The following is a 56,344-nucleotide window of genomic DNA, read 5'->3' on the forward strand; positions in this document are numbered from 1 at the left end:
CCCACCGGCCGGCCGACGCCGACTTCGCGGGCGGCTACCTGCTGCAGTCGATCGGCGTCATGCCGGTCACCTACGCGTCGCAGGTGGCGCGCGGCCGCAAGCTGTGGGGCCCGCAGCTGCGCGCCCACATGCGCGGCTACAACAACACCGCCGGCATCAACATCCTCGGCGACTGCCTGCCCTACGGGCACAACTACATGGAGCTGTCGGACGAGCTCGACGCCCGAGGTCTGCCGAAGCCGCGCGTGCACTTCACCATGGGCGAGAACGAGCGCCGCATGACCGAGCACGCCGACCGGTTGATGCAGCGCATCTGGGAAGCGGCCGGCGCGCGGGACATCTGGTCCTTCCCGCGCAACGCGCACATCATCGGCACGGCGCGGATGGGCGCCGACGCGGACGGCTCCGTGGTGGACCCGGACGGCAAGGCGCACGACGTGCCGAACCTGTACATCTCGGACAATTCCACCTGGCCGAGCGCGCTCGGGGCCAACCCGGCCCTGACCATCATGGCGTTGAGCCTGCGCACCGCCGACCGTTTCCTGGCCAACCGCGGAGCCTGACAGCGATGCGGAGCTTCCTCGACACGCTGGACGGGCTGAAGAACGGCGGGCGCCCCGACGAGATGGCGGCCCGCGACGGCGCCTTCATGTTCGCCACCGGCATCGAATGCTCGTACCCGACCGTGAACAACGGCCGGATGCGGCGCGACCTGCTGGACGAATGCGGGCATTACGCGCGCTGGGCCGAGGATCTCGACCTCGTCCGGGCCATGGGCCTGCGCTACCTGCGCTACGGCCTGCCCTACCACCGCGTCCACCTCGGCCCCGGCCGCTACGATTGGAGCTTCGCCGACGAGGTGATGGAGGGCATGCGGGCGCGCGGCATCGTGCCGATCCTCGACCTGCTGCATTTCGGCGTGCCGGACTGGCTCGGCAACTTCCAGAACCCCGACCTGCCGGCGTATTTCGCCGAATATGCCGAGGCCGTCGCCAAGCGCTACCCCTGGGTCAAGCATTGGACGCCGGTCAACGAGATCTACGTCGCGGCGCGGGTCAGCGCCAAGGACGGCTTCTGGAACGAGCAGCTGACCAGCGACCGCGCCTTCGTCACCGCCATCAAGCACCTCGTCGCGGCCAGCCTGCTCGGCGGCCGCGCGATCCTGCGGCACCGGCCGGACGCGATCCTGATCCAAAGCGAGAGCGCCGAATACTTCCACGAGCTGAAGGCCGTCCCGAGCCGCGGGAACCGCATCGCCAACTACATGCGCTTCGTGTCGCTCGACCTGCTCTACGGCCGGCCGCCGGACGCCGAAGTCTACCGCTACCTGCTGGACAACGGCCTGACGAAGGGCGAGTTCGACTGGTTCATGGGCTTCGACGCGCCGGGCTACCAGGTGCTCGGCCTCGACTATTACGGCCGCAACGAGCGCATGCTAAAGCCCGACGGCACGGTGATCCCGGCCGAGGACGTGCTCGGCTGGTACCAGCTCGCGCGGCAATACTACCGCCGCTACCGCAAGCCGCTGATGCACACGGAAACCAACGTGTTCGACAAGCAGGCCGCGCCGGCCTGGCTGTGGAAGCAGTGGATCAACGTGCTGCGCCTGCGGGGCGACGGCATCCCGGTGCTGGGCTTCACCTGGTATTCGCTGGTCGACCAGATCGACTGGGACACGGAGCTGCGCGAAAAGAACGACCGCGTGGTGAACTGCGGGCTCTACGACCTCGACCGGAAGCCGAACCCGGTGGCGGCGGACTACCGCGAGATGCTGGCCGAATATGGCGGCATCGGCCCCGTGCTGCACGCCGGCTTCCTGACGCCGACGGACGCGCCGGCCCCGGAGCCGGTGGAGCCGTGAGGAGCGGGCTCGCCGAGGGCACCGGGCCCTCGGCGCCCCCCGTTCCTCACGCACTTTCGGCCAGCACGGCCTGCCGCTCGAACAGCGCCCGATAGGCCCCGTCCGGCCGCCGGACCAGGGCGGCGTGGGTGCCGTCCTCGACGATGCGGCCCCTGTCAAAGACGAGGATGCGGTCGAGCGCCCGCACGGTCGACAGCCGGTGCGCGATGACGATGGCGGTCCGCCCCCGCATCAGCCGCTCCATCGCGTCCTGCACCAGCGATTCCGACTCGGAATCGAGGCTCGACGTGGCCTCGTCGAGGATCAGGATCGGCGCGTCGGCCAGGAAGGCGCGGGCCAGCGCCACCCGCTGCCGCTCCCCGCCCGACAGCTTGACGCCGCGCTCGCCCACGAGCGTGGCGTAGCCCCGCGGCAGCCGCGCGATGAAATCGTGCGCGTTGGCGAGCCGCGCCGCGCGCTCGATCTCGACCCGCGTCGCCCCGGGCCGCCCGTAGCCGATGTTCTCCATCAGCGAGCGGTGGAACAGCACGGGCTCCTGCGGCACGATCGCCACCCGGGCCCGCAGGGAGCCCTGGGTGACATGCGCGAGGTCCTGCCCGTCGACCGTGATGCGCCCGCCCGTCACGTCGTAGAGCCGCTGCACCAGCTTGACGAAGCTCGTCTTGCCGGAGCCGGAGCGGCCGACGAGCCCGACCCGCTGCCCGCCCGGGATCTCCACCGACAGGTCCCGGTACAGCGGCGTCGCGTGGCCGACGTAATGGAACGTCACGCCTTCGAAGCGCAGCGCCCCCGCCGACACGGCGAGCGGCCGCGCGTCCGGCCGGTCCGCCACGCCGGGCGGCTCGGCGTCGAGCGACACGAGGTCCACCATCTCGTTCACGCCCCGCTGCAGCCGGTTGATCTGGCCGCCGATGTCGCGCAGGTAGCCGTGCACCACGAAATAGGTCGTCAGCACGGTGGCGATGTCGCCGGGCGCGGCGCGGCCGTCCCACCACAGGCGGAGCGCCAGCCCCACCACGGCGGTGCGGAACAGCAGCAGCACGCCGATCTGGGCCGTGCCGCTCCAGGTGGAGCGAAGCCAGGTGCGCCGCGTGCGCCGCGCCCACTTGCCGAGCACGCGGTCGAGCCGCTCGTCCTCGCGCGATTCCGCCCCGAAGGCCTTCACCACGGCGTTGTTGCCGATCGCGTCGCTGAGCGCGCCGCTGATGCGGGTGTCCTGCGCGTTCGACAGGGCCGAGGCGGGCGCGATGAAGCGCGTCGACAGCAGCACGGCCGTGGACACGAAGACGAGCGTCCCCACCCCCACGACCGCGCCCATGGCGGGCCAGCGCGAGCCCAGCACCGCCATGGTGCCGAGCAGCACCACGATCGACGGCAGGAAGGACAGGAGCAGGATGTCGTTGAGCTCGTCGAGCGCCCACATGCCGCGCGAAATCCTGCGGACGGTGGACCCCGCGAAGCTGTCGGCGTGCCATTCGGTCGACAAGCGCTGGACCTGGGCGAAGCCGCGCCGTGCCACCTCGCCCATGCTGCCGAGCGTCATGGGCACGACGAGGCTCCACGCGACGTGGCGCAGCGCCAGGGCGCCGAAGCTCAAGCCCGTCATGGCGGCGAAGGCCGGCAGGGCGGCGTGCAGCGCGGCGGCGCGGTCGGCCAGCGACAAGGCGTCGACGAGCTTCCCCGCGTAGAAGGGCAGGAACACGTCGGCCAGCGTCGACACCGTGATGGCCGACACGAGGCCCGCCACGAGGCCGGCGCGGCTGCGCCAGGTCCGGGCCACGAAGGGGAGAACGCAGCGGAACGCGTCCGCGGAACGGGAAGGGGGCGTCATCGGGTCGGTCCGGTCGCACCCGGGCCGGGCCGGGGCGCAAAGCTGCCGGCGGCGGAATCGGGCGGTGGGAAAGGGTATCGGGAGGTCCGCGGCGCCCGTCAGGCGGCGGAAACGGCCAAGCGCTTCAGGAGGCGGGCCGGGCGGAACGGCGACAGAAACATCGGCATGCGCGTCCTCCCTCGCTCGATCGATACCGGGACCGTCCATAGACGACGCGAGGGCCGGGATCAACCCCTCGTTTCACGGCGCGGGCGAGCCCCGCCGGGGCGGGGCGGCATCGCGCCGGCCCCTGACGGCGGTCCGATGTGATACGTCGGGGCGTCCTGGAGATCCCCATGCCCGACGCCGACGCCCACGCCGCGGAGAACGATGCCGGCGATCTCGATTGCCAAACCTGCGGCGCCTGCTGCGTGGAAGCCGGCGCCGTGATCCTGGCGGACGAGGACGACATCCCGGGCCCGCTCGTCCAGCACGTCGCCAACCTGCGCTGCATGGCGACGGAGGGGACGAGCTTCCGGTGCGCGGCCCTGCTCGGCACGGTCGGGCGATCGGTGGGCTGCGGCATCTACCGGCGCCGGCCGGAGGTGTGCCGGTCGTTCGACGCCGGGTCGGACGAGTGCCTGTCGGCCCGCGACGCGATGCACCGCAAGCGCGCCCGGCCCGGCCCCCGGCCGCCGGGCTACGACCCGCGGGAGATGCCGGGCGAGGTAGCGACCGCGGGGACGACCGCGCGCGGGTAGGCGCGGAGGTCCGAAGCGGCGCCGTCGTCCGCAGGGTCCGGCCCGGGGCGAGCGCGCCCGGCCGCCCTCGCCGTCATTCGCTGGCCAGGAGCCCCGGCGCCGGGCTACGCGGGAAGCCCCGCAGCCGCGACAGCACGGCCGTCAACGGGTCGCCGCCGAGCGCGCCGGTGACGAAATCGCCGTGCGGGACGGCATCGCCCGCATCGACGAAGGCCACGGCGCCGGCTCCGATCGCTTCCCCCAGGCTGTCGTCGCCCATCGGCACGCCGCGCGCGGCCAGCCGGCGCTTCAGCGCCTCGTTGCCGGCGCGGGACGATTTGCCGTAGAGGCTGACGAAGAAGCCCGGGCCGCGGTGCAGCACGAAGCTTTCGAACGTGTCGTCCTCGCCGTAGAGGGCATCGAGCAGCACCACGCCCCGCACGCGCCGCCCGGCCCCGCCGTAGCGCAGCGCCGCGGCGGCGGGCAGGTAGCCGCCCGAATAGCCCACGATCACCACGGGGGCCGCATCGAACACGAAGGCGGCCTCGGGCGTGCCGTTGAGCTCGGCCAGGCGGCGCCCGGCTTCGCCGAGGAACTGCGCGAAGACGCCCGGCTCCCAGAACCGGCCGGCGCTGGAATCCTTGGCGTCGACGGCGAACTGCGGCACCACCAGCACGGCGTTGATGCCGGACGCGGCGAGCTGGCGCACCACGCCCTGGCGGTCGCGCACGTCGCGGTCGAGCCGCGCCTCGTTGCCGTGGAGGAAGACCACCAGCGCCGACGGCCGGCGGGGGTCGAAGCCGCGCGGGATGGACAGCAGCACGCGCTTGTCCGCGTAGGTCTGGTCCTCCCACAGCACGCCGTTGCGGAGCGAGGAATGGCCGAGGCGGGCGCCGTCGGTCACGTCCATGAAGGGCTTGCCGCGGCCCGGCGCGGCACCGTGGAAGGGGAACGGCGTCGTGTCGAAGTTGACCAGCGCGGTGGCGCCCGGGGACGGCGACAGCCCTGCGGTGCGGCGGGACAGGCCGGCGGCGAGCGACGGCGGGCTCGGCGTGCAGGCTCCCGCCAGCACGGGCAGGCCGGCGGCGAGGAGCAGGATCGAGCGGCGGGACAGGGTCAACACGAGGTCCGATCCGGGCGTGAAGCGGGGGCGGACCTCGACCATCGTCGTCTATGGTGTTTGAACGGTTAACGGCAACCCTTCGGTGCCTCGTCGGCGCTTGCCCGCGGCCGGCAGCAGGACGGCGAAGAAGGCCGGGATGGCGACGAGATAGGCCACGCCGCCGAGCGTCAGCACGGTCGACAGGCCGAACGCGGTGGCGATGAGCGGCACGGCGGCGGCTCCCACCACGGAAAAGCAGCCGTTGATGCCCCAGGCCCACAGGAACATGTGTTCCTTGCCGAGCCGCGCCAGCCAGGTCATCGCGGTCGGCATGGGGAAGCCCATGAGGTAGGCGGGGGGCGCCACCGTGAGGAAGCAGATCAGCAGGCGCAGCCCGTAGGGCAGCGTGCCGATCAGCACCAGCGCGCGGTCGAGGAAGAAGCCGTAGCCGATCAGGATGGCGCCGATGGCGCACAGGATCGCGGGCAGCACGGAGCGGGCGCGGTCGAGCGTCCGGTCCGCCGTCAGCGATCCCAGCCCCGAGAAGACCAGCATGGAGGTGATGAGGATCGAGGCCGACACGGTCGCGTTGTTCAGCGCCAGCGTGTAGTCGGCGATGAGGCCGACCTCGACCACGATGTAGCCGAGGCCCAGGCAGGCGAAATACAGGATCGCCCTGCCCTTGCCCGGCGCCGTCGAGAAGGCCGTGCGCCAGCCGAACACCAGGGGGATGACCACCAGCGAGGCGGCCGCCACCGTGGCGATGCCGAGCGTCGCCCAGAGCAGGAGGTAGCCCCACTCGTCCTGCACGATCTCCAGCCGGTCGAGCAGGTTCGGCAGGTCGCGCGGCTTCACGTAGGCGGCGAAATAGGGACGGTCGTTGGTGAGCGCGCGGGTGTCGAACACGTAGCGGTCGGCGACCTCCGGCCAGCCGCCGTAGACCAGCGCGTGGAAGGCGAGCCGGCCCATCAGGGTGGAGGGCAGCACCTTCGGGGTCGGGCCCGGGCCGCCGTCGTCCTCGACCTCTTCCGCAGCGGGCGCGGCGCCGGCCCCGTCCGCCGCCCCGGCCTTGCCGGCGGCCGGCGCCGGCGCGTCGGAGAAGATGGCGTTGCGGTAGTCGCCGAGGAGCTTGTCGGTCGCCGCCGCGTCGAAGGGGATGCCGGGGTAATAGATGTCGTCGAACGACATCGCGTGGGTGTGGTCGCGCAGCGTCGCGATCTCGGACGGGGTGAAGCCGCCCTTCTTGTAGAGCACCGTCGCGGTCGACAGGTAGGACGACACGGCGAAGAGGCTGGTCTCGATCGCCCGGGGCTCGCCCCGCGCCGCCGCGTCGGGCTCGACCGCGCGGGCCGCTTCGGCGATCGTGCCGTAGAGCTTGAGGACCGACTTCGGCGGCTCCTCCTTGTTCCACAGCGTGACGGACAGGATCCCGCCGGGCTTCAGCGCCCGCATGTAGGTTTCCATCGCCTGGCGGGTGTAGCCGTACTTTTCCACGATAGCGAAGCCGCCCGGCGCCGACAGGCCGGCGGAATCGGCGAGGCTGAGGTCGACGACGTCGTAGGACTCGGGGTGGCCGGCGAGGAACAGGCGCCCGTCGTAGTCGACGACGCGCACGCGCGGGTCGTTCAGCACGTCGCCGGTGAAGCTCTTCAGCACGGGATCGGTGCGGAAAGCCTTCAGGATGGCGGGGTTGGATTCCGCGACCGTGACGCTCTTCGAGCCGTCGCGCAGCGCCACGTCGGTGGAGATGCCGCCGCCGAACTGGATGACGAACGTGTCCGGGCTTTTGGCGATCAGGTAGGGGTAGACCATGGGGAGGAAGCGGAAATACGCCGTTTCTTCCGGCTTCAGGCTCCGCATGATGCCGCTCGGGCCTTCGCCGTCGATGTAAAGGCCGAGGTAGGCGTTCTCGGGCACCTGCGGCAGGTTGAAGGCGGCGTTGTCCGACAGGCCGGGCGCAAAATGCAGGTAGGACGAGCCGTAGACCGCGATGTCGCCGAAGGGGGAATAGTCGCGGTAGACGAGGTGGCTGTCCGGGAACTTGCGGGCGTAGGACACGCCCTTGTAGTCCGACACCGCCAGCGTGTTCAGCCCCAGCGCGGGGGGCAGGACGAAATGCGCCGCGACCGCGAGCACGCCGACGGCGAGGAGGCCCAGGTCGGCGCGCAGGGCCGACGCGCGCGCCGCGTCGGGCGGCGCCGCCGCGGAAAACCAGCACAGGCCGCCGGCCAGCGCCAGCACGATGGGCGTGACGACGAGGTTCTCGGGCGGCAGCAGGAACAGCGTGCCGAGGAACAGGAGGCCGCCGAGGCCCGCGCCCACGAGGTCGGCGAAGTACACGCGGGCGAAGAACCGGTCCGCCTTGAGGAACACGGTGCCGAGAAACAGCGCGCCGGCCAGGAACGGCACGAGGTAGAGGGCGAAATTGGCGGCGAGGCGCCACTTCTGGTTCGGGTCCGACAGCAGGAAGATGGCGTTGAACGGCACCTGCTGGGCGACGAGGTTGGCGGCGACGAGCAGCGGCGCGAACAGCACCACCGAGGTGCCCGCGACGGCGCGCCAGTGGCGCGCGAAGAAGCCCTTGCCGATGCACATGACGGCCGACACGAGGCCGAAGGCCAGCATGGCGAGGCTGACCACCAGGGAGCCGAAATGCGCCCAGGACCCCACCGAGAAGATCCGCATGATGCAGATCTGCAGTGCGATGACGGCGCCCGCCACGAGGCCGACGCCGAGGTAGAGCGCCAGGCTCGGCACCAGCGCCCGCGCGGGCTCGGCGGCGGGGGGCCGCCGGGCCGGGCCGGGCCTGGGGGACGCGTCCCACCCTTCCCAGCCGATCGGCGCGCGGGAACGGGCGCCGGGCGCCGAGGTTTGGGCGGTCATGGGTGGGATGCTCGTCCTGTTCCGCCCGTCCCCGCGGGGGCGGGGATCCGGCGCGACGGTGGCGGCCGACGGCCCCTCCGCTTCGTCCCCGCCCGCGCGGGGACGGGCGGAGGCGACGGCGGCGTCACTTGTTGTGGTTGCCCTGGATGGCGTCGCCTTCGAGCTTGGTGAAGGGGACGAAGGGCACGACCTTGTTGAAGATGTCGGACCGCGCCACCGTGATGGAGCCGTCGGCCGCGACGGTCTTCTCGACCTTGAGCACGCGCTGGGCGCCGGGCGGACCCACCGGGATCACCATGACGCCGCCGGGCTTCAGCTGCTGCAGCAGCGGCGGCGGGATGTGGTCGATGCCGCAGGTGACGACGATCTTGTCGAAGGGGCCGTTCTCGGCCCAGCCGTAGTAGCCGTCGGCGTTCTTGGACGCGATGGCCTTGAACTCGCCGTAGCCCTTGCCGATCAGCTCGTCGTAGGTGGAGCGGGTGCGCTCGGCCAGCGGCTTGATGATCTCGATCGACCACACCTTGTCGGTGAGGTGGCTGAGGTAGGCCGACTGGTAGCCCGAGCCCGTGCCGATCTCGAGCACCTTCTCGCCCGGCTTCACGTCGAGCGACGACGTCATCCGGGCGACCGCGTGGGGCCCCGAGATCGTCACGCCGTAGCCGATGTCGAGGAAGGCATGGTCGTAGGCGCGCGACAGGTTGGCGGGGCGGACGAAGTCTTCCCGCGGGGTCAGCAGGAAGGCGCGGCCGTCCTTGGCGTCCCACACGTCGTGGTTGCGCAGCAGGGCTTCGTACCGGTCCCACTTCTCGCCGAGGAACTTCGGGTCCTCGCCGCGGTTGGCCACCATCCACTTGACGAAGTCGTCACGCCCCGTGACGGGCGGCGTCATGGCGGCGTCGTAGGGCTTCGGCGTGTCGGCGAGCGCGAAGCCCGGCCGCCACAGCAACGCCGAGGCCGCGAGGCTCCCCGCCCCGATGAGGAATGTGCGACGATCCAAGATCCGCCTCCCAGCGAAAGTCACGGCGATTGTGCAGCGCGGTTGAACCGGACGCTACGGGCCATCACAACCCTTGGCAAGCGCCGGTGAACCGGGTTTGAACGCGGGCCACCGACAGGGTGAACGCCGCGGGCCCCCCGCGGCGGGCCCGCGACGAGGCCGCGACGCATGACGGGTGGACCCGCTCCCGAGATCCCCGCCCTGGCGACGAGCCGCCTGTCGACGCTGGGCGTGCTGGCGCGGCTGCTGCGCGACCCCTTGAGCGCCCTGCCGCCCGAGGTCCACACGGCGCCGGTCGTGGAAGCGCGCTTCGCCGGCGGCCAGCGGCTGTACCTGCTCGACCCCGCCCTGATCCAGGACGCGCTGGTGCGCCATGCCGACGACCTCACCAAGACGTCGGACATCCGCCGCGTGCTCGGCCCGGCGCTCGGCGACGGGCTGCTGACCGCCGAAGGCGCGCATTGGCGCTGGCAGCGGCGGGGCGCCGCGCCCGCCTTCGCGCCCGGCCGGCTCGCCGGCTTCCTGCCCGCCATGATCGCCGCCGCGGACGCCACGGCGCGGCGCTGGGCGGCGCTGGGCGAGGGCGCCGTGGTCGACATCGGCCACGAGACCACCGTGACGACCTTCGACATCATCGTGTCGACCATGCTGTCCGGGGGCGCGGGCCTCGACGTCGCGCGGGTCGAGCGCAGCGTGTCCGACTACCTCGCGCCCGCGGGGTGGATGTTCGCCATCGGTGTGCTGGGCCTGCCCGCCTGGACGCCCCACCCCGGCCGGCGCAGGGCGCTGGCGGCGGCGCGCTGGTTCCGCGGCGCGATCCGCGATGCGGTGGCGCGGCGGCGGGCCGAGCCCGGCGGCGGGGGCGACCTCGTGACGATGCTGCTCGGCGGCGCAGACCCCGAAACCGGCCGCGCCATGACGGACGGGGAACTCGCCGACAACATCGCGACCTTCATCGCGGCCGGCCACGAAACCACCGCCAACGGGCTCGCCTGGGCGTTCCATCTCCTGTCGCGCCACCCCGACCAGGAGGAGCGGCTCGTCGCCGAGGTGCAGCGCGTGACGGGCGGCGGCCCGGTGCGGCCCGAACACGTCGAGGGTCTGGTCCTCACCCGCGCGACCTTCGAGGAAGCGATGCGGCTCTACCCGCCCGCGCCCCTGATCGCGCGGCGGGCGCGGCGCGGGTTCCCGCTCGGCCCGGCCCGGGTCGAGGAGGGCGGCGTGCTGGTCGTGCCGATCCACGCGCTGCACCGCCACCGCCTGCTGTGGGACGAGCCCGAGCGCTTCGACCCGGACCGGTTCCTCCCCGACCGCGCGAGGGCGCGCCACCGTTACAGCTTCATGCCCTTCGGGGCGGGGCCGCGCGTTTGCATCGGCGCGGGCTTCGCCACGCTGGAAGCCGTGGCGATCCTGGCCGTGCTGCTGCGCGCCTTCCGGGTCGAGGGCACGACCGCCGCCGAGCCGCGCCCGAGCATGCGCGTGACGCTGCGGCCGGCGGCGCCGATCCGCATGAGGCTGCGGGCGCGGGACCCGGGGAACCGCGCTTCCCCGACCTGATCGCCGGGCCGGGGGCCGCGGGGCCGCGCGCCCTTCAGCTCTTCGCCCCGAAGGCGTCCCGGTCCGTGGCGATGCGGGTGGCGCCGAGTTCCGCGGGGGTCATCCAGTGCAGCCCCGCCGCGGGGGTCGCCCGCATCAGGGCGACGAGCCCGGGCGTTTCGCCCATGGCGGCGAGGTAGCGCTCCACGGCGGCATAGTCCCGCGGCGGCGCGTCCGTGTAGACGTCGCGGCTCGACAGGACGCGCCGCGACAGGAGTTCCCGCCCGACCACGACGCCGCGCCGCTTGAGCACGCGGTACACGTCCCAGGTGCGGCTGTAGGTGGTCCAGTCGACGAGGCGGTGGACGCCCACCTCGGCGCCCGGCCCGATGCTGCGGCGCACCCCGGCGGCCAGCACCAGCACGCAGGCGGACGCGCATTGCGCATCCGCGTCGGTCGGCGCGCTCCCCGCCACCCGGGCCACCGCGACGGCGAGCCCGCGGGCGCGGATCAGCCGCCCGATGGCGAGGGCCGGCGCGATCGCGCCGCCGGGCGAGTCGACCAGCACCGTCGGGCGCCCCGGCCCGGCGCGGTCGAGCGCCGCCCGGACCACGGCCTCGGAACCCGGCCCGATGCGGCCGTGAAGCGCCACGAAGCGTCCCGGCCGGACCTCGGCCGACAGCGGCGTGCGCGTGTCGGCGGCCGTGAAGGCCTGGGCCGGGGCGCCGAGGAGGGCGAGGGCGAGGAGGGCGAGATGGCACCGCATGTCCGCCATCATGGCGTGGCACCGGGGCGGCGTCGACGGTCCGCGGCGCCGCGGACGGAACAAGGCGCGGGCCGGGCACGTCGGAGCGGGGGCGACGCTGGGGATGGCTGGGATCACGATGTTGAAGGCTGCCGTCCTGTCCGCCCTGCTCGGTGCTCTCGCCGCGTCCTGCGGGCCCGCGCGCGCCGCCGAAGCCGGGCTGACGCTCGGCCGGCTCGCGCTGACACCGTGCATCGCCGGCTACGGCGGGTTCTGCGGGACGCTGCCGGTGCCGCTCGACCGCCGCGACCCCGGCCGGGGCACGATCGAGGTCGGCTTCGAGTTCTACCCCCACACCGGGCCCGGCGCCTCGGCGGGGCTGATCCTGGCCCAGGAAGGGGGCCCCGGCTATTCCACCACCGGCTCGCGCGACGGCTACGTGCGGATGCTGGGGCCGTTGCGCGCCGACCGCGACATCCTGCTCGTCGACAAGCGCGGCACCGGCCGCTCCGCCGCGGTGGACTGCCCGACCCTGCAGCTCGACGCCGAAGCCTCGCAGGCCGACATCGCCGCCTGCGGCCGCCAGCTCGGCGCCGACGCCTGGCATTACCGCACCGCGGACGCCGCCGACGACGTGGCCGAGGTCGTGGCGGCGCTGGGCTACACCAGGGCGGCCTTCTACGGCGACAGCTACGGCACGTGGTTCGGCCAGGTGCTGGCCGCGCTGCACCCCGACCTCCTCAGCGTCATGGTGCTCGACAGCGCGTATCCGGTGGCCGACGACCCGGTCGACACGGAGGTCACCCACGGGCAGGCCGCGATGGAGATCGTGTGCCGGCGCTCGCCCTCCTGCGCGGCGCTGGGCGGCTCGGCCGACGCGCGCTTCGCGGCCCTCCTGGCGCGGCTGCGGGCCGAGCCCGCGACCGGGCCGGCGCCGGACGGCAACGGCGTGCCCCGCACCGTCACGGCCGACCCGGGCGCGCTGTTCCTCGTGGTGGCGACGGCCGGCAACGCGCCCACGACCTGGCGCGACCTCGACGCCGCCGGCCGCGCCCTGGCGGATTCGGGGGACGCCGCCCCGCTGCTGCGCCTCGTCGCCGAAGCGCGCGGCGGTTTCGGCGGCGGCCCCAACGTCCAGGCCTTCAGCGCCGGGCTGGCCGACGCCGTGCAATGCGCCGACTACCCGGCCAAGTTCGGCCGCGCCGCGGCCCCGCCCGAGCGGGAAGCCCAGCTCGACGCCTACGTGGCCGGGCTCGAGCGGCGCGACCCCGGCACCTTCGCGCCCTTCACGCTGGCCGACGCGTTCCGCAACCCCTACGACGTGCAGGGCTACCGCACCTGCCTCGCCTGGCCGGCGCCTCCCGCCGACGCGGCGCCCCCCGGCCCCCTGCCCCCCGGCACGTCGCTGCCGCGCATACCGACGCTGGTGCTCGCCGGCGAACTCGACACGGTGACGTCGCCGGCCGAAGCGCGCGCCACCGCGGCGCTGATCCCCGGCGCCGTCGCGATCGAGGTCCGCAACGGGCTGCACGAGACCGCCATCGCCGACGAGGGCCAGTTCCCGTCCCCGACCGGCGAAGACTTGGCCGGCTGCGTCGGCCCCATCGTGCGCCGCTTCATCGCCAGCGCCGGCCAAACGGGCGACACGTCCTGCATCGCCCGGATCCGCCCCATCCGCACCGTGCCGGCCTTCGCGCGGTCCTGGACCGCGGTGGCGCCGGCCTCGCCCGCCGCGGGCGACGCATCGGGCCGCGACGGGCTGCGCCTCGCGTCGGCGGCGGCGGAAACCGTGGGGGACGCCGTGGCGGAGTTCGCCGTCAGCCAGATCGGCACCGGCGCGGGGCTGCGCGGCGGCACCTTCTCGATCGTGGCGACCGCGACCGGCTACCAGCTCGTGCTGGCGGGCCTGCGCTGGACCGAGGACCTGGCGGTGGACGGCACGGTGGACTGGAACCAGGCGACGGGCGCGGTCTCGGCCGAGGTGACGCTCGACGCGCCCGGCCATTCCGGCACCGTCCACCTCGCGTGGAACGATCGCGACGCCGACGCCCTGGCGACGCTCGACGGCACGGTCGACGGCCACGTCCTGGCGGCGACGCGGCTGGCCCCGTGAGGGGGCGCGGCGCAGATGCGCGGCCCTTTTCGCGCCTGCGAGGAGGTATCTCTACCGCGGCGACTCCCGTGACGCGGCAGAGCGCAGCATGACGAGACCTGAGTGCTTGTGAACGCTGGTGGGCCGTGCAGGACTCGAACCTGCAACCAGACCGTTATGAGCGGCCGGCTCTAACCATTGAGCTAACGGCCCGAGCCGGGCGCCCGGGCGCGGCGGGATCGGTGGGGCGGACGCTACAGCGGATCGCGGCGCCGATGCAACGGCCCGGGCCCGCATTTCAACGGTTGACGGCGTTCGCGCGCCCCCTTCCGCGCGCCGCCCGATCCGCCTAGATTGCGGGGCTTCGGACATCGCGGAAGCCCGGCACGCGGCGGGGCGCGGGTTGGGGGCGGGGGAACCGGTGCAGACAGAGACCGCCGACGGCGCGCCCGTGGCCATCATCATGGGCAGCCAGTCAGACTGGGCCACCATGCGGCACGCGGCCGACACGCTCGATGCCCTCGGGGTGCCCTTCACGGCGCGCATCGTGTCGGCCCACCGCACACCGGACCGGCTCGTCGCCTTCGCCAAGGGCGCCAAGGCCGCCGGCCACAAGGTCGTCATCGCGGGGGCGGGCGGCGCCGCCCACCTGCCCGGCATGGCGGCCAGCATGACACCGCTGCCGGTGTTCGGCGTGCCGGTCGAGACCCACGCGCTCGGCGGGCGGGACAGCCTGTATTCCATCGTGCAGATGCCGGCGGGCGTGCCGGTGGGCACGCTGGCGATCGGCCGGGCCGGCGCCGTCAACGCCGCGCTGCTCGCCGCCGCCGTGCTGGCGCTGTCGGACCCCGCCCTGGCCGAGCGGCTCGACGCCCACAGGGCGCGGCAGACCGCCGGCGTGGCGGAAGCCCCGCGCGACGAGGCGACGGGTGGCTGAGCCCGCCGTTTCCCCCGGCGACACGCTGGGCATCCTCGGCGGCGGCCAGCTCGGCCGCATGATCGCCATGGCGGCGGCCTCGCTCGGCCTGAAGAGCCACGTCTTCTGCCCCGACGCCGACAGCCCCGCCTTCGAGGTCGCCGACGCCCACACCATGGCGGATTACCGCGACGAGGCCGCGCTCGGCCGCTTCGCCAAATCGGTGTCGGTCGTCACCTACGAGTTCGAGAACGTCCCGGCCGAGACCGCGGCGGTGCTGGCGCGCCACGCCCCCGTGCGGCCGAACGGCGACGCGCTGAGGACCTCGCAGGACCGCCTGATCGAGAAACAGTTCATCCGCTCGCTCGGGCTCGAAACCGCGCCCTTCGTCGCCGTCGACGATCCCGGCGCCCTGGCCCGCGCCGTGGCCCAGCTCGGCCGGCCATCGATCCTGAAGACGCGCCGCTTCGGCTACGACGGCAAGGGCCAGGCCATGGTGCGCGAAGGCTCGGACCTCGCCGTGGTGTTCCGCTCGCTGGGGCAGAAGTCCATCCTCGAAGGCGTCGTGCCCTTCGTCCGCGAAGTGTCGATGATCGTGGCGCGCGGGGTCGACGGGGGTTTCCGCGCCTACGAGCTCAACGAGAACAACCATTCGGGCGGCATCCTGGCCACCACCACCCTGCCCGCCCGGGTGTCGCCGGACACGGAACGGCTCGCCGCCGAGATGGCGCGCCGCATCGCCGACGCGCTCGACTACGTCGGCGTGCTCACGGTCGAGATGTTCGTGGTGCCGGGCCGGAACGGCGGGCCGGAGCGGCTCGTCGTCAACGAGATCGCGCCGCGGGTGCACAATTCCGGGCATTGGACGCTGGGCGGGGCCGCGACCTCGCAGTTCGAGCAGCACGTGCGCGCCGTCTGCGGCTGGCCGCTCGGCTCCACGCAGCGCTTCGGCGCCATCCAGATGCGCAACCTCATCGGCGACGACGTCGGCGCCTGGCGCACCATCCTGGCCGAGCCGGGGGCGAGCCTCCACCTGTACGGCAAGGCGCAGCCGCGGCCGGGGCGCAAGATGGGCCACGTGACGCGCGTGACGCCGGAGCCGCGGAAGGGCTGATCCGGCCGGCGAACCGGCCGCCACCGCCGCGGGCCCCTCGGTCCGCGCTGCCGGGCGAGCGACGCGGGACGCCCTGTCGGCGGCGCCGAAAGCCTTCGAAACGCGGGCCTGCACGACGGCTGCACAGATTGCATACAAAATCCGCAGGTCGCGCCAAAAAAGCAGCGGCGAACGGCGGTTGAGTCGTTTGCCGTCATGTCGTGTTTGAGTTAGACGAAAATCAGTCGACCGCCCTTCGAGGGCGGCGGGATCGGCGTGCCGCGGCCTCCCTCGGCCCGGGCCCGGTCGAGCACGGGAGGCGGACGCGAATGGCCACGCACGACGACGTTCCCATGAACCCCGAATACATGGATTACGCCGAGCACGAGCGGACCTACAGCGGCTTCATCACCGTCACGAAGTGGGGCGTGGTCGCGGTGGCGGGCCTCCTCGTCGTCCTGATGTTCTTCATCCTGTGACGGTCCGGCGCCCGAGCGGCGCCGATGCGACCCCGCCCGACTTCATGAGGGCGCGAAACGGGATCGCGCGCGGTCCCCGACGCGATCCCGCCGACATCCCCGTGCCTGAGGAACCAACGATGCGCATCGCCGTGCCCGCCGAGACGGCGGAAGAGCCGAGGGTCGCCGCCACGCCGGAAACGGTGAAGAAGCTGATCGCGCTGGGCGGCACCGTCGCGGTGCAGAGCGGTGCCGGCAGGTCGTCCGGCCTCACCGACGAGGCGTTCCGCGCCGCCGGCGCGAGCGTCGAGCCCGATGCCGCCGCGACGCTGAAGGACGCCGACGTGGTCCTGAAGGTGCGCCGCCCCGAGGCCGCCGACCTCCCCCATTACAAGCGCGGCGCCGCCGTGCTGGCCATCATGGACCCCTACGGCCAGGACGCGGCCCTGAAGGCCATGGCGGAGGCCGGCCTCAACGCCTTCTCGATGGAGCTGATGCCGCGCATCACCCGCGCCCAGGTGATGGACGTGCTGTCGTCCCAGGCCAACCTCGCCGGCTACCGCGCCGTGATCGACGCCGCCGAGCAGTACGGACGCGCCTTCCCGATGATGATGACGGCCGCCGGCACGGTGCCCGCCGCCAAGGTGTTCATCATGGGCGTCGGCGTGGCGGGCCTGCAGGCGATCGCGACGGCGCGGCGCCTGGGCGCCATCGTCACCGCCACGGACGTGCGGCCCGCCACCAAGGAGCAGGTGGAATCGCTCGGCGCCAAGTTCGTCGCGGTCGAGAACGAGGAGTTCAAGAACGCCGAAACGGCCGGCGGCTACGCCAAGGCCATGTCGGACGACTACCAGCGCCAGCAGAACGAGCTGGTGGCGACCCACATCGCCAAGCAGGACATCGTCATCACCACGGCACTGATCCCGGGCCGCCCGGCCCCGAAGCTCGTCACCGCCGGCATGGTGAAGAGCATGAAGCCCGGCTCGGTGGTGTTCGACATGGCGGTGGAGCGCGGCGGCAATTGCGAGCTGTCGAAGCCCGGCGAGGTGGTGGACGCGGACGGCGTCAAGGTCGTGGGCTACCTCAACGTGCCGGGGCGCCTCGCCGCCACGGCGTCGAGCCTCTACGCCCGCAACCTTTACGCCTTCCTGGAAACGCTGGTGTCGAAGGACACCAAGGCGCTCGCCATCGATTGGACCGACGAGCTGGTGAAGGCCACGGCGCTCACCCGCGACGGGGCGGTCGCGCATCCGAACTTCGCCCCCAAGCCCGCCGAACCCGCCATCGTCTGACCGGCGGCCGCGCCGGCCGCCCCTAAGCTTCGAGCCGACCCGTCGGTTCCCCTCCCGTTTTCCCCCCGACCCTCCCACCGACGAGGACGCGCCGATGGCGGCCGACACCCAACAGATGCTCTACGAGAAGGCGCAGGCCGCCGCCGACATCGCCCAGCAGGCCGCCCTTTCGGCGCGCGCCTACGCGGACGGGATCGGCCACGGCGCAGCCGGCGCCGTGCATGCCGCCACGGGCGGGGCGGTCGACCCCTTCGTGTTCCAGCTCGCCATCTTCGCCATGGCGTGCTTCGTCGGCTACTACGTGGTGTGGGCCGTGACGCCGGCGCTGCACACGCCGCTGATGTCCGTCACCAACGCCATCTCGTCGGTGATCGTGGTGGGCGCCCTGCTGTCGATCGGCGTCGGCGTGACGCCCGACAACTGGGGCGGCGCGGTGGCGGCCCGCATCTTCGGCTTCATCGCCCTGGTGCTGGCCTCGGTGAACATCTTCGGCGGCTTCCTGGTCACCGAGCGCATGCTCGGCATGTACAAGAAGAAGGGCTGAGCGCCATGGGAGCCAACCTCGCCGGCCTGCTCTACCTCGTTTCGGGCATCCTGTTCATCCTGGCGCTGCGCGGACTGTCCTCGCCCGCCACCTCGCGCCAGGGCAACCGCTTCGGCATCGCCGGCATGACCATCGCGGTGGTCACGACGCTGTGGTACCGGCCGCCGGCGGACGCCTTCGCGTGGCTGATGGTGATCGTCGGCCTCGGCGCCGGCGCCGGCATCGGCGCCTGGAAGGCGCGCTCGGTCAAGATGACCGACATGCCCCAGCTCGTGGCGCTGTTCCACGCGCTCGTCGGCCTCGCGGCCGTCACCACGGCGGCGGGCGCCCTCTACGCTCCCCAGGCCTTCGGCATCGGCGTGCCGGGCGCCATCGAGGGCCACAGCCTGGTCGAGATGTCGATCGGCGCCGCCATCGGGGCGCTGACCTTCACGGGCTCGGTGATCGCCTTCGCCAAGCTCGACGGCCGCATGTCGGGCAAGCCCATCATGCTGCCCAACCGCCACGCCATCAACATCGGCCTCGGCGTGCTGGTGCTGGCGCTGATCGTGTACTTCGTGGCGTCGAGTTCGGCGGTCGCGTTCTGGCTCATCGTGCTGGCGGCGCTGGCGCTCGGCGTGCTGCTGATCGTGCCGATCGGCGGCGCCGACATGCCGGTGGTGGTGTCCATGCTGAACAGCTATTCGGGCTGGGCGGCGGCCGGCATCGGCTTCACGCTGGGCAACCTCGCGCTGATCATCACCGGTGCGCTGGTGGGCTCGTCGGGCGCGATCCTCAGCTACATCATGTGCAAGGGCATGAACCGCTCCTTCGTGAGCGTCATCCTCGGCGGCTTCGGCGGCGAAACGGCCTCGGCCGGCGGCGCCGTCGAGACCCGCCCCGTCAAGCAGGGCTCGGCCGAGGACGCGGCCTACATCATGAAGAACGCGTCCAAGGTCATCATCGTGCCGGGCTACGGCATGGCGGTGGCCCAGGCCCAGCACGCGCTCCGCGAGATGGCCGACATGCTGAAGAAGGAGGGCGTCGAGGTGAAATACGCCATCCATCCCGTGGCGGGCCGCATGCCGGGGCACATGAACGTGCTGCTGGCGGAAGCCTCCGTGCCCTACGACGAGGTGTTCGAGCTCGAGGACATCAACTCGGAATTCGCGCAGGCCGACGTCGCCTTCGTGATCGGCGCCAACGACGTCACCAACCCGTCGGCCAAGACCGACAAGGCGTCGCCCATCTACGGCATGCCGGTGCTCGACGTGGAGAAGGCCAAGACCGTGCTGTTCATCAAGCGCGGCATGGGGTCGGGCTATGCCGGCGTCGAGAACGAGCTGTTCTTCCGCGACAACACGATGATGCTGTTCGCGGACGCGAAGAAGATGGTCGACACCATCATCAAGAACCTCGACTGATACGGCATCCGGCTGAATAGGCCGGAGCCGTATCACAAGCCCGCGCGGCGCTTGAGCGAAGCCGGCTTCCGCGCCGCGAAGCAATCTCGCGGAAGCCGTATGACGGCATCTGCCTTCGACCGAAAGGTCAGGCCGCCGACGGGCTCCGTCGGCGGCCTTTTTCATGGACGGCGTCCCGGCCTTCGGCCGGCCCCGACGACTGGGACAGGCGGGACATCCCTCCACCGCCGCGAGCGGGGCGGGTCATCCGCCCGGCGGCGCGTCCATCGCGTCCCGGTCCCCGTATTCCGCGAGGAACCGCGCCCGCCATTCGGCGCTGACGCCGTCGCGCTGCACCGCCACGGCGATGCGCTCGGGGGCGGCGGCGACCGGCCCCTCGACCCCGACGAGGCGCGCCACGGCGTCCACCGTCGCTTCGGGCGCCAGCAGCGCGTCCTCGTAGACGAGGCGGAGCGGCGCGATGCCGTTGCGGGCGAAGAAGAGCTGCCAGCGTGCGTCCTGGGCGACGGTTTCGCGCATCGCGCCCAGGATGGCCGCCCCGTCGTAGCGCGGCTCGGCCGCGGCCGGCATCGTCGAGCGCCACTGCAGCGTCTGGTTCACGCGGGCGCGGGAGATCGCCTGCCCGAGGAGATCGCGCCGCCCGAGGTGGACGAAGCGCAGGTCCGGAAACCACGCGGTCCAGCGCAGGCGCACCGACAGGCCGTCGAGCTGCATCGGGTAGATCTTGAAGCCATAGACCCCGTTCGGCGTGGAGCCGTGCTCCAGCGCGAAGGCGGCCTGCTCGCGGACCGCTTCGGGATAGCCGGCGCCCAGCACGCGCTTCTGGAACTTCGTCGAAAAATATTCCGCCGGCCGGCCGAGCCGCCCGGTGCCGGCCAACAGCTCGGCCAGCCAGGTACTGCCGGAGCGGATGGTCGTGCAGACGGCATAGCCCCGCCGCGCGGCGTCCGGCATCACGGGGCCGCGACCTCGTGCTCGGGCGGCGCGAGCGCCCGCAGTTCGCCCGTCAGCTCCTTCAGGCTCGCGGTCTTGGGCATGATGCGGTCGGCGTCGCGGAGCTGCTCGCGGTCGGCGGCCGAGATGTCGCGGGCGCTGAACACGATGACCGGGATGTCGGCGCAGCCCGGCCGCTCGCGCAGGGCGTGGAGGAAGGCGAAGCCGTCCATCACCGGCATGGTGAGGTCGAGCAGGATGGCGCGCGGCGGCCCGTGCATGACGCGGCGCAGCGCTTCGGCGCCGTCCCCCGCCTCGCCGACCGTGTAGCCGGAGCGCTCCAGCACGGTGCGGAGCCGCTCGCGGACGCCCGCGTCGTCGTCGACCACCAGCACCTCGCCCTCGGCCTCGCGCAGCCGGTCGAGCACGGATTTCAGCCGGTCCCAATCGACGGGCTTGTTGACGAGGTCGACGGCGCCGAGGGTCGCGCTCAGCGTGCGCTCGTCGACGAACGTCACCATCACCACCGGTATGGCGGCGAGCTTCGGGTCAGCCTTCAGCGCCGTGAGCACCGACCAGCCGTCCATCTTCGGCATCATGACGTCGAGCAGGATGGCGCGCGGGAGGTGGGTGCGCGCCATGTCGAGGCCGGAAGCGCCGTCCGCCGCCGTGATGGCGGAGAAGCCCTGGCGTTCCAGGAAGCGCACCATCAGGTCGCGCTGCGCCGCGTCGTCGTCGATCACCAGCACGCCGGCGTGTTCGGCCGGCATCAGCCCGTGCACCGGGGCGGGCGCTTCCTCGCGCGCCGTTTCCGGCATGGTGGCGGGCAGCGTGACGGTGAAGGCCGTGCCCTCGCCGTGGATGCTTTCGACGGCGATGTCGCCGCCGAGCAGGCGGGCGAAGGCCTTGGTGATGGCGAGGCCGAGGCCCGTGCCGCCGAACTTGCGCGTCGTGGTCTCGTCCGCCTGGGTGAAGCGCTGGAACAGGCGGCCGAGCTGCTCCCCCGTCATGCCGATGCCGGTGTCGCGCACCACGAAGGCGATGGTCCCCTCCGGCCCGGCGCCGTCCCGCGTCACCGACAGCGTGATGGTGCCGTTCTCGGTGAATTTGGCGGCGTTGCCGAGGAGGTTGAACAGGCATTGCCGCAGCTTCACGGCGTCGGTCCGCATGGCGCCCAGGTCGTCGGCGAGGTCGAGCGCCAGCGCGTTGCCCTTGGTCCTGGCCAGCCCCTCGACGGTGGACGCGACGTCGCGCATCAGCGCCGCGACCTGCACGGTCTCGGCATAGGTGTCCATGCGGTTCGCCTCGATCTTCGACAGGTCGAGAACGTCGTTGATGAGGCTGAGGAGGTGGCGGGCGTTGGACTCGATCTTGCGCAGGTCGCCCAGCAGCGCCTCCTGCCCGGAGTCCTCGAGCTCCTCCTCCATCATCTCGCTGTAGCCGATCACGGCGGACAGCGGCGTGCGCAGCTCGTGGCTCATGTTGGCCAGGAAGGCGCTCTTGGCGCGGTTGGCGCTTTCGGCGGCCTCCTTGGCGGCGGACAGTTCGAGCTCGGCGAGCTTGCGCTCGGTGACGTCGGTGTGCTGGCCGACCCATTCCCTCACCTCGCCGTCCTCGTCGAGAATGGGGACGCCCGACACCTCCATGTGGCGCCACAGCCCGTCGGCGCGCTTCAAGCGGTGCTCGACCACGTAGCGCGAGCGCGCCGTCACGGCCGTCGTCCAGGCCTCGATCGTGACCGCCCGGTCGTCGGGATGGACGGCGTCGAGCCAGCCTCCGGCGCCGTACTGGTCGGACGTCTGCCCGGTGAACTCGGCCCATTCGGCCTGCGGCGGCGAGAAGGAGCCGTCGGGCCCCGCCGTCCACACGATGGCGGCCGAGGCTTCCGTCAGCGTGCGGAAGCGCTCCTCGCTGTCGCGCAGGCGGGCTTCGGTGCGCTTGCGCACCGTGATGTCGGACACCACCATGCCGGCGCCCTCCACGCGGTTCCCCTTGGCCGACGAGCGGATGGGATAGAAGGTCACCTGGTAGTCGCGCGGCTTGCCGTCCCCGGCGCGCACCTCGATGTTGGGGATGGGCCGGCCGCCTTCGACCACCTGGCGCAGGCGCGCTTCCAGCGGCTCGCGCAGCTGGGGCAGGACGTCCCAGATCGAAGCGCCCACCGTGGCGCTCAGCGCCCGGTCGCTCATGGTGGACAGGGCGCGATTCATGTGGCGCACGTCGAGGTCGGCGTCGAGGAAGCCGAGCCCGACGGGCGCGTGGTCGAGCACGCCTTCGAGCAGCGCGGAGGCGGCCCGCTGGTCCTGCCGGCGCTTCGCCGCCAGCCACGCCATCAGGGCGAAGGCGCCGAGCGCCGCCCCGATCGCCAGCACGACGAAGGGCCACAGGGCAGTGCGGTCGCGCGCCGAGCGGGCCGCCATCGCCGCCATGGCCCGGTGCTCAGTGTCGGATACGAAGGTGCGCAACCGGTCCATCGCGGCCTTGCCGACCCCGGTGCGCAGGGTCGCGATGGCGCTGGACGCGCCGGCCGCCCGGAACTGGCCCACCGTGGCGGCGGCGGCGGTGCGGCGCTCGTCGACGAGCCGCGTCAGCTCCGGCAGGTCGACGTCGAGCCCGGCGAGCGCGGCGAGTTCCGGTTCCAGGCTGCGCCGCGCGTCCTCGTAGGGGATCAGGTAGGGGTCTTCGCCGGTCAGCAGGAAGCCGCGCTGGCTCGTCTCGAGATCCTTGACGGAGGACAGCACGCGTTCGAGCCGGATCACGGTTTCCCGGGCGCGATCGGCGACGCCCGTCGAGCGCGCCGATTCCACCACCGACCAGATCCCGCTCGCCAAAGCCACGAGGAGCAGCGCGGCGGCGATGATCGCCAGCCGGCTGAGACGCCCGTGTCGCGCCGTGTCCAACAGGGGTTCGTCGGTCAATGCGCCCTCGTCCTTCACCCGTCGGGCCCGTCGGTGGACGGCTCCCGGTCCGATCGTCGAAGCCCGCCGGCGGGCTCCGGGCCTGCGCGACCCTGCCCTCCCTTATCACGCCGCGCCGGAATCCGGTTCCCCCCGACGTCCCGTCAGGGTTTCCCGGGCGTTCCCGTCCCGGCGGCGCCCGACCCCGGGCCGCCGAGCGGGCCGCCGGCTTTCGCGATCGGCGCCGTGAAGGTGATGGCGTTCTGCGGGCTCGGCGACGGGGGCGCCGTGACGGACAGGGGGCCGGGCTGGCCGCCGTCCGGCCCGCCCGCGCCGGGCTTCGAGCCGGTGTCGGCGACCGGCGTGGCGCGGGAGCCCGGGGGCACGTCGATCTCCACCGTGGCGGTCATGCCCTGGACGAGCCGCACGGTCGGCGGCACGCTGTCGATGTGGATGCGAACCGGCACGCGCTGGGCCAGCCGCACCCAGGTGAAGATGGGGTTGACGGTGGCGAGCCCGCTGCCGCCCGGCGTGGCGTTGGAGACCACGATGCCGCGCGCCAGCGAATCCACGTGGCCGAGCACGACCTGCTTGTAGCCGAGCAGGTAGATTTTGGCGGGATCGCCTTCGCGGATCGGCGCGATGGTGGTTTCCTCGAAATAGCCGTCGACCCAGAAGCTGTCGGCATCGACGACCGACAGCGCGGTCGCACCCGTGGTGGCGTAGTTGCCCTGCTGCGTCAGCAGGTTCGTCACCCAGCCGTTGACCGGCGAGCGGATCTCGGTGCGGTCCATGTTGATCTTCGCGCGGTCGAGGTTGGCCTTCTGCTGCTCGACGTCGGCCTGGGCCATCCTGGCCGACGACACGTATTGTTCCTTCTGCTCGGGCGTGGTGGCGAGGTCGGTGAGCTGCAGGCGCCGCGCCGCCTGGGACTGCTTGTTGACGTAGTCGGCCTGGGCCTGGTCCAGCGCGGCCTGCGACAGGTCCACGGCGACGCGATAGTCCTGCGGGTCGATCTTCATCAGGACGTCGCCCTTGTGGACGAACTGGTTGTCGTGCACCGGCAGGTCGACGATCTGCCCCGCCACCTCCGGCGCCACGGCGACGACGTAGACCCGCACGGCCCCGTCGCGCGTCCAGGGCGATGCCATGTAGGCGTTCCACAGGAGCCAGCAGGCGTAGGCCGCCACGGCGGCGACGCACAGCGTGACCAGCACGGGCAGGATGCGCCGGCCCCGCCGCCGCGGGGGCCGGTCGTCGCCGTCCCCCGTCGACGCCCGCTCGCCCCCCTGCCGCCCGGCCCGGCCCGGGGGGGCATCGCGCTCGTCCTCGCGCGACGGGGCGCGGGATGTGACCTCGGACATGCGGGTTGCGCCTCAGATGGGGAGCTTCAGCGCGCCCACCGCCAGCACAAGGGCGGTGAGCAGGATGAGGTAGACGGAAAACTCGAACAGCGCCGGGTGCCAGATCCAGCGGAACAGGCCGACCGCCACCGCCACCCGGCGCAGGCACAGGGTGGCGACGAGGGCCAGCAGCATCATGGGCACGATCGGCGCGACGTAAACGCCGAAGATGTCGATCTCGACGAAGCTCACGGGCCTCACCTCCCCTCGAACTCGTGGCGATGCTGCCGCACCACGTCGCGGACGACCTGGATCGCGGTGGGGATGCGCAGGTCCGGCCGCGCGCCGCCTCCGGGCGACCGCTCCGCATCGACCGCGTCGAGCCCGCTCAGCATGCCGTCGACGTCGCCGTCGGCGAGCCGCGCCAGCGCGGCCCGCAGGCGGTCCCCTCCGCGGCCGGCGTCGGCCAGGTTGCGGAGCCGCAGCACCTGCAGGCCGGTCGACAGCGCCGCGACCAGCCGCGAGCCGTGGACGGGGTCGACGTCCTCCGGCATGGCGACCAGCCGGGCGTAGACCCGGCCCTGCCAGGCGTCCGGCGTGGGCGACCAGCGGCCCGAGGCGACGCGGCGGAGGTCGCGCAGGGTCAGGTCGACGAGGCGGTCGGCCCGCATCGCCCTCGGCACCGGCGGGATCAGCGCCAAAGCCAGGGCGCCGGCGAGGCAGCCGCCGACGATGCCGAGCGCCGAATTGTAGAAGCCCACCGTGTCGAAGGTGATCTGGTTCGTGGGTCCCACCAGCGGCACGAAGTTCATGGTGGCGGCGACGAAATAGGGCGCCAGCGCCGGCACGGTGGAAAGCGCCGCGAGCGGCACCAGGAAGCAGGCGAGGATGCCCGCCAGCGCGAAAAAGCTTTCGTGGTTGGGCAGGAGGGCGAAGTTCAGGATGGCTGCCAGCACGGCCGTGAACACCGTGCCGATGCCGAAGCCCAGGGCCGCCTTGCCGGACTTCTCCTGCTGGGGCGCCAGCAGGAGCACCGTCACGGCGAGAAACGTGACGGCGCCGAGCCCGCTCGGCCATTCCGTGAGGATCCAGAACGCGAGGCCTGCGCACACGGCGAGGAAGGTCCGGACGGCGTTGACCAGGGCTGGCAGGTAGTCGGCCACGACGAAGCCGGACGCGCGGGCGGGGGTTCGGGCCGCGGCGGGGTCGCGCAGCAGGGCGAGCCCGTTGGCGGCGGCGGCGAGCCCCAGCGCCAGTCTCGCCGCCGCATCGGCGAGCAGCCGCCGGGACACGTCGCCGTCGGGCTTCAGTTCGGCGAGGGCGCGCGCCGCCGCGACGTCCTGGCTCCGGTCGTCGGCCTCCGGCACGGTGCGGACGGGGCCGGGCTCGACCGGCGACGCGGCGGCGATCCCGCGCCAGGTTTCGGGCAGGCGCTCGGCGACGGGCCGGGCGCGCCGGCCCGCCTCCTCCCGCGGCAGGTGGACGAGGTGGCTTTCGGCGATGCGCCACCCCGACAGGGCGGCGAACAGGCCCGCCGTGGCATCCCGCAGGATCCGGGCGCGGTGGCGCAGCTCCGCATCCTCGCCGATCGCCTGGTCGATGAGGGGATCGAGCCCGGCCACGCGCGCGATCAGCGCCCGGCGGACCCGCGGGCCTTCGTCGACGTGGCGGGCGGGGTCCCACAGCAGGTCCCGGAAGTGGGACAGGATTTCGCGGCCGATCGCGTCCACGGACGCTGCGAGCTTCCCCCGCGACTGCCCGAGGTCCGACAGGCCCGTGACCGCCATGGCGCAGCCGATGCCGATGATGATCTCGGTGGCGCGGGTGACGGCGAGGTGGAAGGCCTGGCTCGGCTCGGAGATGGAGTCCCCGGCGATGATGGCCATCGTGTAGCCCGATAGCGCGAAGGCATAGGCTGAAAAGTTGCGCGTCAGCGTGTTGCCGAAGGAGCAGGCGGCGGTCCACAGCGCCATGGCGACGAGGAAGCCGATGCGGTTCTGCGGGAAGATGCCCGTCAGCACCACCGTGGCGGAAGCGCCCACCACGGTGCCGACCATGCGGAAGAAGCCCTTCCGCAGCGAGGCCCCGAGGACGGGCTGGCACACGATGCCGGCCGAGGTGCCGGCCCAGGACGGGTTGTCGAGTTCGAGCGCGAAGGCGATGAACAGGGCCAGCGAGACCGCCAGCGCCAGCCTGACGCCGTAGAGCACCTTCGGCACCGCGGCTTCGATCCAGGCCGGCCAGCCGGCGTCGCCGTGATCCGCCGGGGTCGCGGGACTGGACATGCGTGCGGGACCACGGAAGGACGAGACCTGGAGTCTCCAAACGGCCCAGGCCCGGGATTGTTGCGCTGCCGGACGCCCTTCTCCCGACCCTTTCGCAAAGGCGATCGCCGGGAGGCGCGGCGGGCCTCTGACCCGCCGCTCCGATCATGCCAGGCTTCAGGCGGCCTGGTAGTAGCCGTAGCCGGTGTAGCCGCCGTAGCCCGAATACCCGGTGTAACCCGAATAACCGGTGTAGCCCGAGCCATAGCCGGTGTAGCCGTAGCCCGAATAACCGGTGTAGCCCGAGCCGTAGCCGGTGTAGCCGTAGCCCGAATAGCCCGAGCCGTAGCCGGTGTAACCGTAGCCCGAGTAGCCGGTGTAGCCGTAATCGGAATATCCGGTGTAGCCGTAACCCGAATACCCGGTGTAGCCGGCGCCGTAGCTGGCATAACCGTAGCCGGTGTAGCCGTAGCTCGAATATCCGGTATAGCCGTAGTCGGAATATCCGTAACCGGCGTAACCGGTCCCGTAGCTCGAGTAGCCGTAACCCGTGTAGCCGTAGCTGGTGGAACCGTAGCTCCCGTAGCCGTAGCTCGAGTACCCGTATCCGGTGTAGCCGTAGCTAGAACCGTAGGAATAGTAACCAGCCATCGTCTTTCTCCTGTACGCGATATGGACCGGGACACGCCCGACCCATGCTTCATGCCCTTTCACAAAGGCAAGACGTTGGACGGAGCGTCATCGGCGGCACGATCTCCGGGACGCCCCTTTTGTGGGTGGTCCCGGGATGCGGCTCGCCGACGACTTCCGCTCGATCCATCGCCGAAGTGAGCCGACAACGTGCCGACCGCCCTTCGGGTCCATCCCACCGCGCCCACGCCGTGCCGCACCCATCCGCGCACCGGCGGGAACGAGATGCTTGCTCCGGCCCTGCCGTACCAAGATGAACGACGGATGAATGGCGCTCGTTGTTGCTGCGTTGCTCCGTCACGCGATGGAACCGGCACGGTCTATGGTGAATTTCCACACCGAGGGCGCGACAAAAACACGTCGAGGACGATCCGATGTTCGGAAAGATCATGTCGTACGGCGGCACCTTGAAGAAGGTGGCCGTCGCGGGTGTCGCCGCGCTGTCGGTCGGCGCCGTATTGGTGGCGACCGCGGAACCCGCGCAGGCGCGTGGGTTCGGCGGCGGTGGGTTCGGAGGCGGCGGCGTGTTCCGCCATGGCGGTTTCGGCGGCGGGTTCGGGCGCGGCGGCTTCGGCGGGTTCCGGGGCGGCTATGGCAGGTTCGGTGGCTTCCGGGGGGGATACGGCGGCTTCGGGCGCGGACGGTTCGGCTACGGCGGATTCGGCTTCCCGGCCTTCGGGATCGGCTACGGGCTGGGATACGGCCTCCGCGGCTACGGGTACCCCTACGGAGGTTATGGTTACCGCCGCTTCGGCTACGGCTACCGGCCGTTCTATCGGCGCGCCTTCTTCCGCCCCTACGGCTACGGCATCCGCCGTTTCGGTTACGGCTACGGCGTCCGCCGCTTCGGCTACGGCTACGGTATCCGCCGCTTCGGCTACGGCTACTGACAGCGTCGCGGTCGAGCCCGTCGGGCTCGGCCGCTGCGCGGGACTTCCGCACCGCCCCGCGGTGCGGCGGTCCCGGTTCCGCCGCGGCGCGACATCGATCCCCATGCCGATCATGGCCCGCCTCCCCGCCGCGCCGACCGCCTCGGCGACGGACACGACGCTAGGGCGACGCCGCTGGACGGGGGCTGAACGCCGCGTTTGTCGCCCGTTCATGCGGCGTAGCGTCCCGGCGGCGGTCATTCGCCGACGAGGTGCAGCACGATTTCGCGGCGATGCGGCCGCGAACGGTGTTCGAACAGGTAGATCGCCTGCCAGGTGCCCAGCAGCATGCGCCCGCCCTCGACCGGGACGGCGAGGCTCGGCTGGGTCAGCGCCGCGCGCAGGTGGGCCGGCATGTCGTCCGGGCCCTCCAGGTCGTGCTCGTAATGCGTGCCCTCCGGGGCGATGCGCTCGAAGAAGCGCTCCATGTCGGACCGCACGGTCGGGTCGGCGTTCTCCTGGATCACCAGCGACGCCGAGGTGTGGCGGCAGAACACCGTCAGCAGCCCGGCCGCGATGCCCTGCCCGGCGACGAAGCGCTCGGCTTCGCGCGTGATGTCGAAGAGCCCCTTCCGGTCGGTGGAGCGGGTGAAACGGTGCAGGGCCTGTCGCATGGTGGTTTCGCGCTCGCACGGGACGGTGCCTCGGCAAGCCGCGGGGGCGGGCCGCGGTTCCCGCCCGCGGCCCGCCCAAACGTGATCCCGCCGCCACAGGGGCGAGCGGGTTTGCCTGCATCGCCCGATTGTGGCAGGCCGGCCCTTGCGCCGCCTTCGCGCCGCTGCGAAAGGACTCCATCAGCGTTCGGCGGCCATCACGGGGCGCGAGGCGGGCATCGCCCGCCCCGCGGCCAGGGGCGGGGTCACGCCCGGGGCGCCGGTTCGGTTCAAGGTGGAACAGCATGCGGGGCCTCGTGGGACGGGCACAGAACGGGCGAGGTCCGGCGCTGCGCTGGGGCATGGCCCTGGCGCTTTCGGCGGCCGTGGCGCTGGCTGCCGCGCCGGCGCGGGCCGAGGACGGCGGCTTGTTCGGCTTTCTTTCGGCGGCGCTCGGCGGCGGATCGGCGGCGCCGGCCCCCTCCGCCCCCCCGCCGACGGCCAGCGAGGGCGAACAGGTTCGGCCCTTGACGGTGCGGCGCGCCCCCAAGAAGGCCGTGCATGCCGGCGCGGGCCGTGCGCGTCTCGCCCGCGTGCCCACCAAGACCGGCCCGGTGTCGATCTACGAGGATCCGACGCTGCGCAGCGGCGACGCCGTGATGACCAAGGACGGCATGAAGGTGTTCGCCGGCGGCCGGTTTTCGCCCGAGCATCCCTACGAGGACGCGAACTTCGTCGCGGTGTCGGCCGCCAAGACCGTCGCGCCCAACCTGAAGAAGACCGTCATCGAGCTGAACAAGCTTCCCCACGGCTGACAACACAGGTCAGACATCTCGACCGCTGGCGAGCGCGGATGCGCGCCGCCGCTCTTGGCGCGCAAGGCGACGGAACTGCGTCGGCGGCTCCGTCACCTGACACGGGAGCCCGTTTGACGGGATGGCGGATCCCGTCCCTTCCGCGCGGGCCGACTTTCGGGCAGATTGTCGCCGCGCGGAGTTAAGCGGGGAGAACCATGTTCGTCGGCATCGACATCGGCACGACAGCGGTCAAATCCGTCCTGATGGGCGAGGACGGCGCGCTACACGCTTCGGCGTCCTTTCCGGTCCCCGTGTCGCGGCCCCGCGCCGGCTGGTCCGAGCAGGACCCGGAGCACTGGTGGACGGCCGTCTGCGACACCCTAGACGCGCTCGCCGCCGCCGAGCCGAGGCTGATGGCCGCGGTGTCGGGCATCGGCCTGTCGGGCCACATGCACGGCGCGACCGTGCTGGGCGAGGGCGACGCCGTGCTGCGCCCCGCCATCCTGTGGAACGACGGCCGCGCCGCGGCGGAATGCGCCGCCATCGAGGCGGCCTGCCCGGACGCACGCTCCCTCACGGGCAACATCGCCATGCCGGGCTTCACGGCGCCGAAGCTCGCCTGGATGCGGCGGCACGAGCCCGACCTCTTCGCGCGGATCCGCAAGGTCCTGCTGCCGAAGGACTACGTGCGCCTGCGGCTCACCGGCGACTACGCGTCCGACATGTCGGACGCGGCCGGCACCTACTGGCTCGACGTCGGCGCGCGCCGCTGGTCCGACGCGCTTCTCGCCGCGACGGGGCTCGACCGCTCGCAGATGCCGGAGCTGTTCGAGGGCACGGAGCCCACCGGCCGGCTGCGCGAACCCCTGCGCGCGCGCTTCGGCATGGACCGCGCGCCCGTCGTGGCGGGGGGCGCCGGCGACAACGCCGCTTCCGCCTGCGGCATCGGCGCCGTGACGCCGGGCGCGGCCTTCCTGTCGCTCGGCACGTCGGGCGTGCTGTTCGTGTCCAACGCCCGCTTCTCGCCCAACACCGAGGGGGCGGTGCACGCCTTCTGCCATGCCCTGCCCGATACCTGGCACCAGATGGGCGTGATCCTGTCGGCGACCGACAGCCTCAACTGGTTCGCCCGCCTCGTCGGCGCCCCCGCCCCCGAACTGACGGCGGCGCTGGGCCCGACGGTGGCACGGCCCTCGCCGGCCTTCTTCATGCCCTACCTGTCGGGGGAGCGGACCCCGCACAACGACGCCGGCGCGCGCGGCGGCTTCCTGGGGCTCGACCAGACGACCTCGCGCCAGGACCTCACGCAGGCGGTGCTGGAAGGCGTCGCCTTCGCGTTCCGGGACTGCCTGCGCGTGCTGAACGACGCCGGCACGGACGTCGCCCGCGCCTTCGCGGTGGGAGGCGGCGCCAATTCGCCCGTGTGGCTGTCGATCATGGCGAGCGTGCTCGACCGGCCGCTCGACGTGTCGGCGGCGGCCGACGTCGGCGCGGCCTACGGCGCCGCCCGCCTAAGCCAGGCCGCCGCGACCGGCGCGCGCGATCCGGCGGCCCTGATGCCGCCGCCGCGCGTCGAGCGCACCGTCGAGCCCGACCCCGCGCTGGCCAGCGCCTATGCGGAGCGCTACGGCCGCTACCGCGCGCTCCACGCGTCCTCGGCCCACGCGGCCGATCCCTGACGCCGCGTTCGGCGACCGACCGACCCGGCCCGGGGGAACACCCCGAAGGGCGTGCGGCTTCGCCCGAAACGCCCCGCCCGGCGGGCGCAGCCGAGGTGGCATCCGTGGTTCGGGGCTTCCCTTCCCCGACGCGAGGCCGTCCCATGGGACGGCGTTTTTTCGCCTGCGCGGCGCCGATGCGCCATGCCATGATGGGCGCATGCCGGGGGAGGATCCCATGTCGCCGTCCAGGTTGGCTTCCGCTTCGCTCCTGATCCTGGCCTTCGCCCTGCCCGCCGCCGCCCTGGCCGCCGCCGGCGGCCCGGCCGGCCCCGCGTCTCCGGGCCTCGCCGGCACGCCCGGCCCGCGCGCGGTGAAGCCCGGCTCCACCCTGCCGGCCTCCGGGATGCGGGCGCTGCCGAAGCCTACCGCCGCCGAGCGGGCGGAGAAGCGCAAGCTCGACCACGACCTCAAGATCTGCATCGGCTGCTGAACCGCGCCGCCAATCCGGGAGCCGCGGCGAAGCGGCGCCGCTTTGCCGATTGCGCAACCTCGCACAATGGCATAAACATATCTTTATATGTTTAGGCAGTCCGTCATGACCGAGGCCGTGTTCCCCTTCCCGTCCGCCCTGGCCGCCCTCGAAGCGGCGGGCGAGAGCACGCGGCTGCGCCTCCTGGCGCTGCTGTCCGAAGCGGAGCTCACCGTCAGCGAGCTCGTCACCATCCTGGGGCAGTCGCAGCCGCGCGTGTCGCGCCACCTGAAGCTGCTCGTCGAGGCCGGCCTCGTGGAGCGGCACCGCGAAGGCGCCTGGGCGTTCTTCACCGCGGCGGACCGCGGCGCCGGCGCCGCGCTGGTGCGCGACGTGCTGCGCCGCATGGACCCCGAGGACGCGACGCTGCGGGCCGACCACGCCCGCCTGGCCGAAGCCCGCCGCAGCCGCACCGCCGCGGCGGAAACCTATTTCGCCGCTCAGGCGCCGAACTGGGACCGGGTGCGGGCGCTGCACGTGTCCGAGGAGCGCGTCGAGGCGGCGGTGCTGGAAGCCGTGGGCGAGGCGCCCGTGCGGGCGCTGCTCGACCTGGGCACCGGCACGGGCCGCATGCTGGAGATCCTGGCGCCCCGCGCCGTCCGCGCCGTCGGCATCGACGGCAGCCATGCCATGCTCAACGTGGCGCGGCTCCGCGTCGAGCGGGGCGCCCTGCGCAACGTCCAGCTTCGCCAAGGCGACATCTACGCCCTGCCGGTGGAGCGCGACGGCTACGACCTCGTCGTCGTCCACCAGGTGCTGCACTACCTCGACGAGCCCGCCCGCGCGTTGCGCGAAGCGGCCCGCGTGCTGCGCCCCGGCGGGCGGCTGCTCGTCGTCGACTTCGCCCCCCACGCCGATGAAACCCTGCGAACCGCCCACGCGCACCGCCGGCTCGGCTTCGCCCGCGCCGAGATCGAGGGCTTCCTGCGCGACGCCGGGCTCGACGCCGGGCCGGGACGCGACCTGGCGCCGCTCGCCGGGGAAGCCGACAAGCTGACGGTGTCGCTGTGGATGGGGCGCGACCGCCGCAGCCTCGCCGCCGACGCCCCCGCGCTGAGGCAGGCCGTCGCGTGACGGCGCACCGCCCATCGACCAGGACGCCCCGATGACCGCGCCCGGCCAGCGCGGCGGCACGACACTCCAGCCAAACGAGCAAACCCGATGACCGCGCCCGACACCCTGCGCCCGAGCCGCCTGCCGGGCGCGCCGATCCGCGTCTCCTTCGAGTTCTTTCCGCCGAAGTCGGCCGACGCCGAAGCGTCGCTGTGGCGCTCCATCGAGCGGCTGGCGCCGCTCGACCCGGACTTCGTGTCCGTCACCTACGGGGCCGGCGGCTCGACGCGCGAGCGCACCCACAACACGGTGGCGCGCCTGGTGCGCGACACGCGGCTGAAGCCCGCCGCCCACCTCACCTGCGTGGGCGCCACGCGGGGCGAGATCGACGACGTGGTGCGGGGCTACTGGGACGCGGGCGTGCGCCACATCGTGGCGCTGCGCGGCGATCCGGCGGGCGGCCCCGGCACGGCCTACGAGGCGCATGCGGGGGGCTACGACAGCTCGGCGGACCTCGTGCGCGGCATCAAGGCGCTCGGCGATTTCGACGTGACGGTGTCGGCCTATCCCGAGAAGCATCCCGAAAGCGCCACCTACGACGCCGACCTCGACGGGCTGCAAGCCAAGGTCGACGCCGGCGCGACGCGGGCCATCACCCAGTTCTTCTTCGACAACAGCTTGTACGAGCGCTACGTCGACCGGGTGCGGGCGCGGAACATCCACATCCCGATCATCCCCGGCATCGCGGTGATCCAGAACTTCAAGCAGACGGCCAATTTCGCCCGCAAGACCGGCGCGTCCGTGCCGGATTGGCTGGCCGACCGGTTCGCCGGCCTGGAGAACGATCCCGCCACCCACCAGCTCGTGGCGGCCGGCGTGGCGGCCGAGCAGGTTCTCGACCTGGTCGACGCCGGCGTGCGCGACTTCCACTTCTACACGATGAACCGGGCGGAGCTCGTCTACGCCATCTGCCGGCTGCTCGGCATCAAGCCGGACGCTGAACGCGCTGCCGCCTGAACGGGCTGCGGCGCGTCACCCGCCCGGGCCGGGACCCGACGCGGGGATGCCGGAGGCCGTCAGTTGTGCGAAACCTCGGCCAGGTCGCCCATGCCGGGCGCCATAGAGGCGGCCTGCGGCTTCGCGTTCGGCAGCAGGATCCGGCGGAGCACCGACTTCGCCTTCGCGACGACGCGCGACACGAGGGCGATCGGCGCCGGCAGGGAGCGGTGGAAGAAGGCGAGCTTGCGCAGGTGCGACTCGACCTTCCATTTCACCACGGCGCCCTGCGGGAACAGCACGACGTCCCCCGGACCGAGACGCCGCGGCGGCGCGACGCCATCGTCGAGCACGACCGACCCTTCGAGGATGTGGATGGTCTCGTCCGAATCGTAGTGCCATTCGAACTCGCCCGGCGTGCAATCCCACACCACGGTGCAGGAGGCGCGGTCCCGGCTGTTCGACAGCACGGCGTTGCGGGCCGTGGGCGTGCCGGCCCGGATCCAGGCCGGGTTGATCGGCGACGGCTTCAGATCGACGGCTATGGACCCAATCATGATCGGCTGCGCGGGCACGGCGGCTCTCCGGAACTCTGGGGACGGGCTGTCGCGGCGATTCCATCCGCGATGACCCGGCCATCCTAGTCCAAGCCGTCCCGGCAGCCAGTGCGGCAGGTTGCAGGACGGCTCCATTTCCACCGTTAGCATTAATCGAGCATGGAAGCGGCCAGCGGGGCGCGGCCGGGCTATGCGGTACCCTCCTCGCGTCCGACGCAGACCCGCATCGATCGTCACGCGACTGCCGACCGGAGAAGGTCCATGCTGCGGCGCTACTCGACGAACCCGCTCGATCACGAGCCCACCGAACGGCTCACCTTCAGCGACGTGACCCTGCTCGCCCTGCTGGCCGTCGGGTTCTCGGCCGTGTCCATGGTCTTCGTGCTCGGCGCGCTGTGCGCCGACCACCGCATCACCCACGCACTGGCGGCCATCTTCTAGGCCGGGACGCATCGCCCGTTCGAGCGGCGACGCGCGCCGCCGCGCCCGCGGCCCGGCAGGTCGAAGCGCCGCTTCACCGCGGACCCGTCCGGCCTTCGCGTCCGCGCCGCTCCTTGAAGAATGCCCGCAGCAGGTCGGCGGCCTCGGTTTCGCGGATGCCGCCGTAAACCTCGGGCGCGTGGTGGCAGGTGGGCTGGGCATAGAAGCGCGCGCCGTTGTCGACGGCACCGCCCTTCGGGTCCTCGGCGGCGTAGTAGAGGCGCCGCAGCCGCGCGAAGGAGATCGCGCCCGCGCACATGGCGCAGGGCTCCAGCGTCACGTAAAGGTCGCAGCCCACCAGCCGCTCGGAGCCGAGCGCCCGGCAGGCGGCGCGGATCGCCAGCATCTCGGCGTGGGCGGTGGGATCCCGGTCCTCCAGCGTGCGGTTGCCCGCCGCGGCCAGCACCCCGTCGCCCCGCACCACGACGGCCCCGACCGGCACTTCCCCGCGCGCGGCGGCGGCCCGAGCTTCCGAGAAGGCGAGCGCGAAAGGGTCGTCACGCATGGGCGGAGCCGTCCTGTCCCGCATCGAAATCGACGTCGCGGGCGCGCCGGGGCGTCACCGGGCTTGGTCAAGCCGGGGCGGCCCTGCTATCACGTCCCGATGACCGACACCACCAAGCCGCCGAACCGGCCCACAGCGCCGCGGCCGCGCCCCTTCGGCCGCGACGAGAGTCGCCGCCAGGACGACCGACGCGACGACGCCCGCCGCGGCGGCGACAAGCCTCGCCCCCGCGACGACGCGGGCGCCCGGGGCGACAAACCCCGCGGCGGCGCGGGGCTGACCCGGGGCGCCGAGCCCGCGCCCCCGAAGGACGACGCCCGCATCGCCAAGGTGATGGCCCGCGCGGGCCTGTGTTCGCGCCGCGACGCGGAAGGCTGGATCGCGGCCGGGCGCGTCGCCGTCAACGGCGCCGTGATCGACAGCCCGGCGCTGAACGTGAAACCGGGCGACCGCATCACCGTCGACGGCGAGCCCCTGCCCGAGCGCGACCAGACGCGGCTGTTCCTGTTCCACAAGCCGCGCGGGCTCGTCACCACGGCGCGCGACCCGGAAGGCCGGCCGACGATCTTCGACAACCTGCCCGGCGGCCTGCCGCGGGTGGTGTCGGTGGGGCGGCTCGACATCAACACCGAAGGGCTGATGCTGCTGACCAACGACGGCGGCCTGGCGCGCGTGCTGGAGCTGCCGGCGACGGGCTGGCTGCGCCGCTACCGCGTGCGGGCCAACGGCGAGATCGACCAGGCGCGGCTCGACGCGCTGAAGGCGGGCGTCACTATCGACGGCGTCGACTACGCCGGCATCGAGGCGACGCTGGATCGCGTGCAGGGCGCCAACGCCTGGCTCACCATGGGTCTGCGCGAAGGCAAGAACCGTGAAATCAAGCGCGTGCTGGAATCGCTCGGCCTCGCCGTGACGCGGCTGATCCGCATCTCCTTCGGGCCGTTCCAGCTCGGCGAACTCGCCGAAGGCGCGGTGGAGAACATCCCGACGCGCGTCCTGCGCGACCAGCTCGGCCCGGCGCTCGCCGCCCAGGCCGGCGTCGACCTCGAGGCCCGCGAGGAACCGGCGCCGCGCCGCGGCGTCCGCGGCGAGGACGGCGCGGCGCCGGCCCGGCCGAGCCGCTCGACGCCCGCGGCCCCCCGCCCCCACGTCGGCGCGCTGCGCGCGGCGCGCGAGGAGGAGGCCGGGGAAGGCCGCAAGCGCGTGGTGCGCGGCGCCACGGCGGACCGCCGCGGCCGCGCCGTCGCGGTGGAGCGCGTGATCCCGGTGGCCGGCGGCGACCGGGGCGAAAGCCGCAACGCCCGGCGCTTCGCCGCCGAGAAGACCGATTACGTGGCGGGCCGCCAGAAGACCCGCGCCGACGCCGACGGCGCTAGGCCGTCCCGCGGCGGCTTCGCCGCCAAGGCCGGCAGGGCAGGCTTCGCCGGCAAGCCGCAGAGGGGCGCCTACGGCGACGGCCAGAGGAGCCCCTACGGCGACGAGGCGGCGGAGCGGCCCCGCGGCCCCCGTGCGGGGCGCTTCGACCCCAAGACCCGGGGCGACCGCGCCGAGGGCTTCGCTTCCGCCCCGCGCGGCGAGCGCGCCGGCGGCTTCGGCGAACGGCCGAGGGACGGCGCCGACAGGCCGCGGGGCACCGGCTTCGCCGCCCGGCCGCGCAGCCCGCGCCCCGACGACGGTGCGGGACGGCCCCGCGGCGAGCGGCCCGGCCCGTTCGGGGCCAAGCCGCGCGGCGGCGCCTTCGCGGAGCGGCCCCGCGGGGCGCGCGCCGACGAGGATTTCAGCCGGACCCGCGGCGGGACCGGCCCGCGCCGCGACGGCGCCGAGGCCCCCCGCGGCGAGCGCTCCGGCGGCGAAGCCCGCACCGGCAAGCCCAACGGGCGGCCCGGCGGCTTCAGCTCCGAGCGCCCCGCCACGGGCCGCAACAAGCCGGGCGGCGCGCGCCCCTTCGGCGACAAGCCCCGCGGCGCCGGTCCCGGCGGCGGCCGGCCCCGCGGCGGCGCGCCCGGCGGCGGCAAGCCTTCCGGCAAGCCGCCCCGCGGCCGGCCGTGAGGATCGTCGGCGGGCGGTTCCGGGGACGGGCGCTGCGGAGCCCCTCGTCGGACGCCACCCGGCCGACCTCCGACCGCCTGCGCGAAACCCTGTTCGACGTGCTGGCCCACCGCTACGGGGACCCCGTGGCGGGGGCGCGGACGATCGACCTCTTCGCCGGCACGGGGGCGCTCGGCCTCGAAGCCCTGTCGCGCGGCGCGGCCCATGCGCTCTTCGTCGAGGACGGCACCGAAGCCCGCGCGATGATCCGCGACAACGTGGAAGCGCTCGGCGTCGCCGGCCTGTGCCGGATCTTCCGGCGCGACGCGACGAAGCTCGGCGACGTCGGGGCGGCGCCGTTCGACCTCGCCTTCCTGGATCCCCCTTACGGGAAAGGGCTCGGGGAAGCGGCGCTCCAGTCCCTGGCGGCCGGGCGCTGGCTCGCGCCGGGGGCTCTCTGCGTCCTGGAAGACGCGGCCGGTGCCGTGCCGGCGGTGCCGGCGGGTTTCGAGGTGGTCGAGCGCCGCGAGGCCGGCATCGCCCAGCTCCTGTTCCTGCGGGCCGCCGGCACCCGGCCTTGACGGGGCGCCGCGCTTGACCCCCCGGCGGCGAGCGGCCAAAAGCCCGACGACCCGCGCGCCGCGCCCCCTTGGAGTGACCCCATGCCGACCGACGCGACTTCGGATTTCGACAGCCGCCTGAAGTCGGTCGCCGACGCGATCGAGACGACGCTGGACCGGCTGCTGTCCCCCGCGGCGCTGCCCGGCGAGGTCGTGCGCCCCGACCGGCTGCTCGACGCCATGCGGTATTCGACGCTCGGCGGCGGCAAGCGGCTGCGGCCCTTCCTGGTGGTCGAGACGGCGCGGCTCTTCGGCGTCGACGGCGAGGGGCCGCTGCGCGCCGGCGCCGCCCTGGAGATGATCCACTGCTATTCGCTGGTCCACGACGACCTGCCCGCCATGGACGACGACGACCTGCGCCGCGGCCGCCCCACCGCCCACAAGGCCTATGACGAGGCCACCGCCATCCTGTCGGGCGACGCGCTGCTGACCTACGCCTTCGACGTGATGGCGGGCGAGGCGACCCATGCCGACCCGGCCGTGCGCGCCGCCCTGGTGCTGGGCCTCGCCCGCGCGTCGGGCCTCGGCGGCATGGTGGGCGGGCAGGCACTCGACCTCGAAGCCGAACGCGCGACGGCGCCCCACGAGGCCGCCTTCGTGATGCGCATGCAGTCGATGAAGACCGGCGCGCTGCTGCTCTACGGCGTCGAAGCCGGCGCCATCCTGGGTCAGGCTTCGGCGGCGGAGCGCGACGCGCTGAAGCGCTACGGCGTGGCGCTCGGCGCCGCCTTCCAGGTCGCCGACGACATCCTCGACACGGAAAGCGACGCCGCGACGCTCGGCAAGGCCGCCGGCAAGGACGCCGACCGCAACAAGGCGACGCTGGTGGCGGCGCTGGGCCTCGACGCGGCCAAGCGCCGGCGCGACGCGCTGGCCGAGGAGGCCGTGGCGGCGCTGGACATGTTCCCGCGCGACCGGGCCGCGAACCTGGCCGAGGCGGCGCGCTTCACGGCGCAGCGGCGGAGCTGAAGCGGAAGGGGCCTGCGTCCTTCGACGCGGGCCCGTCGGGCCCTGCTCGGGACGACGGGCAGGAGCACCGGGGTGCGCTCGACCGCCTCGGCCCGTCCCGAGGCCGGAGACAGCGGCCCATCGGGCAGAAGCGGCCGCGTCGCACGCCCCCACCCCGTCGGCGACCTCCTCGGCGCGCGACCGTCCCTCGACGCGCCGGCCCGATCGCCGGCCCGGTGCTCGCCCGCGCGCGCGTCCACGGTTCGCCGGGTGACCCGGCCTACGGGCTCCCGTCCGAACATCGCAGGATGGGAGCGGACGCGCCCTCGCCCGGCTCAGTTCACCGTCAGCGCCACGTAGCGCACGTCGCCGCCGGCGTTGGACACGAGCAGCAGCGCGGTCTTCTTGCCGGCGTCCTTCACGGCCTTGATCTTCGCCGCCACGTCGGCGGGGTCGTCGACGCCGACCTGGTTGACCTCGACCACCACGTCGCCGGCCTTGAGCTTATCGGACGCCGGCGAGCCCGGCTCGACCGCCGTCACGGCGACGCCCTTCACGCCGTCCTTGACGCCGTACCGTTTGCGGAAGGCATCGTCGAGCGGCACCAGCCCGAGGCCGAAGGCCTGCTGGACGGCGGGCTTGGGCGCGTCCCGCGCCGTCCCGGCATCGACGCTGGCCTTCTGCACCGGCGCGTCGAGGCGGCCGAGCTTCACCGTCAGATCCTGGGGTTTGCCGTCCCGCAGGATCGACACCGTGACGTCCTTGCCGACGGGCGCCGAGGCCACGAACTTCGGCAGGTCGCGCGACTCGTGCACGTCGTGGCCGTCGAAGGTCACGATGACGTCGCCCTTCTTCAGCCCCGCGGGGCCGGCCGGACCGGCCTCGTCGATGCCGGCCACCAGGGCGCCGTGCGGCGAACCGAGGCTCAGCGCTTCGGCGATGTCGTCCGTGACGGGCTGGATGCGCACGCCGAGCCAGCCGCGGCGGACCTCGTGGAACTCGCGGAGCTGGCCGATGATGGGCAACACGGTGTCGGAGGGCGTCGCGAAGCCGAGGCCGATCGAACCGCCCGAGGGCGACAGGATCGCGGTGTTGATGCCGATCACCTCGCCCTTCATGTCGAAGAGCGGGCCGCCGGAATTGCCCTTGTTGATGGCAGCGTCGGTCTGGATGTAGTTGTCGTACGGTCCGTTGTCGATGTTGCGGTTGCGCGCCGACACGATGCCGGCCGTGACGGTGCCGCCGAGCCCGAAGGGGTTGCCCACCGCCATCACGGGGTCGCCCACCCGCATCTTGTCGCTGTCGCCGAAGGGCACCGAGGGCAAGGGGTGGGCGGGCTTCACCTTCAGCACCGCGACGTCGACCTTGCTGTCCTTGCCCACCACCTCGGCCTTGAGCTTGGTGCCGTCGGTGAGGATCACGGTGATGTCGTTGGCGCCCTCGATCACGTGGTTGTTGGTGATCACGATGCCGGCGGGGTCGACGATGAAGCCGGAGCCGAGCGAGGACGCACGCCGGCCGCGCGGCGCGTCGTCGTCGCCGCCGTGCTCGCCCTTCTTCCCCAGCTGGCGCTTGAAGAAGTCCTGGAACAGGTCGTCGAGCGGCGTGCCGGGCGCGGGCTTGGGCGCCGCGCTCGCGGCCTTCTCCTCGGTCACCTGCGCGGCCGATATGTTGACCACCGCGTCCGTCACCGAAGCGGCGAGGTCGGCGAGGGAGTCGAGGCCCTTGGCGCCGGCGGGCGAGGACGGCGCGGCGAGCGCCAGCGCCAGGGCGACGGAAACGGCGGCGACGCCGAGGCGCCCGGTGGGGGAAGGGGCGTGGGGCATGGGGAAGCATCCGGGCTGGAGGGGGCCGCTCTGCCCGGATCATACAGGTCTGCCGGGGGTCGTCCATGCGGGCGCGCCGCGTCACGATGGGAGCGCCTTGACACCGCCCGCCCGCCGACGGAACCAGGGCGCTCATCGGCATTCGGAGCGCGGCGACGGTGGTGGGGGCTGGGACGGACGGCACGAAGACGCCCGGGCGGGGCGGCCCCGCGATCGTGCTGGTGAGGCCGCAGCTCGCCGTCAACGTCGGCATGGCGGCGCGCGCCATGGCGAACTTCGGCCTGTCCGACCTGCGGCTCGTCGCGCCCAAGAACGGCTGGCCCCGCACCGACGAGCACAGGGACGCCGCGGAAGCCGCCGCGGCCGGCGCGCTGCACATCCTGAACGGCGCCCGGCTGTTCCACACCGTGGAAGCCGCGGTGGCCGACCTCACCGCCGTCTACGCCACCACGGCGCGCGAGCGCGGCCAGGGCAAGCCCGTGCTGGCGCCGGATGCCGCCATGGCGGCCTGGGCAGGCCCCATCGCGGCAGGCGAGGCCCGCGGCATCCTGTTCGGCCCCGAGCGCACCGGCCTCGACAACGACGAGGTGGCGGTGGCCGACGCGGTCGTGACCTTTCCGGTCGACGGCGCCTACGGGTCGCTGAACCTCGCCCAGGCGGTGCTGCTCGTCGGCTACGAATGGCGCAAGCACGCGGGCGGGACCGCCCTGCCCTTCGGCGCGGTCGAGCGCTCGCCCCCCGCGACGCGCGACGCCGTGCTGTCCTTCTTCGATTACCTGGAAGGCGAGCTCGAAGCCGCGGGCTTCTTCCGCCCGGACGGCAAGCAGCCGGTGATGCGCCGCAACCTGCGCAACATCTTCCACCGCATCGGCATGAGCGAGCAGGACGTGAGGACGCTGCGGGGCGCGATGGTGCGCCTCGTCGAGGGGCCGCGCCGCAGGGGCGGGCGGGACGCGGACTGACGCCCGCACTGTTGCCCCTAGGCAACAGTCGCCCGGCATCGCCGTCACGGCGATGAGCCGCCTTGCATTGCGACGGGATCGGCGTAAATTGTCGGACGTGGCGCCGAGGCGCCGCATGCCCTTCTTGGGCGTTTCCTCCCTAGACTTCGGGCCGCCCTCCGGGCGGTCTTTTTTTGTCCGCGCGACGGTGCGAGCCGCGGGTCAGGTCGACGTCTGGGTGTCCCTTGCCGACCCTTTGAGCATGGTGCCTCGCAAAGCGCAAGGCTTCCATGCAAAAAAGCATCGCTCGCCCCGCGGCGTCCCGACCCGCCCGGCGGTGCGCGGAGGAAGCAGCTCCGGATCATTTGGCGCGATGGGGCGTTGCGGCCTCGGGTCAACCCCCGCCCCAGTCCCCGAGCAGGTCCGACGCATGAGTGAACCGAACCCGTCGACCCGCACGCCCGCCGCCGTGGCGGCCGCCGAAACGCCCGGCCTGACAGGGCTGCTGTCCTTGGCCGTCGCCGTGGTGGTGATCGCGGCGCTGTATTTCGCCCGCGAAGTGCTGCTGCCCATCACGGTGGCGGTGATCCTGTCCTTCATGCTGGCGCCGCTGGTGGCGCGCTTCCAGCGCTGGCACGTGCCCCACGTGGCCGCCGTGCTGCTGGCCGTGTTGATCGCCATCGGCATCGTGGGCGGCATCGCGGGCGTCATCGGCACGCAGGTGGCCGGCATCGCCGCCGACATCCCGCAGTACCAGGTGACGATCAAGCGCAAGGTTTCCGCGATCCAGAGCATGACGACGGGGCGCCTGCGCGGCCTGACGCAGCGCTTCGACGCCCAGACCGGCGGGCGCACGCCGACGCAGCCCGACGCCGAGGCGGCAGCGCCGGCGGCCGGCGACGCGCCCAAGGCGCAGCTCGTCCAGGTCGAGCCCCCGCCGACGTCGGCGATGGAGATCGCCAGGACGGTGCTGGAGCCGGTCCTGAGCCCGCTCGCGACGCTGTTCATCATCCTCATCGTGACGATCTTCGTGCTGATGCAGCGCGAAGACCTGCGCGACCGCATGATCCGGCTTTTCGGCTCCACGGACCTGCAGCGCACCACGGTGGCGCTCGACGACGCCGGGCACCGCCTCGGCCGCTACTACCTGTCCCAGCTCGCCATCAACGCCGCCTTCGGCGTGGTGGCGACGGTGGGCCTCTACCTCATCGGCGTGCCGTCCGCGGCGCTGTGGGGCGTGACCTCGGCCGTGCTGCGCTTCGTGCCCTACATCGGGCCGGTGATCGCCGCCATCCTGCCCGCCGCCCTCGCCGCCGCGGTCGACCCCGGCTGGACGCCGGTTCTGGAGGTGGTGGGCCTGTACCTCGTGGTGGAAACCGTCACGGGCCAGTTCATCGAGCCGCTGGTGTTCGGCCACCTGACCGGCCTGTCGCCCGCCGCGGTGGTGATCGCGGCGATCTTCTGGACCTGGCTGTGGGGGCCCGTCGGCCTGCTGCTGTCGACCCCCCTGACGCTGTGCCTGGTCGTGCTCGGGCGCCACGTGAAGCGCCTCGAGTTCTTCGACGTCATGCTGGGCGACCGCCCCGCCCTGACGCCGGTCGAGAACTTCTACCAGCGCATGCTGGCCGACGACCCGGACGAGGCGCAGGCCCAGGCCGAAACGCTGCTCAAGGACCGCTCGCTCACCGGCTACTACGACGAGGTGGCGCTGAAGGGCCTGCAGCTCGCCGCCAACGACGCGCTGCGCGGCGCCCTGCCGGTCGACAAGGTCCACACGATCAACGCCAGCGTGAAGGCGCTGATCGCCGACCTGGCCTTCCACGAGGACCGCGACCCCCACCCGAAGGACAAGGAAGCGGCGCGGGCCGAGGCGACGATCGCCGAGCGCGCGGTGCCGATCCCCGGCGCGCCGAAGAACGATGCGCCCGAGGGCCTGGCATTGGCGCCGAACTGGCGCGGCGATACCCCCGTGCTGTGCATCGCCGGCAAGGGACCGCTCGACGAGGCGGCCTCGGCCATGCTGGCGCAGCTTCTGGGCAAGCACGGGCTCGGCGCCCGCGTGGAAGCCTATGGGGCGGCCTCGCGCCAGGCGGTCGGGCAGCTCGACGTGTCCGGCGTCGCCATGGTCTGCATCAGCTACCTCGAGATTTCGGGCAGCCCGTCGGGCCTGCATTATCTCGTGCGCCGCCTGCGCGCCCGCCTGCCGGAAGCCAAGATCCTCGTCGGACTTTGGCCGGCGGACGGGCAGGACGTGGAGGACGACCGGATCCGCAACGTGGTGGGTGCGGACGTCTACGCGTCGAACCTCAAGGACGCCATCGACGCCTGCGTCAAGGCCGCCCACGAGGACGCCGGCACGACGCCGCGCGAGAAGGCGGACGACACCGGAAAGGGCGGGGCCGGCAAGCACCAAGCTCCCGCGCAGCCCCAGGGCGAAGGCGCGAAGGTTTCGGCCTGACGCCATCGGATCGTTTCGGGCTTGAAACCCGGCGGTCCGCTCCCATCTCAGTCCTGAGCCGAACGGGACGGCGCGCCGACCACGGATGTACTGGCGGTCGCCGTCCCCGCACCGAGAGTGAGCGGCGCATTCTTTTGCGCCGAGCGATTCCCGATCCCGACCCATGGTCCGGATCTGTGCTGAAGGCCCGAGGCCCGCCACGGATGAACTGGCGGGCCTTTTCTCGTTCCGAGCCCAGGCGCCAGCGGGACGGAGCGCCGCGGCGCTTTCCACCTGCCCGCGACCGCGTGTGGACTGGCGCGGGCCCCGCCCCGCCCCACTTGGCAGCGCATGGCCCAGGACATCCTCCACGGCGTGACGCCGCTCCCCGCCCCGCGCGAACCCGCGGACGCGTCCGTCGGCCCCGCCGACAGGGTCGAAGCCGTGATGGCGCGGCTCGCCGGTGCCGACCCCGAGCCGAAGGCCGGCCTCGGCCACGGCGACCACTACCAGCTCCTCGTGACGGTGCTGATGTCCGCGCAATCGACCGGCCCGACGGTGGGCCGGATCGCCCGCGAGCTGTTCGCCGTGGCGCCGACGCCCGAGGCCGTGCTGGCGCTGGGGCGCGAGCGGGTGGCGGAGATCATCAAGCCGGTGGGGCTCGCCGCCAACAAGTCGCGGCACATCCTGGGGCTGTCGGCGATGCTGCTCGACGAGTTCGGCGGCACCATGCCCCGGACCTCGGCCGAGATGCGGCGCTTCCCCGGCATCGGCCGCAAGACCGCGGACGTGACGGCGAACTTCGCCTTCGACGAGCCGGTGATCGGCGTCGACACCCACGTCTTCCGGGTGTCGAACCGCATCCCGCTGGCGCCCGGCCGCACGCCCGACGCCGTGGCGGACGGGCTGCTCGCCGCCGTGCCGGACCGGTTCAAGGACGGGGCCCACGTTTGGCTGTTCCGCCACGGCCGCGATACCTGCACGGCGCGGCGCCCCGCCTGCGGCCGCTGCATCGTGGCCGACCTGTGCGCTTGGCCCGAGAAGGCTCGGCCGGACGGGGGCGCCGCCGGCGCCGTCAGCTCCTGAGCGTCACGCAGGCGCCGCGCGCGACGCGGATGCGGCGGCACAGGTCGTCGGCGGCTTGGCGCGTCGGGGCCGGCACCCTGACGCGGTAGAAGGCGCGTGTGCCGCGGGTGCGCAGCCGCGTGCCGATCACCATGGGGCGGACGTCGCCGATGACGCCGGCGAGGCTCGCCCGGGCGCGGGCGAAGGAGGCCAGCGCGAGGCTCTTCGAAAAGTTGCCGGCGAGTTGCACGCCCCAGGGCGCGAAGGGCGCCTCGACGGCCGCGACCGTGCCGGCGCGGCGCGGCGCGGTGCGCAGGGTCGCGGCGAGCTGCAGGCAGCCCTGGGGATCGACGGCGAGGTCGTGGGTCGCGTGGACCTTGGCGTCGGCGGCCCAGTCCTCGGCCGAGCGGCCCGTGATGCGCTCGACGTAGTCGCGCGTTTCGGCGGGCAGGCCGCCGCGGCCGGCGAGCCAATCGGCGACGCGCTTCGGCCCGGCGTTGTAGGCCGCGGCGGCGAGGCCGAGGTTGCCGAACTGGGCCGCGAGGTCGCCGAGCAGGTGCGCCGAGGCCGGCACGGCCTGTTCGGGATCGAACGGGTCGGCGAGGCCGCGCTCGGCCGCGGTGCCGGGCATGAACTGGGCGATGCCCTGCGCGCCGGCGGGCGACGCCGCGTCGGCGCGGAACGCGGATTCCTGCCAGATCAGGCGCGTGAAGAAGCCGACGGGGATGTGCCGGCTTTCCGCCGCGGAGGTGATGAGCCTGCACATCGCCTGGGCGACGGTTTCGCCGCCGGCGGGGGTGGGGGCGGCATCGGCGGCGGGCGGAACGAGCGAGGCCGCGGCGAACGAGGCCGCGAAGGCGAGGCGGAGAAAGGGAAGCCGCATGCGGTCCAGGGTCGAGTCGAGGGGGATCCACGGCCCGGAATCCACCCGGCGGGCCTTCGCCCCTGCGGGCTCGTCCCCGTGCTTCCGGTGGAACCGCCGGCCGTGGCGGTCCGGTCGACTCCTGTGACGATCGCCGGGCACCGTCAACGCTTTTCCGAGCGGGGGCGCAAGCCCCGGCGATGTCCGGCGGTCCAGCGCGGGTCCCCGCGCCGGCAGGCCCCCGGAGGATGCGCCGGCACGGCCCGTCCCTTGCCGCCCGGCCCGAACCGGCCTTAAATCGCCGCCCCGACACAAACACCAGCGACATCGCCATGACCCTCGTCCTCGACAGCGCCGACACCCTGCCCCGGGACGGGACGGCCGGAGCGCTGGCGGGGCGCGCGTGGCACCCGGGGCACGGGGGCCCGGCCGTGGTGGCGGTGCGGGCCGACGGCCTGTACGACGTCACCGCCGCCTTCCCGACGATGCGCGACCTCGCGGAGCGGCCCGATCCCGCCGCAGCGCTGCGCGCCGCGGCGGGCGAGCGCCTGTGCGGCCTCGACGAGGCGCTCGCCAACACCCCGCCCGACGCGCGCGACCCCGGCAAGCCCTGGCTGCTGGCGCCCGTCGACCTGCAGGCCATCAAGGCCGCGGGGGTCACCTTCGCGGTGTCGATGCTGGAACGCGTGATCGAGGAGCGGGCGCGCGGCGACGGCGCCGCGGCGGCCGCCATCCGCGCCGAGATCGTGGCGCTGGTCGGCGAAGACTTCTCCAAGCTGCGGCCGGGCTCGGAGGAGGCCATGCGGCTGAAGGCGGCGCTGATCGCCCGCGGGGCCTGGTCGCAGTACCTCGAGGTCGGCATCGGCCCGGATGCCGAGATCTTCACCAAGGCCCAGCCCATGGCGGCGGTGGGCACCGGCGCGGATGCCGGGCTGCACCCCGCCTCGGCCTGGAACAACCCGGAGCCCGAGGCCGTGCTGGTCGTGGCCTCGGACGGGCGCATCGTCGGCGCCACGCTCGGCAACGACGTCAACCTGCGCGACGTCGAGGGGCGCTCGGCGCTGCTGCTCGGCAAGGCCAAGGACAACAACGCGTCCTGCGCGCTCGGCCCCTTCGTGCGCTTCTTCGACGAAACCTTCACCCTCGACGGCCTGCGGGCGCTGGAGATCGCGCTGGAGGTCCGGGGCGAGGACGGCTACCGGCTGCGCGGCGGCTCCTCCATGGCGAAGATCAGCCGGGACCCCGCCGCCCTCGCGGCGGAGATGATCGGGGCGAACCACGGATATCCGGACGGCGCCGTGCTGTTCCTCGGCACGCTGTTCGCGCCCGTCGAGGACCGGGGCGCGCCGGGTGCGGGCTTCACCCACGCGATCGGCGACGTGGTGACCGTGTCGGCGCCGGAACTCGGCAGCCTCGTGAACCGCATGCGGCTCTGCGCCGACTGCGCCCCCTGGACCTACGGGGCGAGCCACCTCATGCGGCACTTGGCGGGCCGCGGCGTGTTGTGACAAGGGTTCGAGGCGGACGAAACGCTTCGGGAGGATCGATGGGCAGCGACGTGACCGTTCTGGTGTCGGGGGAAGCCCTCGTCGACCTGATCCCCAAGGAGGACACCACCTACGAGGCGGTGCTGGGGGGCTCGCCCTACAACACCGCCATCGGCCTCGGGCGGCTCGGCGTGCCCACCGGCTTCGCCGGGCGCCTATCCGGCGACGCCATGGGCGAAGCGATGGTGCGTCAGCTCACGGCGTCGGGCGTCGACTCGCGCTTCTCCGTCACCGACGCGCGCCCGTCGCCGCTCGCCTTCGTGACCCGCGGCACCGCCGTGACGGGCTCGCGCTACAGCTTCTACCTCGGCGCCACCGCCTACGACGGCGCGTCCCCCCTGGCCGCCGACTGGACCGACCACGCGGCCCACCTCCACGTCGGCTCCTTCTCGGCCACCGACGGCGCGCTCGGGTCGGCGGCGCTCGACGCCCTGCAGCGGGCGGCCGGGCGGGCCACCACGAGCTACGACCCCAACATCCGCCCCTTCGTGGTGCCGCCCCTGGCCGAAACCCGCCCGATGGTGGAAGCCCGGGTGGCGCTCAGCACCTACGTCAAGGCCAGCGACGAGGACTTCGACTGGCTGTACCCCGGCACCCCGCCCTCGGAAGCGGCGGCGCGCTGGGCCGGCCTGGGGCCGAAGCTCGTCGTCATGACGCGCGGCGGCGCGGGGGCGGAGGCGCATTTCCGCGGCGAGCGCATCGTCCAGCCTTCCCCCACCATCGACGTGATCGACACAGTGGGGGCCGGCGACAGCTTCATGGCGGGGCTGCTCGCCGCCATGGCGGACGACGGCGCCCTGGGAGCCGGCGGCCGCGACCCGTCCGAGGCCGAGGTGGCGCGCTGGCTGCTCTTCGCCGTCGCGGCCTCGGCCATCACCTGCACGCGGCAGGGCGCCAACCCGCCCACCCGCGCCGAGGTCGACACGGTGCTGGGGCTGGGCTGACGGCTTCGACGGGGCGCGGGGCTTCGCCCCCAGGGGGCGGGACCTCGCGCCGGGACGGGGCGTTGGCCCCGGTCCACTTCGGGAGCCCGCCATGAGACCCCTCGCCCTCGCCGCCGCCCTCATGCTGGCGGCCTGCCCCGCCTTCGCCCAGGCCAACGCCAACTTGGCGCCGGGCGGCATCGTCGACGGCGCGAAGGCGACCGTCAACGACGCCGAAGGCACGGCGCCGGACGGGCGGCCCGCCCCCGGCGGCCGCCAAGGCGAGGGCAAGCAGTCCGCCACCCAGGGCAGCAAGATGGTGAAGCAGGGCGCGACCGGCGCGGAGCCGCCCAGCGGCGAGGAAAAGCCGGAAAAGCCCTGACAGGGTGTCCGGCGGGACGGCCGCCCATGGCCACCGGCGCGCGGCCCCCGCTCCGGGGCCGTCGTGCCGCGCCCCACGTCCGCGGGCTGCGCCCGGTCCGAGCGACGGGGTCCGGGTCAGGTTCGGGATGGCGACCGGGGCTCCGCCCCGTGCCCCGCCAAAGGCCGAGGGCCTTTGGAAACCGGGTTCACCCCAGCGCCGCCGCCAGCGGGCTGACGGCCGGCGCGGCGATCTCGGGCGCCGTCACCAGGGCGTCGGGGATGGCCCAGCCGTGCGGCGCCGGGCCGCCGCGCGCCCAATCGAGCAGTTCCACCGTGTGGACCACGGGGATCTCCGTCCCGATGCCGAGCTGCGTCATGCAGCCGATGTTGCCCGCCGCCACCGCCACGGGCTGGACCTTGCGGATGTTGGCGACCTTTCGGGCGCGGAGCTGGTCGGCGATCTCGGGCTGCAGCAGGTTGTAGGTGCCGGCCGAGCCGCAGCAGATGTGCCCCTCCGGCACGTCGCGCACCGCGAAACCGGATTCCTGCAGCAGCCGCTTCGGCAGGTCGGTGATCTTCTGCCCGTGCTGCATCGAGCAGGCCGAATGGTAGGCCAGCGGCCCCTTCAGGGTCCGCACCGGGGCGTCGAGCGTGAGGGTGCCGAGGTATTCCGTCACGTCCTTGGCCAAGGCCGCCACCCGGGCCGCCTTCGCCGCATAGGCGGGGTCCTCGCGCAGCATGAAGCCGTAGTCCTTCACCGTCGTGCCGCAGCCCGAAGTGGTGATCAGGATGGCGTCGAGCCCTTCCCCGTCGATCTCGCGCGTCCAGGCGTCGATGTTGGCCTTGGCGTAGGCTGCCGCGTCGTGCTCGCGGCCCATGTGGTGGACGAGGGCGCCGCAGCACCCCTCGCCCTTCGGGAGGACGACCTCGACGCCGTGGCGGCCGAGCAGGCGGATGGCGGATTCGTTGATGGTCGGGCGCAGCACCTGCTGGGCGCAGCCCGTCAGCATCGCCACCCGTCCGCGCCGCGGAAGCGCCGACGGGCGGATCGTGTCGCCCGGCTTGTGCCGCGCCTTGGGCAGGGGCTGCGTCGGCGACAGCTTGAGGCTGGCGGCGAGCCGCGCCCCGATGCCCGGCACGCGCCCCATCAGCGGCGCGAAGGGGCGGCCGAGGCGCGCCGCCATCAGCGCCGCGCGGAACCGCCCCCGGTGCGGCAGCACGCGGGCATAAAGGTCGCGCAGGCGGCGGTCCGCCGCGGGGCGCACGTAGGTTTCCTGGATGTGGGCGCGGGCGTGGTCGACGAGGTGCATGTAATGCACGCCCGACGGGCAGGTCGTCATGCAGCTCAGGCAGGACAGGCAGCGGTCGACGTGCTTCACCACCTCGGGCGTCGCCGGCTTGCCGCCTTCCAGCATGTCCTTGATGAGGTAGATGCGGCCGCGGGGCGAATCGAGCTCGTCGCCGAGCAGGAGATAGGTCGGGCAGGTCGCCGTGCAGAACCCGCAATGCACGCAGGTTCGCAGGATCTTCTCGGACTCCCGCGTCTGCGCATCGGCGAGCTGGTCGGGGGCGAAGCGGGTCTGCATGGGACGGGCTCGATCTCAAATTGTCGCTGTTTTGCGGCCACGCTAGCGCGCCCCGCGCCGCGACCCAAGCCCTTTGCACCGTGGCGGCGTCGCGGGCCGAAGCCGCGGGCCGGGCGCCGCCGTCGCCGATCATATGACGCATGGCGGGGGGCGCCCCAAGGTTGCGCGGCCCCCGCCGATGTGGTTTTGATCGACCCCGCGGGTCCGCCATCCTCGACGAACGGCGGGCGCGCGCGAGCCGTCCCGGCGACGTATCGGGCGCGGCCAACGGGAGCGGCGGATCGATGCGACTCTTCGGACGGGTTCGGGCCTGCTCGGCGGCCTTGCGGGCGCTCATCGCCGCCGGTGCCCTCATCGCTTCGGGCGCCGGGGCCAGGGCGGAGGACGGCGTGGGCCACCCCGTGCCGGGCCAGATCGGCTTCCAGGTCGGCGTCACCGACATCGCGCGCGACATCCACGGCTTCTACGACAACCTGCTGTTCCCCATCATCACGGTGATCAGCCTCTTCGTCATGGTGCTGATCGGCATCTGCATGGTCCGCTTCAACGAGCGCGCCAACCCGGTCCCGTCGAAGACCACCCACAACGCGCTGCTCGAAGTGGCCTGGACCATCGTGCCGGTGCTGATCCTCGTGGTGATCGCCATCCCGTCGTTCCGCCTGCTGACGAAGCAGCTCGAACTGCCCAAGCCCGACATCACCATCAAGGCCACCGGCAAGCAGTGGTACTGGTCCTACGACTACCCGAAGGACCAGGACGGCGGCTTCAACTTCGATTCGGCCCGCGTCGAGGAGAAGGACGCCAAGACGGTGCCGGACTTCATCAACCTCCTGTCGGTCGACAACGAGGCGGTGGTGCCGGTCAACAAGAACATCCAGGTCAACGTGACCGGCGCCGACGTCATCCACGGCTTCATCGTGCAGTCGCTCGGCGTTCGCATCGACGCCGTGCCGGGCCGGCTCAACTCCACCTGGTTCCGGGCCGACCGCGAAGGCATCTATTACGGCCAGTGCTCCAAGCTTTGCGGCAAGGACCACGCCTACATGCCCATCGCCATCCGGGTGGTGAGCCAGCCCGCCTACGAGGCCTGGCTCCAGGACGCGAAGAAGAAATACGCCCAGACCGGCCAGCCGCAGCGCTTCGCCGACGCCTCCTCGGCCCTCGCCGGTGTGGCCGCCACGACCGACCAGCGCTGACCCCCGACGGAGCCCGAGTTCCACCATGGCCACGACCACGACCGCCGCCCACGGGGACGACCACGCGCTGCCGCACGGCTGGCGCCGCTACCTGTATTCGACGAACCACAAGGACATCGGCACCCTCTACCTGTTCTTCGCGGTCTTCGCCGGCACGGTCGGCGCCGTGATGTCGCTGCTGATCCGCATCCAGCTGATGAACCCGAACTGGCACTTCATGGGCCACCTGGCCGAATGGGTCGGGCAGGCGGATTCGTCCACCATGGTCGACGCCGGCAAGAACCTGTACAACGTGCACATCACCATGCACGGGCTGATCATGATCTTCTTCATGGTCATGCCGGCGCTGATCGGCGGCTTCGGCAACTGGTTCGTGCCCATCATGATCGGCGCGCCCGACATGGCGTTCCCGCGCATGAACAACATCTCGTTCTGGCTGCTGCCCTTCTCCTTCCTGCTGCTGATGATCTCCATGCACATGGAGGGCGCCCCCGGTATGGAGGGCTTCGGCGGCGGCTGGGTGATGTACCCGCCGCTGTCCTCCAACGTCGGCCACCCCGGCCCGGCGATGGATTTCGTGATCCTGTCGCTGCACCTCGCCGGCGTGTCCTCGATCCTGGGCGCGATCAACTTCATCACCACCATCTTCAACATGCGCGCCCCGGGCATGACGCTGCACAAGATGCCGCTCTTCGCCTGGTCGGTCCTGGTCACCGCCTTCCTGCTCGTGCTGTCGCTGCCCGTGCTGGCCGGCGCCATCACCATGCTGCTGACGGACCGCAACTTCGGCACCGCCTTCTTCGACCCCGCGAACGGCGGCGACCCGCTGCTGTTCCAGCACCTGTTCTGGTTCTTCGGCCATCCCGAGGTGTATATCCTGATCCTGCCGGCCTTCGGCATCATCAGCCACATCGTGTCGACCTTCTCGAAGAAGCCCGTCTTCGGCTACCTCGGCATGGCCTATGCCATGGTGGCCATCGGCGTGGTCGGCTTCGTGGTCTGGGCCCACCACATGTACACGGTGGGCATGTCGCTCGACACGCAGCGCTACTTCGTCTTCGCGACCCTGGTCATCGCGGTGCCGACCGGCATCAAGATCTTCTCCTGGATCGCCACGATGTGGGGCGGCTCCATCGCGTTCAAGACGCCGATGCTGTGGGCCGTCGGCTTCATCTTCCTGTTCACGGTGGGCGGCGTCACCGGCGTGGTGCTGGCCAACGCCGGCGTCGACCGCGCCCTGCACGAAACCTACTACGTGGTGGCGCACTTCCACTACGTGCTGTCGCTCGGCGCCGTCTTCGCCCTCTTCGCCGGGTTCTACTACTGGTTCCCGAAGATGTCGGGGTACATGTACAACGAGACGCTGGGCAAGCTGCACTTCTGGATCATGTTCGTCGGCGTCAACGTGACGTTCTTCCCGCAGCACTTCCTCGGCCTCGCCGGCATGCCGCGCCGCTACGTCGACTATCCGGAAGCCTATTCGCTGTGGAACCAGGTGTCCTCGGCCGGCGCCGTCCTGTCGGTCGCCTCCATCACGCTGTTCCTGTTCATCGTGGCCGAAGCCTTCGCCAAGAAGCGCGTCGCCGGCGACAACCCGTGGGGCGCGGGCGCCACGACCCTGGAATGGACGCTGTCCTCGCCCCCGCCCTTCCACCAGTTCGAAACGCTGCCTCGCATCACGAGCGCGGAGCACTGATATAGGCTAGACACCATCGGGGCGGCTCTTCGGAGCCGCCCCGACCGGTTTCGGGGAGCCCGGCTTGAGCTGAGCTTCGGGACACAGAACGGATCGTCGACCGCATGACCACCATGACCGAACCGGCCGGCCGCCACGAGGCCGCCTTCGCCGGCTCGCTCGCCCTGCCGGGCGACTATTGGGAGCTGCTGAAGCCCCGCGTGATGTCGCTGGTGATCTTCACCGCGGCGGCGGGCCTCGTCGTGGCCCCGGGCCACGTCAACATCGTCGTCGCGCTGGTGTCGCTGCTGGCCACCGCGGTCGGGGCCGGCGCCTCGGGCGCGCTCAACATGGCCTACGAGGCCGACATCGACGGCGTGATGAAGCGCACCAGCGGCCGCCCGATCCCCACCGGGCGCGTCACCTCGGGCGAGGCCACCGCCTTCGGCATCGTGCTGTCGGTCTTCTCCGTCATGCTGATCGGCATCGCGGCGAACTGGCTGTCGGCGGCGCTGCTCGCCTTCACCATCGTGTTCTACGCGCTGGTCTACACGGTGTGGCTGAAGCGCGCGACGCCGCAGAACATCGTGATCGGCGGCGCCGCCGGCGCCCTGCCCCCGATGATCGGCTATTCCATCGTGACCAATTCGGTCACGCTCGACAGCGTCATCCTGTTCCTCATCATCTTCGTGTGGACGCCGCCGCACTTCTGGGCTCTCGCCCTCCTGAAGTCCGACGACTATGCCAAGGCCGGCATCCCGATGATGCCCAACGTCAAGGGCACGGCGCGCACGCGGGTCGAGATCCTGCTCTACACGATCGTGCTGGCGCCGCTCGGGGTCATGCCCTGGGCGACGGGGCTGGCCGGGCCGGTCTACGGGGTCGTGGCGGCCGTCACGGGCGCCGTCATGCTGTGGCTCGCGTGGCGCTGCTTCAGCGTGCGCGTCGGCACCGAGGCCGACAAGGCGGCCAAGAACCTGTTCGCCTTCTCGATCCTGTACCTGTTCCTGCTCTTCGCCGTTCTGCTGGCCGAGCGGGGGCTCGCGCTCGCGTCCCACCTCGGCCTGTGATCCCATGGCGCGCCCGAAGCCACCCACCGGCATCGTCCTGTCGCCCGCGCAGCAGCGCAGCCGCCGCGCCCGCAACGTGGCGATCGGCGTCGCGGTCGGCCTGCTCGTGCTGCTCGTCTACGCGCTGACCATCGCCAAGCTCGGCGGCCACGTCGGCGACAGGGCTCTGTGACCCGGTCGGCCCCCCGCACGGCTCATCCCCGCGCGGGCGGCGATGGGCGGAGGATCGAAACGTGACCGACCCGAACGCCATCCCCGACGCCGCCCACCACCGCCGCACCGCATTGGCGGTGCTGGGCATCGTGGCGGCGATGCTGGGGCTCGCCTACGCGGCCGTGCCGCTGTACCGCGTGTTCTGCCGCGCCACGGGCTACGGCGGCACGCCCCAGGTGGCGACGGCCGGCGCGGCGACGCGGGGCGCGCGGACGCTGAACGTGCGTTTCGACGCCAACGTGGCGCCGGGCCTGCCGTGGCGCTTCGAGCCGGAAACGCCCGAGATGGCGGTGCGCACCGGGCAGACCGTGACGGTGTTCTTCAAGGTGCGCAACATGGCGGGGCGCGACACCGCCGCCAACGCGCAATACAACATCACGCCCGACATCGGCGGCTTCTACTTCAACAAGATCGCCTGCTTCTGCTTCGACGAGCAGCACCTCGGGCCGGACGAGACGGCCGAGCTGCCCGTCGTCTTCTTCCTCGACCCCAAGCTCGAAGCCGACCCGACCATGAAGGACGTCGACAGCCTGACGCTGAGCTACACGTTCTTCGCCGCCAAACCCGCCAAGGCGGCCTCGACTGCGGTGGCGACGCCGAAGCTTTGAGCCGGCCTCCCGAAGCCCGCGGGCTCCGGCGGGGTTCGGGGCGGAGCCCCACGCGGGATGCGCCGGGCCTCAGGCCCGCCCGCCATTCCGGCCTCGTGGCGGGAGCCGGCGGTACGGCGGGGCGCCGCCGTCGCGGGCCGCGCGCCTTGGCCGTTGCCGCAGGGGTCGCGCCCGCGTAACATCCATCCCCGACGGACGTCGGCGCGAGACCGAAGCGGCGACCCCGCGAGGGCCGCCCGCCCCGAGAGGAACATCGATGGCCGACGGACACGCCAAGCCGAACCACGATTATCACATCCTGCCGCTGAGCCCCTGGCCGCTGCTGGGGTCGTTCAGCGCCTTCGTGATGGCGATCGGCGGCATCGCCTGGATGAAGCACATGCCGATGCTGGGGGCGCCGATCGGCCCCTACGTGTTCGGCGCCGGCCTGCTCGGCGTGCTCTACACCATGCTGTCGTGGTGGGGCGACGTCATCCGCGAATCGAAGCAGGGCGACCACACCCGCGTGGTGCAGATCTCGCTGCGCTACGGGATGATCCTGTTCATCGCCTCCGAGGTGATGTTCTTCGTGGCCTGGTTCTGGGCCTATTTCGACGTGAGCCTGTTTCCCGGCTTCTCGCTGCAATACCTGCGCACGGACTTCACCGGCGGCCACTGGCCGCCGAAGGGCGTGTCGACCATCGACGCCTTCCACCTGCCGCTGTTCAACACGCTGATCCTGCTGACCTCGGGCACCA

The 56,344-nt window shown here is 72.6% G+C and carries 50 protein-coding genes and 1 tRNA gene (2 of these 51 only partly in view); 33 read left to right on the forward strand and 18 right to left on the reverse strand.

All coding sequences use genetic code 11. The features are described 5' to 3' along the window. Together D3273_RS10125 and D3273_RS10130 are read left to right on the forward strand one after the other, a co-directional pair. Nucleotides 1-563, forward strand: the 3' end of a protein-coding gene (locus D3273_RS10125; protein WP_207210752.1) for a GMC family oxidoreductase. The gene continues 988 nt to the left of window position 1, outside the view; only the last 563 of its 1,551 coding nucleotides appear in the window; the start codon falls outside the window, past its left edge; the stop codon is at nt 561-563. Between the two features lie 5 nt (nt 564-568). Further along, nucleotides 569-1,861 carry a family 1 glycosylhydrolase gene (locus tag D3273_RS10130; RefSeq protein WP_129226101.1) on the forward strand — a complete coding sequence of 431 codons (1,293 nt, stop codon included), beginning with the start codon at nt 569-571 and terminating at the stop codon, nt 1,859-1,861. 46 nt (nt 1,862-1,907) lie between these two features. Here D3273_RS10130 and D3273_RS10135 read toward each other — a convergent pair whose 3' ends face one another. Beyond that, the gene (locus D3273_RS10135; RefSeq protein WP_129226104.1) at nt 1,908-3,692 is read right to left on the reverse strand and encodes an ABC transporter ATP-binding protein; all 1,785 of its coding nucleotides are present in this window, start codon (nt 3,690-3,692) and stop codon (nt 1,908-1,910) included. A gap of 335 nt (nt 3,693-4,027) precedes the next feature. On the opposite strand from D3273_RS10135, the gene D3273_RS10140 reads away from it, so the two are divergent. After that, nucleotides 4,028-4,432, forward strand: coding sequence for a YkgJ family cysteine cluster protein (locus tag D3273_RS10140; protein WP_129226107.1), 405 nt, complete (start codon nt 4,028-4,030; stop codon nt 4,430-4,432). Between the two features lie 73 nt (nt 4,433-4,505). Here the strand turns inward: D3273_RS10140 and D3273_RS10145 are convergent, their stop codons facing one another. The 3 genes from D3273_RS10145 to D3273_RS10155 all read right to left on the reverse strand — a co-directional run bounded on the left by D3273_RS10145 (nt 4,506) and on the right by D3273_RS10155 (nt 9,393). Further along, nucleotides 4,506-5,576 (reverse strand): alpha/beta hydrolase, encoded by a 1,071-nt coding sequence (locus D3273_RS10145; RefSeq protein WP_245501094.1) that lies wholly within the window; start codon nt 5,574-5,576, stop codon nt 4,506-4,508. 6 nt (nt 5,577-5,582) lie between these two features. Then, on the reverse strand, nt 5,583-8,396 hold the full coding sequence (locus tag D3273_RS10150; protein ID WP_245501095.1) for a hypothetical protein: 2,814 nt from the start codon (nt 8,394-8,396) through the stop codon (nt 5,583-5,585). A 124-nt stretch (nt 8,397-8,520) separates the two neighbouring features. Further along, complete coding sequence (locus D3273_RS10155) at nt 8,521-9,393, reverse strand: protein-L-isoaspartate O-methyltransferase family protein (RefSeq protein WP_129226110.1); 873 nt, start codon at nt 9,391-9,393, stop codon at nt 8,521-8,523. A 168-nt stretch (nt 9,394-9,561) separates the two neighbouring features. On the opposite strand from D3273_RS10155, the gene D3273_RS10160 reads away from it, so the two are divergent. Further along, nucleotides 9,562-10,950: a cytochrome P450 gene (locus D3273_RS10160; protein WP_129226113.1), complete on the forward strand. Its 1,389-nt coding sequence runs from the start codon at nt 9,562-9,564 to the stop codon at nt 10,948-10,950. A 34-nt stretch (nt 10,951-10,984) separates the two neighbouring features. Here the strand turns inward: D3273_RS10160 and D3273_RS10165 are convergent, their stop codons facing one another. Beyond that, nucleotides 10,985-11,695, reverse strand: a complete 711-nt coding sequence (locus D3273_RS10165) for a COG3904 family protein (protein ID WP_129226116.1) — start codon at nt 11,693-11,695, stop codon at nt 10,985-10,987. Nucleotides 11,696-11,798: 103 nt separating this feature from the next. Between D3273_RS10165 and D3273_RS10170 the strand changes: the two genes are divergently transcribed. Beyond that, a complete protein-coding gene (locus D3273_RS10170; RefSeq protein ID WP_165359450.1) occupies nt 11,799-13,787 on the forward strand; it encodes an alpha/beta fold hydrolase in 1,989 nt (662 codons plus the stop codon). Between the two features lie 116 nt (nt 13,788-13,903). On the opposite strand, the gene D3273_RS10175 is transcribed toward D3273_RS10170, so the two are convergent. Beyond that, nucleotides 13,904-13,979 (reverse strand) — tRNA-Ile (locus D3273_RS10175). Between the two features lie 250 nt (nt 13,980-14,229). Between D3273_RS10175 and purE the strand changes: the two genes are divergently transcribed. The 6 genes from purE to D3273_RS10205 all read left to right on the forward strand — a co-directional run bounded on the left by purE (nt 14,230) and on the right by D3273_RS10205 (nt 19,472). Then, the gene (gene purE / locus D3273_RS10180) at nt 14,230-14,703 is read left to right on the forward strand and encodes a 5-(carboxyamino)imidazole ribonucleotide mutase (RefSeq protein ID WP_129226286.1); all 474 of its coding nucleotides are present in this window, start codon (nt 14,230-14,232) and stop codon (nt 14,701-14,703) included. Continuing rightward, on the forward strand, nt 14,696-15,796 hold the full coding sequence (locus D3273_RS10185) for a 5-(carboxyamino)imidazole ribonucleotide synthase (RefSeq protein WP_129226121.1): 1,101 nt from the start codon (nt 14,696-14,698) through the stop codon (nt 15,794-15,796). Before purE ends, D3273_RS10185 begins: the two co-directional genes overlap by 8 nt. Nucleotides 15,797-16,104: 308 nt before the next feature. Next, nucleotides 16,105-16,254 carry an aa3-type cytochrome c oxidase subunit IV gene (locus tag D3273_RS10190; protein ID WP_129226124.1) on the forward strand — a complete coding sequence of 50 codons (150 nt, stop codon included), beginning with the start codon at nt 16,105-16,107 and terminating at the stop codon, nt 16,252-16,254. Between the two features lie 119 nt (nt 16,255-16,373). After that, the gene (locus tag D3273_RS10195) at nt 16,374-17,525 is read left to right on the forward strand and encodes a Re/Si-specific NAD(P)(+) transhydrogenase subunit alpha (RefSeq protein WP_129226127.1); all 1,152 of its coding nucleotides are present in this window, start codon (nt 16,374-16,376) and stop codon (nt 17,523-17,525) included. Between the two features lie 94 nt (nt 17,526-17,619). Further along, the gene (locus D3273_RS10200) at nt 17,620-18,069 is read left to right on the forward strand and encodes a proton-translocating transhydrogenase family protein (protein ID WP_129226129.1); all 450 of its coding nucleotides are present in this window, start codon (nt 17,620-17,622) and stop codon (nt 18,067-18,069) included. Nucleotides 18,070-18,074: 5 nt separating this feature from the next. Beyond that, nucleotides 18,075-19,472, forward strand: coding sequence for an NAD(P)(+) transhydrogenase (Re/Si-specific) subunit beta (locus D3273_RS10205; protein ID WP_129226131.1), 1,398 nt, complete (start codon nt 18,075-18,077; stop codon nt 19,470-19,472). Nucleotides 19,473-19,715: 243 nt separating this feature from the next. Here D3273_RS10205 and D3273_RS10210 read toward each other — a convergent pair whose 3' ends face one another. From D3273_RS10210 to D3273_RS28760, 6 genes are all read right to left on the reverse strand, one after another. Then, nucleotides 19,716-20,426 carry a Stf0 family sulfotransferase gene (locus D3273_RS10210; protein ID WP_129226134.1) on the reverse strand — a complete coding sequence of 237 codons (711 nt, stop codon included), beginning with the start codon at nt 20,424-20,426 and terminating at the stop codon, nt 19,716-19,718. Then, nucleotides 20,426-23,323, reverse strand: a complete 2,898-nt coding sequence (locus D3273_RS10215) for a response regulator (RefSeq protein ID WP_129226137.1) — start codon at nt 23,321-23,323, stop codon at nt 20,426-20,428. Before D3273_RS10215 ends, D3273_RS10210 begins: the two co-directional genes overlap by 1 nt. Before the next feature lie 143 nt (nt 23,324-23,466). Next, nucleotides 23,467-24,666 carry an efflux RND transporter periplasmic adaptor subunit gene (locus tag D3273_RS10220; protein ID WP_129226140.1) on the reverse strand — a complete coding sequence of 400 codons (1,200 nt, stop codon included), beginning with the start codon at nt 24,664-24,666 and terminating at the stop codon, nt 23,467-23,469. Nucleotides 24,667-24,678: 12 nt separating this feature from the next. Next, nucleotides 24,679-24,897 (reverse strand): DUF1656 domain-containing protein, encoded by a 219-nt coding sequence (locus tag D3273_RS10225; protein WP_129226143.1) that lies wholly within the window; start codon nt 24,895-24,897, stop codon nt 24,679-24,681. A 5-nt stretch (nt 24,898-24,902) separates the two neighbouring features. Beyond that, the gene (locus tag D3273_RS10230) at nt 24,903-26,930 is read right to left on the reverse strand and encodes an FUSC family protein (RefSeq protein ID WP_129226145.1); all 2,028 of its coding nucleotides are present in this window, start codon (nt 26,928-26,930) and stop codon (nt 24,903-24,905) included. Between the two features lie 156 nt (nt 26,931-27,086). Beyond that, nucleotides 27,087-27,560: a hypothetical protein gene (locus tag D3273_RS28760; RefSeq protein ID WP_207210753.1), complete on the reverse strand. Its 474-nt coding sequence runs from the start codon at nt 27,558-27,560 to the stop codon at nt 27,087-27,089. Between the two features lie 413 nt (nt 27,561-27,973). On the opposite strand from D3273_RS28760, the gene D3273_RS28765 reads away from it, so the two are divergent. Continuing rightward, complete coding sequence (locus tag D3273_RS28765; RefSeq protein WP_245501096.1) at nt 27,974-28,489, forward strand: hypothetical protein; 516 nt, start codon at nt 27,974-27,976, stop codon at nt 28,487-28,489. A gap of 236 nt (nt 28,490-28,725) precedes the next feature. On the opposite strand, the gene D3273_RS10245 is transcribed toward D3273_RS28765, so the two are convergent. Next, the gene (locus D3273_RS10245; protein ID WP_129226148.1) at nt 28,726-29,142 is read right to left on the reverse strand and encodes a secondary thiamine-phosphate synthase enzyme YjbQ; all 417 of its coding nucleotides are present in this window, start codon (nt 29,140-29,142) and stop codon (nt 28,726-28,728) included. 284 nt (nt 29,143-29,426) lie between these two features. On the opposite strand from D3273_RS10245, the gene D3273_RS10250 reads away from it, so the two are divergent. The 5 genes from D3273_RS10250 (at nt 29,427) to metF (ending at nt 34,178) form a co-directional block, all read left to right on the forward strand. Continuing rightward, complete coding sequence (locus tag D3273_RS10250) at nt 29,427-29,936, forward strand: hypothetical protein (RefSeq protein ID WP_129226163.1); 510 nt, start codon at nt 29,427-29,429, stop codon at nt 29,934-29,936. Between the two features lie 197 nt (nt 29,937-30,133). Then, nucleotides 30,134-31,597, forward strand: a complete 1,464-nt coding sequence (xylB, locus tag D3273_RS10255) for a xylulokinase (RefSeq protein WP_129226165.1) — start codon at nt 30,134-30,136, stop codon at nt 31,595-31,597. A gap of 217 nt (nt 31,598-31,814) precedes the next feature. After that, nucleotides 31,815-32,069, forward strand: a complete 255-nt coding sequence (locus D3273_RS10260) for a hypothetical protein (protein WP_129226167.1) — start codon at nt 31,815-31,817, stop codon at nt 32,067-32,069. A 105-nt stretch (nt 32,070-32,174) separates the two neighbouring features. Next, nucleotides 32,175-33,182, forward strand: a complete 1,008-nt coding sequence (locus D3273_RS10265) for an ArsR/SmtB family transcription factor (RefSeq protein ID WP_129226169.1) — start codon at nt 32,175-32,177, stop codon at nt 33,180-33,182. A gap of 87 nt (nt 33,183-33,269) precedes the next feature. Continuing rightward, nucleotides 33,270-34,178 carry a methylenetetrahydrofolate reductase [NAD(P)H] gene (metF, locus tag D3273_RS10270; RefSeq protein WP_129226171.1) on the forward strand — a complete coding sequence of 303 codons (909 nt, stop codon included), beginning with the start codon at nt 33,270-33,272 and terminating at the stop codon, nt 34,176-34,178. Between the two features lie 59 nt (nt 34,179-34,237). Here the strand turns inward: metF and D3273_RS10275 are convergent, their stop codons facing one another. Then, nucleotides 34,238-34,732: a cupin domain-containing protein gene (locus tag D3273_RS10275; RefSeq protein WP_428977766.1), complete on the reverse strand. Its 495-nt coding sequence runs from the start codon at nt 34,730-34,732 to the stop codon at nt 34,238-34,240. Between the two features lie 243 nt (nt 34,733-34,975). Between D3273_RS10275 and D3273_RS10280 the strand changes: the two genes are divergently transcribed. Then, nucleotides 34,976-35,155, forward strand: coding sequence for a hypothetical protein (locus tag D3273_RS10280; protein ID WP_129226173.1), 180 nt, complete (start codon nt 34,976-34,978; stop codon nt 35,153-35,155). A gap of 73 nt (nt 35,156-35,228) precedes the next feature. On the opposite strand, the gene D3273_RS10285 is transcribed toward D3273_RS10280, so the two are convergent. Next, nucleotides 35,229-35,699, reverse strand: coding sequence for a nucleoside deaminase (locus D3273_RS10285; RefSeq protein ID WP_129226175.1), 471 nt, complete (start codon nt 35,697-35,699; stop codon nt 35,229-35,231). Between the two features lie 99 nt (nt 35,700-35,798). On the opposite strand from D3273_RS10285, the gene D3273_RS10290 reads away from it, so the two are divergent. The 3 genes from D3273_RS10290 (at nt 35,799) to D3273_RS10300 (ending at nt 39,316) form a co-directional block, all read left to right on the forward strand. Beyond that, entirely contained in the window at nt 35,799-37,748 is a 1,950-nt protein-coding gene (locus D3273_RS10290; protein ID WP_129226177.1) for a pseudouridine synthase, read from the forward strand. Continuing rightward, on the forward strand, nt 37,745-38,308 hold the full coding sequence (gene rsmD, locus D3273_RS10295; RefSeq protein ID WP_129226179.1) for a 16S rRNA (guanine(966)-N(2))-methyltransferase RsmD: 564 nt from the start codon (nt 37,745-37,747) through the stop codon (nt 38,306-38,308). The genes D3273_RS10290 and rsmD overlap by 4 nt, the downstream gene beginning before the upstream one ends. 81 nt (nt 38,309-38,389) lie before the next feature. Further along, nucleotides 38,390-39,316: a polyprenyl synthetase family protein gene (locus D3273_RS10300; protein WP_129226181.1), complete on the forward strand. Its 927-nt coding sequence runs from the start codon at nt 38,390-38,392 to the stop codon at nt 39,314-39,316. Nucleotides 39,317-39,630: 314 nt separating this feature from the next. On the opposite strand, the gene D3273_RS10305 is transcribed toward D3273_RS10300, so the two are convergent. Next, entirely contained in the window at nt 39,631-41,121 is a 1,491-nt protein-coding gene (locus D3273_RS10305; RefSeq protein WP_129226183.1) for a Do family serine endopeptidase, read from the reverse strand. 158 nt (nt 41,122-41,279) lie between these two features. Between D3273_RS10305 and D3273_RS10310 the strand changes: the two genes are divergently transcribed. The 3 genes from D3273_RS10310 to D3273_RS10320 all read left to right on the forward strand — a co-directional run bounded on the left by D3273_RS10310 (nt 41,280) and on the right by D3273_RS10320 (nt 45,585). Further along, nucleotides 41,280-42,083 (forward strand): RNA methyltransferase, encoded by an 804-nt coding sequence (locus D3273_RS10310; protein ID WP_129226185.1) that lies wholly within the window; start codon nt 41,280-41,282, stop codon nt 42,081-42,083. A 409-nt stretch (nt 42,084-42,492) separates the two neighbouring features. Next, on the forward strand, nt 42,493-44,520 hold the full coding sequence (locus tag D3273_RS10315; RefSeq protein ID WP_129226187.1) for an AI-2E family transporter: 2,028 nt from the start codon (nt 42,493-42,495) through the stop codon (nt 44,518-44,520). A gap of 330 nt (nt 44,521-44,850) precedes the next feature. Then, a complete protein-coding gene (locus D3273_RS10320; protein ID WP_129226189.1) occupies nt 44,851-45,585 on the forward strand; it encodes an endonuclease III domain-containing protein in 735 nt (244 codons plus the stop codon). Here the strand turns inward: D3273_RS10320 and D3273_RS10325 are convergent. Beyond that, a complete protein-coding gene (locus D3273_RS10325; protein ID WP_129226191.1) occupies nt 45,575-46,447 on the reverse strand; it encodes a lytic transglycosylase domain-containing protein in 873 nt (290 codons plus the stop codon). The genes D3273_RS10320 and D3273_RS10325 overlap by 11 nt on opposite strands. A 311-nt stretch (nt 46,448-46,758) precedes the next feature. Between D3273_RS10325 and D3273_RS10330 the strand changes: the two genes are divergently transcribed. From D3273_RS10330 to D3273_RS10340, 3 genes are all read left to right on the forward strand, one after another. Continuing rightward, nucleotides 46,759-47,934: a fumarylacetoacetate hydrolase family protein gene (locus D3273_RS10330; protein ID WP_129226193.1), complete on the forward strand. Its 1,176-nt coding sequence runs from the start codon at nt 46,759-46,761 to the stop codon at nt 47,932-47,934. A 38-nt stretch (nt 47,935-47,972) separates the two neighbouring features. Continuing rightward, nucleotides 47,973-48,917 carry a carbohydrate kinase family protein gene (locus D3273_RS10335; RefSeq protein ID WP_129226195.1) on the forward strand — a complete coding sequence of 315 codons (945 nt, stop codon included), beginning with the start codon at nt 47,973-47,975 and terminating at the stop codon, nt 48,915-48,917. A gap of 91 nt (nt 48,918-49,008) precedes the next feature. Further along, complete coding sequence (locus tag D3273_RS10340; protein ID WP_129226197.1) at nt 49,009-49,278, forward strand: hypothetical protein; 270 nt, start codon at nt 49,009-49,011, stop codon at nt 49,276-49,278. A 187-nt stretch (nt 49,279-49,465) separates the two neighbouring features. Here the strand turns inward: D3273_RS10340 and glcF are convergent, their stop codons facing one another. Beyond that, nucleotides 49,466-50,845 (reverse strand): glycolate oxidase subunit GlcF, encoded by a 1,380-nt coding sequence (gene glcF / locus D3273_RS10345; protein ID WP_129226199.1) that lies wholly within the window; start codon nt 50,843-50,845, stop codon nt 49,466-49,468. A gap of 284 nt (nt 50,846-51,129) precedes the next feature. Here glcF and coxB point away from each other — a divergent pair, with 284 nt between their 5' ends. The 6 genes from coxB to D3273_RS10370 all read left to right on the forward strand — a co-directional run. Continuing rightward, a complete protein-coding gene (gene coxB, locus D3273_RS10350) occupies nt 51,130-52,041 on the forward strand; it encodes a cytochrome c oxidase subunit II (protein WP_129226201.1) in 912 nt (303 codons plus the stop codon). 25 nt (nt 52,042-52,066) lie between these two features. Continuing rightward, nucleotides 52,067-53,737 carry a cytochrome c oxidase subunit I gene (gene ctaD / locus D3273_RS10355; protein WP_129226203.1) on the forward strand — a complete coding sequence of 557 codons (1,671 nt, stop codon included), beginning with the start codon at nt 52,067-52,069 and terminating at the stop codon, nt 53,735-53,737. Nucleotides 53,738-53,841: 104 nt separating this feature from the next. Next, nucleotides 53,842-54,786 (forward strand): heme o synthase, encoded by a 945-nt coding sequence (locus D3273_RS10360; protein ID WP_428977767.1) that lies wholly within the window; start codon nt 53,842-53,844, stop codon nt 54,784-54,786. A gap of 4 nt (nt 54,787-54,790) precedes the next feature. Next, on the forward strand, nt 54,791-54,958 hold the full coding sequence (locus tag D3273_RS28205) for a hypothetical protein (protein WP_165359451.1): 168 nt from the start codon (nt 54,791-54,793) through the stop codon (nt 54,956-54,958). Nucleotides 54,959-55,019: 61 nt separating this feature from the next. Further along, on the forward strand, nt 55,020-55,607 hold the full coding sequence (locus D3273_RS10365; RefSeq protein ID WP_245501097.1) for a cytochrome c oxidase assembly protein: 588 nt from the start codon (nt 55,020-55,022) through the stop codon (nt 55,605-55,607). A gap of 256 nt (nt 55,608-55,863) precedes the next feature. Then, nucleotides 55,864-56,344, forward strand: partial view of a cytochrome c oxidase subunit 3 gene (locus tag D3273_RS10370; RefSeq protein WP_129226205.1) — the 5' portion only. Its footprint extends 389 nt past the window's final position; 481 of the gene's 870 nt are visible here — the first part of the coding sequence; it begins with the start codon at nt 55,864-55,866; the stop codon falls past the right edge of the window.

Source organism: Lichenibacterium minor, from assembly GCF_004137685.1.
Lineage (GTDB): Bacteria > Pseudomonadota > Alphaproteobacteria > Rhizobiales > Beijerinckiaceae > Lichenihabitans > Lichenihabitans minor.

Bases quoted from the DNA above. Each gene is read 5' to 3' on its own strand.
- D3273_RS10165 (WP_129226116.1), bottom strand. From the start codon at position 11,695: ATGCGGTGCCATCTCGCCCTCCTCGCCCTCGCCCTCCTCGGCGCCCCG.
- xylB (WP_129226165.1), top strand. From the start codon at position 30,134: ATGTTCGTCGGCATCGACATCGGCACGACAGCGGTCAAATCCGTCCTG.
- ctaD (WP_129226203.1), top strand. From the start codon at position 52,067: ATGGCCACGACCACGACCGCCGCCCACGGGGACGACCACGCGCTGCCG.
- coxB (WP_129226201.1), top strand. From the start codon at position 51,130: ATGCGACTCTTCGGACGGGTTCGGGCCTGCTCGGCGGCCTTGCGGGCG.
- D3273_RS10140 (WP_129226107.1), top strand. From the start codon at position 4,028: ATGCCCGACGCCGACGCCCACGCCGCGGAGAACGATGCCGGCGATCTC.
- D3273_RS10170 (WP_165359450.1), top strand. From the start codon at position 11,799: ATGGCTGGGATCACGATGTTGAAGGCTGCCGTCCTGTCCGCCCTGCTC.
- D3273_RS10335 (WP_129226195.1), top strand. From the start codon at position 47,973: ATGGGCAGCGACGTGACCGTTCTGGTGTCGGGGGAAGCCCTCGTCGAC.
- D3273_RS10305 (WP_129226183.1), bottom strand. From the start codon at position 41,121: ATGCCCCACGCCCCTTCCCCCACCGGGCGCCTCGGCGTCGCCGCCGTT.
- D3273_RS10160 (WP_129226113.1), top strand. From the start codon at position 9,562: ATGACGGGTGGACCCGCTCCCGAGATCCCCGCCCTGGCGACGAGCCGC.
- D3273_RS10340 (WP_129226197.1), top strand. From the start codon at position 49,009: ATGAGACCCCTCGCCCTCGCCGCCGCCCTCATGCTGGCGGCCTGCCCC.
- D3273_RS10325 (WP_129226191.1), bottom strand. From the start codon at position 46,447: ATGCGGCTTCCCTTTCTCCGCCTCGCCTTCGCGGCCTCGTTCGCCGCG.
- D3273_RS10145 (WP_245501094.1), bottom strand. From the start codon at position 5,576: ATGGTCGAGGTCCGCCCCCGCTTCACGCCCGGATCGGACCTCGTGTTG.
- D3273_RS10220 (WP_129226140.1), bottom strand. From the start codon at position 24,666: ATGTCCGAGGTCACATCCCGCGCCCCGTCGCGCGAGGACGAGCGCGAT.
- D3273_RS28205 (WP_165359451.1), top strand. From the start codon at position 54,791: ATGGCGCGCCCGAAGCCACCCACCGGCATCGTCCTGTCGCCCGCGCAG.
- D3273_RS10265 (WP_129226169.1), top strand. From the start codon at position 32,175: ATGACCGAGGCCGTGTTCCCCTTCCCGTCCGCCCTGGCCGCCCTCGAA.
- D3273_RS10315 (WP_129226187.1), top strand. From the start codon at position 42,493: ATGAGTGAACCGAACCCGTCGACCCGCACGCCCGCCGCCGTGGCGGCC.
- D3273_RS10330 (WP_129226193.1), top strand. From the start codon at position 46,759: ATGACCCTCGTCCTCGACAGCGCCGACACCCTGCCCCGGGACGGGACG.
- D3273_RS10195 (WP_129226127.1), top strand. From the start codon at position 16,374: ATGCGCATCGCCGTGCCCGCCGAGACGGCGGAAGAGCCGAGGGTCGCC.
- D3273_RS10280 (WP_129226173.1), top strand. From the start codon at position 34,976: ATGCTGCGGCGCTACTCGACGAACCCGCTCGATCACGAGCCCACCGAA.
- D3273_RS10320 (WP_129226189.1), top strand. From the start codon at position 44,851: ATGGCCCAGGACATCCTCCACGGCGTGACGCCGCTCCCCGCCCCGCGC.
- metF (WP_129226171.1), top strand. From the start codon at position 33,270: ATGACCGCGCCCGACACCCTGCGCCCGAGCCGCCTGCCGGGCGCGCCG.
- D3273_RS10205 (WP_129226131.1), top strand. From the start codon at position 18,075: ATGGGAGCCAACCTCGCCGGCCTGCTCTACCTCGTTTCGGGCATCCTG.
- D3273_RS28760 (WP_207210753.1), bottom strand. From the start codon at position 27,560: ATGGCTGGTTACTATTCCTACGGTTCTAGCTACGGCTACACCGGATAC.
- D3273_RS10300 (WP_129226181.1), top strand. From the start codon at position 38,390: ATGCCGACCGACGCGACTTCGGATTTCGACAGCCGCCTGAAGTCGGTC.
- D3273_RS10130 (WP_129226101.1), top strand. From the start codon at position 569: ATGCGGAGCTTCCTCGACACGCTGGACGGGCTGAAGAACGGCGGGCGC.
- D3273_RS10150 (WP_245501095.1), bottom strand. From the start codon at position 8,396: ATGACCGCCCAAACCTCGGCGCCCGGCGCCCGTTCCCGCGCGCCGATC.
- D3273_RS10250 (WP_129226163.1), top strand. From the start codon at position 29,427: ATGCGGGGCCTCGTGGGACGGGCACAGAACGGGCGAGGTCCGGCGCTG.
- D3273_RS10360 (WP_428977767.1), top strand. From the start codon at position 53,842: ATGACCACCATGACCGAACCGGCCGGCCGCCACGAGGCCGCCTTCGCC.
- D3273_RS10200 (WP_129226129.1), top strand. From the start codon at position 17,620: ATGGCGGCCGACACCCAACAGATGCTCTACGAGAAGGCGCAGGCCGCC.
- D3273_RS10245 (WP_129226148.1), bottom strand. From the start codon at position 29,142: ATGCGACAGGCCCTGCACCGTTTCACCCGCTCCACCGACCGGAAGGGG.
- D3273_RS10210 (WP_129226134.1), bottom strand. From the start codon at position 20,426: ATGCCGGACGCCGCGCGGCGGGGCTATGCCGTCTGCACGACCATCCGC.
- D3273_RS10290 (WP_129226177.1), top strand. From the start codon at position 35,799: ATGACCGACACCACCAAGCCGCCGAACCGGCCCACAGCGCCGCGGCCG.
- purE (WP_129226286.1), top strand. From the start codon at position 14,230: ATGGGCAGCCAGTCAGACTGGGCCACCATGCGGCACGCGGCCGACACG.
- D3273_RS28765 (WP_245501096.1), top strand. From the start codon at position 27,974: ATGTTCGGAAAGATCATGTCGTACGGCGGCACCTTGAAGAAGGTGGCC.
- glcF (WP_129226199.1), bottom strand. From the start codon at position 50,845: ATGCAGACCCGCTTCGCCCCCGACCAGCTCGCCGATGCGCAGACGCGG.
- D3273_RS10230 (WP_129226145.1), bottom strand. From the start codon at position 26,930: ATGTCCAGTCCCGCGACCCCGGCGGATCACGGCGACGCCGGCTGGCCG.
- D3273_RS10190 (WP_129226124.1), top strand. From the start codon at position 16,105: ATGGCCACGCACGACGACGTTCCCATGAACCCCGAATACATGGATTAC.
- D3273_RS10135 (WP_129226104.1), bottom strand. From the start codon at position 3,692: ATGACGCCCCCTTCCCGTTCCGCGGACGCGTTCCGCTGCGTTCTCCCC.
- D3273_RS10285 (WP_129226175.1), bottom strand. From the start codon at position 35,699: ATGCGTGACGACCCTTTCGCGCTCGCCTTCTCGGAAGCTCGGGCCGCC.
- D3273_RS10260 (WP_129226167.1), top strand. From the start codon at position 31,815: ATGTCGCCGTCCAGGTTGGCTTCCGCTTCGCTCCTGATCCTGGCCTTC.